This is a genomic window from Streptomyces termitum, from assembly GCF_014650175.1.
GTDB lineage: Bacteria > Actinomycetota > Actinomycetes > Streptomycetales > Streptomycetaceae > Streptomyces > Streptomyces termitum.
On the sequence record NZ_BMUL01000002.1, the window covers coordinates 284881 to 342002 of the forward strand.

Sequence of the window (57122 nt, forward strand, 5' to 3'; positions counted from 1 at the left end):
TCGGGGTCCTGGGTCCAGCCCTCGGCCTCGGTGCCGGGCGCCTCCTCGTCGGGGCCGACGCAGACGACCTCGCCGTCGGGGCCGTACCAGATCGGGATGCGGTGGCCCCACCACAGCTGGCGCGAGATGCACCAGTCGTGCATGTTGTCGACCCAGTCGAAGTAGCGCTTGGAGAGCTCCTTCGGGTGGATCTCAACGGAGCCGTCGCGGACCGCGTCGCCGGCGGCCTGCGCCAGCGGGCCGACCTTGACCCACCACTGCATCGACAGGCGCGGCTCGACGGTCGTCTTGCAGCGCGAGCAGTGGCCCACCGAGTGCATGTACGGGCGCTTCTCGGCGACGATCCGGCCCTGCTCCTTCAGCGCGCCGACGATCGCCGAGCGGGCCTCGAAGCGGTCCAGGCCGAGGAAGGGGCCGTGGACGGTGATGACGCCGTGCTCGTCCATGACCGTCAGGGACGGCAGGTCGTGGCGGCGGCCGATCTCGAAGTCGTTCGGGTCGTGCGCCGGGGTCACCTTGACGGCGCCGGTGCCGAACTCGGGGTCGACGTGGGTGTCGGCGACGACCGGGATGGTGCGGTCGGTCAGCGGCAGCTTGATCCGCTTGCCGACCAGGTGCCGGTACCGCTCGTCGTCGGGGTGGACGGCGACGGCGGTGTCGCCGAGCATCGTCTCGGCCCGGGTGGTGGCGACGACCAGGGAGTCCTCGCCCTCGCCGTAGCGGATGGAGACGAGCTCTCCGGCGTCGTCCTGGTACTCGACCTCGATGTCGGAGATGGCCGTCAGACAGCGCGGGCACCAGTTGATGATGCGCTCGGCGCGGTAGATCAGACCGTCCTCGTAGAGGTCCTTGAAGATCTTCTGGACGGCCTTGGAGAGGCCCTCGTCCATGGTGAAGCGCTCGCGCGACCAGTCGAGGCCGGCGCCGAGGCGGCGCAGCTGGCCGAGGATCCGGCCGCCGTACTCGTCCTTCCACTGCCAGACGCGGTCGACGAACTCGTCCCGGCCCAGGTCGTGGCGGGACTTGCCCTCCTCGGCGAGCTGCTGCTCGACCTTGTTCTGGGTCGCGATGCCGGCGTGGTCCATGCCCGGCAGCCACAGCGTCTCGAAGCCCTGCATCCGCTTGCGGCGGGTCAGCGCGTCCATCAGCGTGACCTGGAAGGCGTGGCCCAGGTGCAGGGCGCCGGTGACGTTCGGCGGCGGGATGACGATGGTGTACGGCGGCTTCTCGCTCTTCGCGTCCGCCTCGAAGTACCCGCGCTCTACCCAGCGCTGGTACAGCGGCCCCTCTACCTCGGCCGGCGCGTACTGGGTCGGCAGTTCGGTGGTGGGCGCTGTCTGCTGCTGAGTGTTCTCGGTCACGAGCCCAGTTTAGGGGGGTCGCGGGCGTGTCCCGAAACGCGATTGTTCGGTAACGGTGTGACCCCCACCGCCCCGCCCGCCGCCGCCTTCCGCCAGGATGTTCGCTACGCGTAAACATCCTGTGAGGGGAACCAGTCGATGAGCTACAACCAGCCGGGGCCGTACGGCGGCCAGCAGCCGCAGCAGCCCGGCCCCTACGGCCAGCAGCCGGGATACGGCCAGCAGCCGGGGCCCTACGGGCAGCCGCAGGCCCCGCAGCCCGGTTACGGCTACCCCCAGCAGGCCCCGCAGGGCGTGCCGCCGCAGGGTTACGGCCACCCGCAGCAGCAGCCGCAGCCGGGTCCGTACGGCCAGCAGCCGCAGTACGGCGCCCCCCAGGGCCCCGGCGGCTACGTGCCGCACCCCCCGGCCGCGCCGAAGAGCAAGACCCCCATGATCATCGGCGCGGTCGCCGTCGTCGCGGCGATCGCGGTGGCCGCGTACTTCCTGATCGGCGGGGGCGGCTCCTCCGTCGCGAACGACGGCCCGCACAAGCTGATCACGCCGGAGACGGTGCTGGGCGAGTACAAGAAGTCGCCGGACAAGAGCAGCACCGGGAAGAACGACGACGACTTCGTCAAGAACTCCGAGAAGTTCGGTGTCAAGAACCCCACCCAGGTCACGGGTTCGTGGCAGGTCCAGGACAAGAGCAACCCGCTGGCGGGCAAGATGCTCACGCTCAGCGGCGTGTACGGCGAGATCGACGACCCTGAGAAGGCCCTCGACAACGTCTTCGCCAACATGAAGACCGAGGCTGAGAAGGACAAGGGCGAGGGCGAGCTGATCGGCGAGCCCAAGACGGTCACGCCCGCCGGGCTCGACGGCGCCGTGATGAAGTGCCAGGAGCTCAAGACCAAGTCGGGTGCCGACTCCGGCGGTCTCGGGCCCAAGGAGATGACCATGCCGGTGTGCGCCTGGAGCGACCACAGCACCATCGGTTACGTGCTCCACATCAACCTCGCCGACATGATGACCGGCAAGGCCGGCAGCATCGACGAGCTCTCCGGCATCGCCGCCAAGCTCCGCAAGGAGGTCCGCGTCAAGTCCTGACGCGGCGGACCCACGTGAAAGGGGCGCCCCCACCGGTCCGGTGGGGGCGCCCCTTTCACATGAGCCGGGCGGTTACGCCGACTTCTCGTGGCGGCCGTCGTTCTTGACGATCCGGGGGACCAGCGTCGGGTTCACGTTGTCGCGGACGACGTCCGCCGTGATGACCACGCGGGCCACGTCCTTGCGGGACGGGACCTCGTACATCACCGACTGGAGGACCTCCTCCATGATGGCGCGCAGGCCGCGCGCGCCGGTGCCGCGGAGGATGGCCTGGTCGGCGATGGCCTCCAGGGCGGGGCGGTCGAAGTCCAGCTCGACGCCGTCGAGTTCGAAGAGGCGCTGGTACTGCTTGACCAGGGCGTTGCGCGGCTCGACGAGGATCTTCAGGAGCGCCTCGCGGTCCAGGTTGTGGACCGAGGTGATGACGGGGAGACGGCCGATGAACTCGGGGATCATCCCGAACTTCACCAGGTCCTCCGGCATGACCTCCTGGAACTGGTCGCTCGCCTCGATCTCGCGCTTGGAGCGGATGGTGGCGCCGAAGCCGATGCCCTTGGCTCCGGCCCGCGACTCGATGAGCTTCTCCAGGCCCGCGAAGGCGCCGCCCACGATGAACAGCACGTTCGTCGTGTCGATCTGGATGAACTCCTGGTGCGGGTGCTTCCGGCCGCCCTGCGGCGGGACGGAGGCGGTGGTGCCCTCCAGGATCTTCAGGAGGGCCTGCTGCACGCCCTCCCCGCTCACGTCGCGCGTGATCGACGGGTTCTCGCTCTTGCGGGCGACCTTGTCGATCTCGTCGATGTAGATGATCCCGGTCTCCGCCTTCTTGACGTCGTAGTCGGCGGCCTGGATCAGCTTGAGCAGGATGTTCTCGACGTCCTCGCCGACGTAGCCGGCCTCCGTCAGCGCCGTCGCGTCGGCGATGGCGAAGGGGACGTTGAGCATCCGGGCCAGGGTCTGGGCCAGGAGCGTCTTGCCCGAGCCCGTGGGGCCCAGCAGCAGAATGTTGGACTTGGCCAGTTCGATGGCGTCGTCACGACCCTGCGCGCCGCCGTTCTCGCCGGCCTGGACGCGCTTGTAGTGGTTGTACACAGCGACCGAGAGGGCCTTCTTCGCCGGCTCCTGGCCGACGACGTACCCCTCCAGGAACTCGTAGATCTCGCGGGGCTTGGGGAGTTCCTCCCACCGCACCTCGCTCGTCTCCGCGAGCTCCTCCTCGATGATCTCGTTGCAGAGGTCGATGCACTCGTCGCAGATGTACACACCGGGTCCCGCGATGAGCTTCTTCACCTGCTTCTGGCTCTTTCCGCAGAACGAGCACTTGAGCAGATCGCCGCCATCACCGATGCGTGCCACGAGGTGCTTCCCCTTCGCCTGGGAGCGCTTGGTTCAGCGACTCCTGGTGCCTCATATTCGACGGTACCTTGCCGGGCCCCCCGTTCGGGCCCCCCTTGGCGTGGTTGGCATGGTCGGGATTCGGCCATGCCGACCACGGCGAGGGAAGGTGGAGCGTCAGGCTGCCGAGGCGGCCGTGCTCTTGCGGGTCGAGACGATCTGGTCGATCAGGCCGTACGCGAGGGCGTCCTCGGCCGTCAGGATCTTGTCGCGCTCGATGTCGTCGCGGATCTTCTCGATCGGCGTCGAGGAGTGCTTGGCCAGCATGTCCTCCAGCTGGCTGCGCATGCGCAGGATCTCCTTGGCCGCGATCTCCAGGTCGGAGAGCTGCTCGCGGCCGGTGCCGCCGGAGGGCTGGTGGATCAGCACGCGCGCGTTCGGCAGGGCCATCCGCTTGCCGGGGGTGCCGGCGGCCAGCAGGATCGCCGCGGCGGAGGCCGCCTGGCCCATGCAGACCGTCTGGATGTCCGGCTTCACGAACTGCATCGTGTCGTAGATGGCCGTGAGCGCGGTGAAGGAGCCGCCGGGGCTGTTGATGTAGATGGAGATGTCCCGGTCCGGGTCCATCGACTCCAGGCACAGGAGCTGCGCCATCACGTCGTTGGCGGACGCGTCGTCGATCTGCACGCCGAGGAAGATCACGCGCTCCTCGAACAGCTTCGCGTACGGGTCGTACTCGCGCACGCCCTGCGAGGTGCGCTCGACGAAGCGCGGGACGACGTAGCGGTTGTCCATCGGCGCGCCGGTGTACAGGCCGCTCGGGGAGAGGTTGTTCAGCATGTGGGTGTTCACCGTCCTGGTGGCGTTCGGCGGGGGCTGGTGTCTTCGGCGGGCGGCCGGCGCTCAGGCGCCCGTGCCGCCGCCGCCCGGAACACCCGCGGCGTGCGTGATGATGTCGTCGATGAGGCCGTACTCCTTGGCCTCCTCCGCGGTGAACCAGCGGTCGCGGTCGCCGTCGCGGATGATCGCCTCGACGGTCTGGCCCGAGTGGTGCGCGGTGATCTCGGCCATGCGCTTCTTCGTGCGAAGGAGGTACTCGGCCTGGATCTTGATGTCGGAGGCCGTGCCGCCGATGCCGGCGGAGCCCTGGTGCATCAGGATGTCGGTGTTCGGCAGCGCGAAGCGCTTGCCGGGGGTGCCGCCGGTGAGCAGGAACTGCCCCATCGAGGCGGCCATGCCCATGCCGATGGTCACGACGTCGTTGGGGATGTACTGCATGGTGTCGTAGACGGCCATGCCGGCCGTCACGGAGCCACCGGGGCTGTTGATGTAGAGGTAGATGTCCTTCTCCGGGTCGGCGGCCAGGAGGAGCATCTGGGCGGTGATCTTGTTGGCGATGTCGTCGTCGACCTGCTGGCCGAGGAAGATGATGCGCTCGCCGAGCAGCCGGTTGTAGACATGGTCGCCGAGGCCGCCACCGATGGACGGCTCACCCGCGGCGTAAGGCTTCAGATTCGTCACGTATCCACCTGCTCGTCTCCGACGGCCCCGGGCCGTCTCAGCGTCTTTGTTCTGAGGGCAGTGCCCCCGTATCCATGGACCCTAACGCGCAGGTGGGACAACGCCATCCCGGTTCCCGAACTGTTCGCTGGGAGCGCAAGGTAGTTGGGGGCGCATGAAAAGGCGCACGCGCGCCCACCGGCGGGTCCCCGTACGCCACGGGCCCGGACGCACAGTCGTGCGTCCGGGCCCGTGCGCGATTCGGCGCGAGGCGCGGGCCTCCCGGCGGGGCCGGGCGGGGCCTACTTCTCCTCGGAGACCTCGGCCTCGCCGGTGACGGCCTCGACCGTCTCGGCGGCCTGGTCCTCGTCCTCGTCGGAGAGGTCCACGACCTCGCCGTTGGTGTCGACGACCTTGGCGGCCTCGACGACGACCGCGAGGGCCTTGCCGCGGGCGACCTCGCCGACCAGCATCGGCACCTGGCCGCCCTGGACGACGGCCTGGGCGAACTGGTCGGGGGACATGCCGGAGGAGGCGGCACGGCGGAAGAGGTGCTCGGTGAGCTCCTCCTGCTCGACGTTCAGCTTCTCCTGGGAGACCAGCTCGTCGAGGAGGAACTGGGTCTTGATGCCCTTGACCGCCTGCTCCTTGGTCTCGGCCTCGAACTCCTCGACCGTCTTGCCCTGGAGCTCCAGGTACTTCTCCAGGCTCAGGCCCATCTGGCCGAGCTGGTGGTGCTCCAGGTTGTGCTTGCGGGTGTTGACCTCTTCCTCGAGGAGCTTCTCGGGGACGGGGATCTCCGCCAGCTCCAGGAACTTCTCCAGGACGCGCTCCTGCGCCTGGGTGGCCTGGTCGAACTGCTTCATGTTCTCGAGGCGCTTGCGGCTGTCGGCCTTGAGCTCGTCGAGGGTGTCGAACTCCGACGCCATCTGCGCGAACTCGTCGTCCAGCTCGGGGAGCTCGCGGGCGGCGACGGTGGTGACCTTGACGGTGACCTCGGCCTCCTTGCCCGCGGCCGAGCCGCCCTTCAGCTCGGAGGCGAAGGTCGCCTCGCCGCCGGCCTCCAGGCCGGTGACGGCGGCGTCGATGCCGTCGAGCAGCTCGCCGGAGCCGATGGTGTACGAGACGCCGTCGGCGACGCCGTCGGGCAGCACCTCGCCGTCGACCTTGGCGGTCAGGTCCACGGTCACGACGTCGCCCTCGGCGGCGGCGCGCTCGACCGGGTTGGTGGAGGCGAAGCGCTCGCGGAGCTGCTCCACGGACTTCTCGACGTCCTCGTCGGTGACCTCGACCGCGTCGACCTCGACCTCGATGCCGGAGTAGTCCGGGATCTCGATGGCCGGGCGGACGTCGACCTCGGCGGTGAAGGCGAGGACCTCGCCGTCCTTCAGCTCCGTGATGTCGACCTCGGGCTGACCCAGCGGGTTGACCTCGGCCTCGTTCACGGCCTCGGTGTAGAACTTCGGGAGCGCGTCGTTGACGGCCTCCTCCAGCACGGCGCCACGGCCGAAGCGCTGGTCGATGACGCGCGCGGGGATCTTGCCCTTGCGGAAGCCCTTGACCGTGACCTGCTGGTTGATCTTCTTGTACGCCGCGTCGAGGCTGTCCTTGAGCTCCTCGAAGGGCACCTCGACAGTGAGCCGAACCCGAGTCGGGTTCAGGGTCTCCACGGCGCTCTTCACGGTTCGGTCTCCTTGGTGGCTGATTCCTGGATTCCGGCCGAGCCGCGCGGGGGCGGTTCCGGCCGATGGGCCCGGTCAGAAAAGACACACGGGCACGCAGCTTGCATAGTAACCGCACGAAGGATGACGCCCACAACGCGATCAAGAACCAGCGGGCGGGACCGCGGAGGATCATGATGGTCGGGGTGGCGGGATTTGAACCCACGGCCTTCCGCTCCCAAAGCGGACGCGCTACCAAGCTGCGCCACACCCCGTCGGTGCGACACGTAGGGTACATGCACGGGGACGCTGCGACGCCCCCCGTTTTCCGGGGTGTGCACGGAGGGCTCCGGACCGGCTACCATGCTCTCCGTGCCGAGGTCCTTTTGACCTGCGGCGCCCTGCATGCGGGCGTAGCTCAATGGTAGAGCCCTAGTCTTCCAAACTAGCTACGCGGGTTCGATTCCCGTCGCCCGCTCTGTACGGCCCCGGGCCCGGTCCTCTTCAGGAGGAACCGGGCCCGGGGTCTTTTCCATGCCTCCGCGCGCGTGCCGGGCCCCGCCGGGGCGACGGCGGGGCCCGGCACGCGCGGGTCAGAACTTGATGGCCCCGATGGTCTGGGTTATCGAGTCCAGGAAGCGCTGGATGTCGTCGGCCATGCCGGTGGAGGCGAGGAAGAAGCCGAAGAGGATGGCGACGGCCGCGGGTCCGCCCTTGAGGCTGCCCCCGCGGATCAGCACCACGAGGACGATCGCCAACAGCAGCACCACGGACAGCGAAATGGCCATAACTGATTCACACCCTCGGTCGGTCCCACCCAGCCACCGGGAGGCGCACCTGTCGAGCACCCCCCGCACCTCCATCGTGCCACCAACCCCCCTGCCCCCGCCGGGGGGTGACGAATCGTGGGACGCCGGTACCGGTGGAAGACGCCTCCGGGGGCCGGGGGGGTTCAGCCCTGGCGTGAGATGAGGAGGAGCGCCCGGTCGTCGTTGACGTCCTTGGCGACGGCCTCGATGAGGTGGCGGGCGACGCCGTGGAAGCCGTCGGGGAGGCAGCGCTCGGCCTCGCCGGTGAGGCGGTCGATGCCCTCGTCGAGGTCGCGGTCGGCGGCCTCGACGAGGCCGTCGGTGAACAGCATCAGGACGTCGCCGGGGCGCAGGCTGCCCTTGACCGGGTGGAAGTCGGCGCCGTCGTAGACGCCGAGGAGGGGTCCTTCGCCGTCCTTCTGCTCCCAGCGGCCGGTGCCGGCGTGGAGCTGGAGCGCGGGCAGGTGGCCGGCGGAGAAGAGTTCGTAGTCGCCGGAGTCCAGGTCGAGGACGAGGTGGACGGAGGTGGCGAAGCCCTCGTCCCAGTCCTGCCGGAGCAGGTAGCCGTTGGCGGCGGGCAGGAAGCCGTGCGGCGGGAGCGAGCCGAGGAGGCCGCCGAAGGCCCCGGAGAGCAGCAGGGAGCGGGAGGCGGCGTCCATGCCCTTGCCGGAGACGTCGGTGAGGACGACCTCCAGGGTGCGGCCGCCGTGGGTGCGGGCGGCGACGACGAAGTCGCCGGAGAAGGACTGGCCGCCGGCCGGGCGGAGCGCCATCTCGCGGTGCCAGCCGTTCGGCAGCCGGGGCAGGGCGCTCTGGACGCGGAGCCGTTCGCGCAGGTCGAAGAGCATGGTGCCGCCGCGCCGCCAGGGCACGCCGACGCGGGCCCGGAACTGGGCGATGAGCAGGCCGAAGAGTCCGCAGGCGGCGACGACCAGGACGGTGCCGGGGGTGACCCGGGCGGGGCCCTCGCCGTACGGGCCGAGGAGCACGGACTCGACGATGAGGCCGCCGGCCGCCGCCGCGTACAGGGCGAGGAGGCTGGCGGGGCGCAGCAGCAGGCCGCCGGCGACGATCGGCAGGACGAGGGCGGCGGGCGAGCACCAGACGGGGTCGAGGACGGTGCCGCAGACGATGGCGGGGACGGTGAGCAGGAGGCCCGCCAGGGCGAGCCGGTCGGAGGCGCCGCCGCGGAAGTACTCGACGCCGGTCCGGCGCAGCGCGAGGCGGGCCCGGTGGACGCTCCTGCGCAGCCGGGCCGCGTGCGTGTCGTGTTTCGCGCGGTCACCCATTGGCCTGGACCCTATCCATCCCGGCCGGTTCCGTGCAGGGGTACCCCGGTGACAAGGGGGCTCAAATCGGGTCGCCCCCGGCGCCGGGCCCTGATATCGATGGCATATGACAAGCGAGATGCGGGTGCTGGACCCGTCGGAGTGGGACCGCTGGTTCGGGGCGCTGGAACTGGCCTTCGGGGGCGTACCCGAGGAGCCCGAGGAGCGGGAGCTCTGGCGCGACCTGACCGAGTGCGACCGGTCGCTGGGCGTCTGGGAGGGGGAGCGGCCGGTGGCGACGGCCGGGGCGTTCTCGTTCCGGATGACGGTGCCCGGCGGGGCCGCGGTGCCGACGGCCGGGGTGACGATGGTGAGCGTGGCCTCGACGCACCGGCGGCGCGGGATCCTGACCTCGATGATGCGGCGGCAGCTCGACGACGTGCGGGAGCGGGGCGAGCCGCTGGCGGTGCTGACCGCCTCCGAGCCGGTGATCTACGGGCGGTTCGGGTACGGGGCGGCGAGCTGGGCGCACCGGGCGGTGATCGACACCACGCGGGTGCGGCTGGACCTGCCGGCGGGCGTGGACGGGGTGGTGCTGCGGCCGGTGCCGCTGGCGGAGTCCTCGGCGGCCTACGAGGAGCTGTACGCGCGGCTGGTGCCGCGCCGGCCGGGGATGACGGTGCGCCCGGCGGGCTGGGAGCGGCAGCCGGTGCTGGATCCGCCGGGCGCGCGCGGGGGTTCCTCGCCGCGGCAGTGCGTGCTGGCGGAGCGGGACGGGGAGCTGGTGGGCTACGCCTCGTACAGCGTCAAGCCGGACTGGGGCTGGGCGGGGCCGGACGGCTCGGTGACGGTGCGGGAGCTGATGGGGCTCGATCCGGTGGCGGAGGCGGCGCTGTGGCGCTTCCTGTGCTCGGTGGACCTGACGGCGAAGGTGCGGATCGACAGCCGTCCGGTGGACGACGGGTGGCGGCACCTGGTGTCGGACGTGCGGCGGTGCGAGCCGGTGCTGCGGGAGGTGCTGTTCGCCCGTCCGGTGGAGGTGGGCGCGGCGCTGGCGGCGCGGACGTACCGGGCGCCGGTGGACGTGGTCCTCGACGTGTCGGACGCGTTCTGTCCGTGGAACGAGGGGCGCTGGCGGCTGTCGGGGGACGCGAAGGGGGCGGTCTGCGAGCGGACCTCGGACGCGCCGGAGCTGGCGCTGTCGGTACGGGAGCTGGGGGCGGCCTATCTGGGCGGTACGGCGCTGTCGTCGCTGGCCGCGGCGGGCCGGGTGACCGAGCTGCGGGACGGGGCGCTCGCGGAGGCGTCGCTCGCCTTCGGCTCGGACGCGGCGCCCTGGCTGCCGCACGGCTTCTAGGAAGCGGTACGGCCCCCGGTGCGTCCGGGGGCCGTACGGGGCTGCGGGTCAGCGGGTCTGGCAGGCGGGGCACCAGAAGAGGTTGCGCGCGGCCAGGTCGGCGGTGCGGATCGCGGTGCCGCAGAGGTGGCAGGGCAGGTGCGCGCGGCGGTAGACGTACACCTCGCCGCCGTGGTCGTCGACGCGCGGCGGGCGGCCCATCGCCTCGGGGGTGTGCTCGGGGCGGACGGTGTCGATGCGGTTGAGCCGGACGCCTTCGCGCATCAGTCCGCGCAGGTCGTCCCAGATCGCGGTCCACTCCCCCGGCGTGAGGTCGCGGCCGGCCCGGTAGGGGTCGATGCCGTGCCGGAAGAGGACTTCGGCGCGGTAGACGTTGCCGACGCCCGCGATGACCTTCTGGTCCATGAGCAGGGCGGCGATGGTGCTGCGGGAGCGGGAGATCCGGTGCCAGGCGCGGTCGGGGTCGGCGTCGGCGCGCAGCGGGTCGGGGCCGAGCCGGTCGTGGACGGCCCGCTTCTCCTCGTCGGTGACGAGGGCGCAGGTGGTGGGGCCGCGCAGGTCCATGTACCCGTCGGGGCCGGTCAGCCGGAGCCGTACCGTGTCGGCGGGCGGCGGGGCGGGGACGTCGCCGAAGCCGACCTTGCCGAAGAGGCCGAGGTGGATGTGGATCCACTCGTCGCGGGGGAAGCCGAGGAAGAGGTGCTTGCCGTGCGCCTCGGCGGTCTCCAGGACGGAGCCGTCGAGGAGGGCGGCGGAGTCGGCGAACTTCCCCTGGGGGCTGGAGACGCGCACGGGCCGGCCGCCGAACCGCTCGCGGTGGTCGGCGGCCAGCCGGTGGATGGTGTGCCCTTCGGGCATCAGGCGGTGGGCTCCTGCGGGTGGTGGGCCGGGATCGGGGGCAGGTCGCCGGTGGTCTCGTAGGCGGTCAGCATCTCGATGCGGCGGGTGTGGCGCTCGTCGCCGGAGTACGGGGTGGCGAGGAAGATCTCGACGAACTTGGTCGCCTCCTCCTGGCTGTGCATGCGGGCGCCGACGGCGACGACGTTGGCGTTGTTGTGCTCGCGGCCGAGGGCGGCGGTCTGCTCGCTCCAGGCGAGGGCGGCACGGACGCCCTTGACCTTGTTGGCGGCGATCTGCTCGCCGTTGCCGGAGCCGCCGATGACGATGCCGAGGGCGTCCGCGTCGGCGGCGGTGCGCTCGGCGGCCCGCAGGCAGAACGGCGGGTAGTCGTCGAGGGCGTCGTAGAGGTGGGGGCCGCAGTCGACGGGCTCGTGGCCCTGGGCGGTGAGCCACTCGACGAGGTGGGTCTTGAGTTCGTAGCCGGCGTGGTCGGAACCGAGGTAGACGCGCATGCCGTCGAGTGTGGCACGGCCGGGGCGGGCGGGGCGCCAGCGGGGGGCACGCGGCGGGGCCCCGCCCCCGGTGGCCGGGTGCGGGGCCCCGGCGGGGTCCTGGGCGCGTGGAGCACGTGACGGACGCGGTGCGTGTGGCTCGCGTGGCGCGTGCGGACGCGGCGCGCGTGACGGGCGTGGTGCGCGTGACGGGCATGGTGCGTGGGGCCGGGCGCCGTGGCGGGCGCCGGCCCGAGCGTGGCGCCCGGTGCGGGGTCAGCCCTTGCGGCCGGCGAGCTTCCAGGCGGCGGGGAGGGCGCCCATGGCGAGGGCGGCCTTGAGGGCGTCGCCGATGAGGAAGGGGGTGAGGCCGGCGGCGACGGCCTGGCCGAGGGTCATGCCGGTGGCGAGGGCCAGGTAGGGCACGCCGACGGCGTAGATGACGGCGGAGCCGAGGACCATGGTGCCGGCGGTGCGCAGGACCGAGCGGTCGGCGCCGCGGCGGGCGAGGGCGCCGACGACGGTGGCGGCGAGGAGCATGCCGAGGACGTAGCCGAAGGACGGCATGGCGTAGCCGGAGCTGCCCTGGGCGAACCACGGGACGCCCGCCATGCCGGCGACGGCGTAGAGCGCGAGGGCGAGGAAGCCGCGGCGGGCGCCGAGGGCGGTGCCGACGAGGAGGGCGGCGAAGGTCTGGCCGGAGACGGGGACCGGGGAGCCGGGGACCGGGACGGAGAGCTGCGCGGCCAGGCCGGTGAGGGCGGCGCCGCCGGCGACGAGGGCGATGTCGCGGGCGCGGCTGGAGGGGAGGAGGTCGGCGAGGACGGTACCCGTACGGAGGGTGCGGGCGGGGGCGGCGGCGGTGCTCATCGGTACTCCGCGGGGGTGAGGGTGCAGGGACAGGTTGACGCTATGCCAGGGGTGAGCGCCCGATCACCGTCAGCCGCCGACAAAGCCTCGGCCCGGGGGTTCATGGAGTTCCGACAAAGGAGGGCTCGGGCGCCACGCGCCACGTGATGCTCATCACTGCCGACTCGTCAGGTGTCGCCCCTTTTGCGTCGGGAGGCGGTCGGCGGAGAGACTGTGGGGTCTCCATAAGTTCCCTTTCCAGAGCGCGAGCCCCCACCATGCGCGACGACGTTCCGCCGTCCTCCCCCCTGACCGAACCCGAGCCGCTGACGCACGGGTTGAAACAGCGGCACCTGACGATGCTGGGGCTGGGCGGGGTGATCGGCGCCGGGCTCTTCGTGGGCTCGGGGGCGGGCATCGCGGTCGCCGGGCCGGGGATCGTGGTCTCGTACCTGCTCGCGGGCGGGCTGGCGATGCTGGTGATGCGGATGCTGGGCGAGATGTCGGCGGCGATGCCGGCGTCCGGGGCGTTCTCGGTGCACGCGGAGCGGGCGCTGGGCCGGTGGGCCGGTTTCACGGTGGGCTGGCTGTACTGGTTCCTGCTGGTGGTGGTGCTGGCCGTGGAGGCGACGGCGGCGGCGCGGATCGCGCACGGCTGGGTGCCGGGGGTTCCGCAGTGGGGCTGGGTGCTGGTGTTCATGCTGGTCTTCACGGCGGCGAACCTGGCGGCGGTGAAGAACTTCGGCGAGTTCGAGTTCTGGTTCGCGGCCCTGAAGGTGGGGGCCATCGTCCTCTTCCTGGCGCTGGGCGCGCTGGCGGTCGCCGGCTGGCTGCCGGACACCGACCCGGTGGGCCTGGCGAACCTGACCGGCCGGGGCGGCTTCCTGCCGAACGGCTGGTCGGGAGTGGTCTCCGGGGTGCTGGTGGTGGTCTTCGCCTTCGGCGGCCTGGAGGTCGTGACGATCGCGGCGGCCGAGTCGGAGGACCCGGCGCGGAACGTGGCGCGGGCGGTGCGCAGCGCGGTCTGGCGGATCCTGCTGTTCTACGTCGGCTCGATGCTGGTGATCGTGACGCTGCTGCCGTGGACGGCGATCGTGCCGGGCGAGTCGCCGTACGTGGCGGTGCTGGACGCGATCGGGGTGCCGGGGGCGGGGCAGATCATGAACGTGGTGATCTTCGTGGCGCTGCTGTCGGCGCTCAACGCCAACCTGTACGGCTCCTCCCGCATGGTCTTCTCCCTCGCCGAGCGCGGCGAGGCCCCGCGCGGGCTGCTGCGGACGGCGGGCGGGGTGCCGCGCCGGGCGGTGCTCGCCTCGGTGGCCTTCGGCTTCGTGTCGGTCCTGCTGAACCTGAAGTGGCCGGACTCGGTCTTCCTCTACCTGCTGAACGCGGTGGGCTCGGTCCTCCTCTTCGTCTGGGCCCTGATCGCCGTCTCGGAACTGCGCCTGCGCCGCCGGATCGAACGGGAGGCGCCCGAGGCCCTCTCCCTGCGCATGTGGGCCTTCCCGTACCTGACCTGGACCGCCCTCGCCGCGATGGCCGCCGTCCTGATCCTGATGCTCCTGGACCCCGGAACCCGCCCCCAGATGCTGTGGTCGACGGCCGCGACGGCCCTGGTCCTGCTGGTGGCCCTGGCCCGGGAACGATGGGCGGCGCGAACGCGGTGACGGGTCCCCCGGCGGGGGTGTCAGTCGGCGGCGGGTACGGGCGCGGCGAAATAGGTGCCGGTCAGGAAGGTCCCGATGTACGCGCCGGGCCCGTGCCGGGCGTCGAGCCAGGCGGAGAGGTCTTCGGTGTCGCCGCTGATCACCGCGCGCAGGACGAGGGTGTGCAGCTCCTCTTCCTCGCCGGGGGGCGAACTCGGCGAGGAAGGCCGCCAGTTTCCGCAGCGCGGCCGGGACCGGACGACCCGGGCGGCGGGGCCGGCCCGCGCCCCTCACGCGGGGTCCAGCCGCATCACGGGCGCGACGGACCTGGTGCTGCTGGTGGCGCTCGCCCCGGAGCGGTGGGCGGCGCGGACGTGGTGACGGGGTCACTCCCGGGCTTGCTCCCGCTCCCCGTCCTCCCAGGCGTGGCCGCAGGCGTGGCCCGCCGGGAACGCGCACGCGGACCGGTGGACCGGCGGGAGGCCGGGGTCCCCCTCCTCGCAGGGCGTCAGCCGGACGAACCGGATCTCGTCCGCCTCCCCCTCCCACCGCGCCCACAGCTCCGGTCCTCCGTCGTGCGCGTACAGGTACGCGGAGTGGGGGTCGCCGTGCCCCTCGCCCAGTTCGCAGCGGCGGACCATCTCGTGCCGGGAGGGGTACTCCTCCTCCCCCGCCCCGGCCGTGTACAGGGCGACCAGCAGCCCCGCGTAGGGGAGCCGACGCGTGGACCGGCATGTCTTCACGCGGCTTCCTCCGTGGGTACGGGGGCGGAGGCGGGCCTCACGTCGGCTCCAGGCAGGTCACGAGCGCCACGTCCGAGTACTCCCGGGCGAAACGGCGGTGCGACGGGTTCAGTTCGGTGTGCGCGAGGCACTCGTCGCCCACCAGGTCGGCGTCCGCGCCGGGGGCGGCGACCCATCCGCACATGGCGTCCAGGCACCGCGCCCCCACGGCCGGGGCAGTACCGGGATCGCTCTGGATGCGGCGCAGGACGACCCCGTAGGCCCACGTCCCCGACGCCCTCACCTGTCCACCCAGCGCACGGGCCGGGTGAGGGTGCGGATCAAGGCGCGCTCCTCCTGCGTGGGCGGGCGCAGCGCGTCCGGCGCCGCCGTCCACTCCGCGCCCCCGCCGGGGGGACACAGGTGGCACAACTCACCGTCCCACGAGGTCACGCGGCCGAGCCGGGGCGTGCCCTCCGGCCGGGCCGGGCGCACTTCGGCCATGAACGTCCCGAGGTCGGGCGGGCGGTTTTCGTTCAACTGTGCAGACATGACCACTCCTCTCCGTAGCGGAACCACTACCGGGAGCATCAGCGTGCACCTACGCTGGAGGGGTCCTCAACGTACGAGGTGGGGAGGGAGAGTTGTGTCCAACATCAAGACGCTGCACCCCGAGAACGGACCCGCTGCGGCCTACGGGGCGAGAGTGCGCAGCACGCGGGAGGAGCGGGGGTGGACGCAGGAGGACCTGGCGGACCGAACGGGATATTCCAGCAAGCATATTTCGGCGGTTGAAACCAGCCGCAGATCTTCTACTCTCCGCTTCTCGCAAGTCCTCGACGTCGCCTTCGGCCTGACGGGGAGCGACGAAGCGTTCGAGCGCGAGTGGATGAAACTGCGGCACGGCGTCCTGCTGGAGGGGTTCCCCCAGTACGTCCACCACGAGCGGCAGGCCATCGAGATCCGGCTGTTCGACATCGGGATCGCCCCGGGGCTGCTACAGACGGCCGCGTACGCACGCGCGTTGGCCCACGGCGATGTGCGGCGGGGGTCCATCACCCCCCTCCAGGCGGACGAACGGTGTGCCGTCCTGGCCGAGCGCCAGGCGGCGGTGACGAAGAACCGGTCACCGATCATGCACGTCGTGATCGACGAGAGCTGCATCCGCCGCCCCGTCGGAGGGCAGGACGTGACGGGAGCGCAGCTCGACCGCCTGCTGGAGTTCGCCGAACTGCCGAACACCACCCTCCAGGTGGCTCCGTACGCCATAGGAGAACTGCGGCCGTTCAACCTTCCGGTCAACCTGCTCACCCTGGCCGACCGGTCCATGCTCGCCTACACCGAATCGCACCTACAGGGGCATCTGGCACGGGAAACCACAACGGTGGCAACGACACTGACGGAGTACTATCAGCTACAGGCCGAAAGCCTGAGCCAGGCTGACTCCATGGCCATGATCCGTGAGGCACGAAAGGCTTACCCGTGACGATCGACACCCCACAGTGGTTCAAGTCCTCCTACAGCTCCAATGGCGGAAACTGCGTGGAGGTCGCCACCAACACCGCCCCGCAGGGCATCGTTCCCGTCCGTGACTCCAAGGTTTCCGCCGGCCCGGTCGTGACCGTCGGCGCCTCCGCCTTCGCCGCGTTCATCGCACACGTCAAGGAGGGCTAGCCCGGCATCCGGGCGCCCCTGAGGCCCCGTCCGTCCTTCCGGTCACCCGGGAGGACGGGCGGGGCCTTTCGCGTGTCCGGGGGTGGCGCGACACGGCCGGAGACCTAGGTCGATCGACTGATCAACAACTTCCGCAGGTGCTGTTAGCCTGCACTTGCACATTAATTGCAATAAGAAGTCGGTCGAAGGGCGAGGGCTCGCACATGGCGATCTACACACTTCCTGAGCTGCCGTACGACTACGCGGCGCTGGAGCCGGTGATCAACCCGCAGATCATCGAGCTGCACCACGACAAGCACCACGCCGCTTACGTCAAGGGCGCGAACGACACCCTGGAGCAGCTGGAGGAGGCCCGCGACAAGGAGTCGTGGGGGGCCATCAACGGCCTGGAGAAGAACCTGGCCTTCCACCTCTCCGGCCACATCCTCCACTCCATCTACTGGAACAACATGGCCAGCCCGAAGGAGGGCGAGGGCGGCGGCGAGCCGCTCGCGGCCGACGGGGTCGGCGAGCTGGCCGACGCGATCACCGCGTCCTTCGGTTCCTTCGCCAAGTTCAAGTCGCAGCTCACCAAGGCCGCCGCGACCACGCAGGGCTCCGGCTGGGGCGTCCTCGCCTACGAGCCGATCAGCGGCCGCCTCATCGTCGAGCAGGTCTACGACCACCAGGGCAACGTCGGCCAGGGCTCCGTCCCGGTCCTCGTCTTCGACGCCTGGGAGCACGCCTTCTACCTCCAGTACAAGAACCAGAAGGTCGACTTCATCGACGCCATGTGGCAGGTCGTCAACTGGCAGGACGTGAACGCGCGCTACCTGGCCGCCAAGGCCAGCGTGCCGCTGATCTCCTTCTGACCCCCTCCCGGGGCCGGCCCCGGGAGGACCCCACGCGTCCTGCTCGTGATCGTCTTCTCAACCTTCACCGGGCGGGCGGATGAAAGAAGAACCCCCGCGATGACGTGAATCGCGGGGGTTCTTCCGTGGGGGCGGGTGCCTACTCGAAGCTCGGCGCCGCCGTCCGGGTGCGCTTGATCTCGTAGAAGCCGGGGGTCGAGGCCACCAGCAGCGTGCCGTCCCACAGCCGGGCGGCGGCCTCGCCGCGCGGGGTCGGGGTGACGACCGGGCCGAAGAAGGCGACCTCCTCGCCGTCCGGGCCGGGCACCGCGACGACCGGGGTGCCGACGTCCTGGCCGACCTTGTCGATGCCCTCCTGGTGGGAGGCCCGCAGCTCGGCGTCGTACGTGTCCTTGTCGGCGTACTCGGCCAGCGACTCCGGCAGACCGACGTCCTTCAGGGCGCCCACGATGGCCTCGGGGGTGACGCCCTCGCCGTCGTTGTGGAAGCGGGTGCCGAGGGCGGTGTAGAGCTTGCCGACGACCTCGTCGCCGTGCAGCTGCTGGGCCGCGACGACGACCCGGACCGGGCCCCACGCCTGCGTCTCCAGCATCTCCCGGTACTCGGCGGGGACCTCGTCCAGCCGGTCCTCGTTCAGCACCGCGAGGCTCATCACCTTCCAGCGGACGTCCACCGGGCGCACCTTCTCGACCTCCAGCATCCAGCGGGAGGTCATCCAGGCCCAGGGGCAGAGCGGGTCGAAGAAGAAATCGGCGGTGGTCCTGCTCTCGGACATGTGACTCCTCGGAAAGGTGCGAAGAACGGGTGCGAAGCAACGTGGTGCGCCGATCTGGCGCAACACCGGCAAGCCGTGTCGGCATTCCCGTGCACCGGGTGACAGGCGCACATGGGAGGATCGGTCCTGTTTCGAACACGCCACGAAGGAGTGACCGTGCCCGGTGAGAACCTGACCCGCGACGAGGCCCACGAGCGGGCGGCGCTGCTGTCCGTCGACGGCTACGAGGTCGCCCTCGACCTGCGCTCGGCGGTCGGAGAGTCCACGGAGGCGGTGCGCACCTTCCGCTCGGTGACGACGATCCGCTTCCGCCGTACCGGCGAGGCGACCTCGACCTTCGCCGACCTGATCGCCCCCTCCGTGACCTCCGTCACCCTCAACGGGCGGGAGCTGGACCCGGCGGTCGTCTTCGACGGCACCCGGATCGCCCTGGACGGCCTGGCCGAGGAGAACGTGCTGGTCGTCGACGCGCAGTGCGCGTACAGCCGCACCGGCGAGGGCCTGCACCGCTTCGTCGACCCCGAGGACGGCGAGGTCTACCTCTACACGCAGTACGAGCCGGCCGACGCCCGCCGGGTCTACGCCAACTTCGAGCAGCCCGACCTGAAGGCCCCGTACCGCTTCGAGGTGACCGCCCCCGACGCCTGGTCGGTCTGGTCGAACGGCGCGGGCGAGCGGGACGCCGACGGCGTGTGGCGCTTCGCCGAGACGAAGCCGATCTCCACGTACATCACCTGCGTGGTCGCCGGCCCGTACCACTACGTCACCGACAGCTACGAGCGCGACGGCCTGGTGATCCCGCTCGGCGCCATGTGCCGCAAGGGCCTCGCCAAGCACTTCGACGCGGACGACGTCTTCCTGATCACCAAGCAGGGCCTGGACTTCTTCCACGACAACTTCGACTACCCGTACCCCTTCGGCAAGTACGACCAGGCCTTCGTGCCCGAGTACAACCTCGGCGCCATGGAGAACCCGGGCATGGTCACCTTCACCGAGGAGTACGTCTACCGGGGCAAGGTCACCCGCGCGGCGTACGAGCGGCGGGCCAACGTGATCCTGCACGAGATGGCCCACATGTGGTTCGGCGACCTGGTCACCATGGTCTGGTGGGACGACCTGTGGCTGAAGGAGTCCTTCGCCGACTTCATGGGCTCCTTCTCGCTGGCCGAGGCGACCCGCTTCACCAACAGCTGGGTCACCTTCGCCAACAACCGCAAGGCGTGGGCCTACCGGGCCGACCAGCTGCCGTCCACCCACCCGATCACGGCCGACATCCGTGACCTGGAGGACGCCAAGCTGAACTTCGACGGCATCACCTACGCCAAGGGCGCCTCCGTCCTCAAGCAGCTCGTCGCCTACGCGGGCCGGGACGCCTTCCTGGAGGGCGCCCGCCGCTACTTCAAGCGGCACGCCTACGGCAACACCCGCCTCGCGGACCTGCTGGCCGTCCTGGAGGAGACCTCCGGCCGCGACATGAAGACGTGGTCGAAGTCCTGGCTCCAGACCTCCGGCGTCAACGTCCTCGCCCCCGAGGTCACCTACGACGCCGAGGGCCGGATCACCGAGCTCGCCGTCCTCCAGGAGGGCGACGAGCTGCGCCCGCACCGCGTGGCCGTCGGCCTCTACCGGCTCGCCGACGGGGAGCTGACCCGGTACGCGCGCACCGAGGCCGACGTGGCCGGCGTCCGGACCGTGGTCGCGGAGCTGGCCGGCGCCGAGCGCCCCGACCTGATCCTCGTCAACGACGACGACCTCACCTTCTGCAAGGTCCGCTTCGACGAGGGCTCGATGGAGACCCTGCGCGGCCACCTCGGCGACATCACCGACCCGCTGGCCCGCGCGCTGTGCTGGTCGGGGCTGTGGAGCCTGACCCGGGACGGGCTGATGCCGGCCCGCGACTTCGTCGCCGTCGTGCTCGCCTTCGCGGGCCGCGAGACCGACATCGGCGTCCTCCAGATGGTGCACGCCTGGGCGCAGACCGCCGTCACCCACTACGCGGACCAGGCGTGGCGCGCCGAGGGCGGGCGGCTGCTCGCCGAGGGCGGGCTGCGCGAGCTGCGGGCGGCCGAGCCGGGCAGCGAGCAGCAGCTGACCTGGGCCCGCTTCCTCGCCGCGACGGCCTCCTCCGACGCCGACCTCCAGCTCCTGGAGGGCCTGCTCGCGGGCACCGCCCGGATCGACGGCCTCGACGTCGACCAGGAGCTGCGCTGGGCGCTGCTCTCCCCGCTGGCCGCGCGCGGCCGGGCCGACGAGGCCCGGATCGACGAGGAGCTGGCCCGGGACGACACCGCCTCCGGCAAGCGCCACCAGGTGCGGCTGCTGGCCTCGCGGCCCTCGGAGGCGGTCAAGGCGCAGGCGTGGGCGCAGGTCGTCGAGTCGGACGCGCTGTCGAACGCGCTGGTGGGCGCGACGATCGCCGGCTTCACCCAGTCCTCGCAGCGCGAGCTGATCGCGCCGTACGCGGAGAAGTACTTCGCGGTGATCGAGCGGATCTGGGCCGAGCGGTCGATCCAGATCGGCATGGACGTCGTACGGGGCCTGTTCCCGGCGCTCCAGGACCGTCCGGAGACGCTGGCGGCGACCGACGCGTGGCTGGCGGAGCACGCGGACGCGGCCCCGGCGCTGCGCCGCCTGGTGCTGGAGTCCCGCGACGACCTGGCGCGCGCCCTGCGGGCCCAGGAGTGCGACGCGCAGGCGAAGTGAGCCGGTCCGGGAGGGGGTCCGCCGCCGGGCGGGCCCCCTCTCGGCACTCGAACGCACGTACTTTAGGACGGCCTTGTCCCGGATTGTCGACGGGCACGTAACAGACCGTTAGGAGCGGGCCGGGGAGCGGAAGACCCCCGGCATGAACCACGACACCCCCCTCCCCGCCCGCTCCCGCCGCCGCCCCGCCCCCTCGGCGCTGACCCAGCGGCTCGCCTCCGCCCCGCAGCTGCGGGCCATGGGCGTGCCCGCCGCCGAGGTCGCCGGACGGTCGGCGGAGGGCGGCGACTGGCAGCAGTTGCTGCCCGGCGTCTTCCTGCTCCGCCCCACCGCCCCGACCGGCGACGACCGGCTGCGGGCCGCGCTGCTCTACGCCCGCCGGGACGGCGGCACCGGGCCGCAGGGGCCGGGCCCGATGCTCACCGGCCTGGCCGGGCTGGCCCTGCACGGCTTCTCCTCCGCTCCCCCGCCCGAGGCCCTGGAGCGGATCGACGTCCTGGTGGGGCGCACCCGACGGCTGCGGTCCACCGGCTTCGCGCGGGTGGTGCGCGCGCCCGAGCCGCCGGAGCCGGTGGAGCTGGGCGGGCTTCCGGTGGCGCCGGTGGCCCGCGCGCTGGCGGACGCCGTGTCGGGGCTGTACGACGCGGGGGCGGTGCGCCGGATGCTGGCGGAGGCGGTGCGCGGCGGGCACTGCGAGCCGGCGGCGGTGGTGCGGGAGCTGGGGCGGCTGCGGCTGCTGTCCCGGCCGCACGTGCGGGACGCGGTGGAGGCGGTGCTGGTGGAGGGGCGCGCGCTGTCGGAGGAGCGGCTGTACGAGATGGTGCGGGAGTTCCGGCTGCCGGATCCGGTGTGGAACGTGGACCTGCGGCTGCCGGGCGGCCCGCACCTGGGCGGGGTGGACGCCTACTGGCCGGAGCACGCGGTGGCGGTGGAGCTGGACACCCGGGTGCCCCGGCCGGACGAGGAGGCGCTGTGGTCCGCGTACACCCGCAAGCGGGAGCACCTGGAGCGGCTGGGGATCGCGGTGGTGCACGTGACCCCGCGCGGGCTGCGGGAGTCGGCCGAGCGGCAGGCGGCCGTGGTCCGGACGGCCCTGATGGCCGCGCCGGACCGGCAGCCCGCCGCCTATGTGGTGGTGCTGCCCCGCTGAGCTACTTCTTCGGGAGGGTGCCGCAGAACTCGGCCTCGACGATCGCCTGGCTGGTGCCGGTCCAGTCGCCGTTGAGGTTGGCGGCGAGGGTGTGGCGGCCGTCGCGGGTGGCGAACGCCTCGGAGCTGGAGCCGTGGATGCCGCCGCCGTGGCCCCAGACCTCCTTGCCGCAGCTCAGTTCCTGCTTCATCAGGCCGAGGCCGTAGCCCACGCCGGGGAGGTCGGGGGAGACCGGGACGGTGGTCGTCATCTCCTTCAGCGCGGACTTCGGCAGCAGGCGGCCCTGGAGCAGGGCCCGGTAGAAGGTCCGCAGGTCGCGGGAGTCGGAGATCATCTCGCCGGCGGCGTGGGCGATGCTCGGGTTGAGTTCGGTGACGTCGTGGAGGGGGGCGCCGGGGTCCGCGACGAGGGGCGAGTAGGCGCGGCTGCTGGGACGGGGCATGGCGGGGTCGGTGCCGGGGACGAGGGTGGCGCGGAGCTTGAGGGGCTTGAGGACGCGGTTCTCGACGGCCTTGCCGTAGGGGCGGCCGGTGACCTTCTCGATGACCAGGCCGGCGAGGACGTAGTTGGTGTTGGAGTAGCTCCAGCCGGTGCCGGGGGCGAACTCGGGGGCGTGCTCCATGGCGATGCGGACCAGCTCGCGGGGCTGCCAGGTGTCGTAGCGGTGCTCCAGGAAGCCGGCGCCGAAGATCTTCTTCTGGAAGCCGGGGTCGCCGGTGTAGCTGTAGACGCCGCTGGTGTGGTTGAGGAGCTGGCGGACGGTGATCTTCCGGCCGTCGTGGCCGTGGCCCCGGACGAGGCCGGGGAGCCACCGGTCGACCGGGTCGTCGAGGTCGATGCGGCCCTCGGCCTGGAGCTGGAGGAGGACGGTGGCGGTGAAGGTCTTGGTGATGGAGCCGACGCGGTAGCGGTCGGCGCCGCCGCGCTCGCCGGCGGTGCCGGTCCAGTCGGCGCCGTCCTTCCCGGCCTGGGCGACGGCGCCGGGGATGCCCGCGTCGACGGCCGCGCGGAGCGCCTGCCGGGTGGCCTCGTGGCCGGGGCGGGCGGCGGCCGGGTCCGCCGCCGCGAGGGCGGGGGCGGCGAGGGCGCCGACGGTGAGGCCGGCCGCGAGCGCGGCGGCGACGGCGGTGCGGACCGTGCGGGCGGTGCGGCCGCGGGCGGCACGGGTGCGGACGGTGCGGGTGTCGGTCATGTGGGTCCCCTGGTTCTCGCGGTCCGGTGCTGCGGTCGGCGGGGAGGACCACGGGGGGTGCGGGGAGGTTGAGCGGGTGCGTACCGGTTGAGCCCTTTCCGGCCGTTCGGCGGTACGGGGGCGGGGGCCGGGTTCAGCGGGGGCCGGGGCGGCCGGCCGGGGGGCGGTCCCGCCACAGGCCGAGGCCGATGTCGACCAGGGGGACCCGGTCCAGGCCGGGCACCGCGTCGAGCGGGTGCCAGGCGGCGAGATCGGTGGAGCCGCCGGTCTCGGGGCGCAGGGCGCCGCCGGTGATCCGGGCCTCGTAGACGATGCGGAGGCTCTGGAAGGAGCCGGCGGTGCGGAGCCGCAGGGACCAGCTCTGGATGTCCGAATCGATGCCCAGGAGGGCGAGCGGCTCGGCGGCGTACCCGGTCTCTCCCCCAGGCCCTGCGGCCTGGGGGGACCCCCACCTCGACCTCGCGGACCACGGTCTCGACGGGGTCCTCGCCGTGCTCCATGCCGCCGCCGGGCAGGGTCCAGCGGCGGACCCCGTCGCGGCCGACCCAGCGGGCCAGCAGCAGTTCGCCGTCCCGGACGCACACGGCGTAGGCCGCCACCCTCAGCCCCTGCTTCATGGGACGAGGTTAGGGGAAGAGCGGGCGGCCGGACCCGTCGGCGGGGGAAGCGGTCAGTACCAGTAGAGCGGGTAGCGGCGGCGGTTGGCGCGGGCGACGACCAGGCCGATCGCCACCAGCAGGGCGCAGGAGAGCGCCAGCAGGCCGGTGAAGCTCCAGAACGCCGGGGCGTCCAGGGTGATGATCACCGCGGTGGCGGCGGCCGGGGAGTGCGGGGCGCGGGCCAGCATCATCACGCCGAGGGCGAGGCCGCCGGCGACGGCGGCGCTCCACAGGCCGGGCCCGGCGACGGCGAGGACGGCGAAGCCGGCCAGGGCGGAGAGGAGCTGGCCGCCGACGACCGAGCGGGGCTGCGACAGCGGCAGCTCCGGGGAGGCGGCGACCAGCGCCATGCTCGCGGCGAGCGGCGGTATGAGCAGCGGATGGTGCAGGACCGTGCCCAGGGCGACCAGCAGGAGCAGGGCGGCGACGCTGGCGCCGGTGCAGGCGAGCACGGCGAGCCAGTGCGGGCGCGGCGGCGGGCAGGGCCGGGTGGCGGGGGCGGTCACGATCCGCGGGGCGGCCTCGGCGGCGGCTGCGGCGGTGGCCTCCGTGGCCGTGGTGGCGGTGGTCGGGACGGCGGTGGTCGGGACGGGGGTGGCGGACGGGGCGGGCACGGTGGCCTCGGGAGCCTGGGTGGGCACGGGTTCCTCGGGGTCGTGGATCGGGTGTCCGCGTGCGGGCGGTGCGGCGATCGGGTCGGTCGGCGGGCCGGGAGCACCCGGGCGCGACCGGTCCGGGAGGGGCCGGCGGCCGGGGTCTCGACGGCGCTGTCGACCCGGAAGCGGACGAACCGCTCCTTACGACGGTATACCGTTTCCATCCGATCGGTGATCGAGAAGTCCGCTCCCCGGACACGATCCCGAGACGGCACCCCGCGGAAGGCCGCACGGCTCCGGGATACCGGCGTCCGGGGTGTGAGGAACATCGCGCCGCCGGACGCCGCCGCGCGGCCCGGCCGCCCGGCCGGACCCGCCCCGGCGCGAAGCGCGCGGCCCCCTCCCGGCGCGAAGCGCGCTCCCGGGCCCCCGCGCACCCCACCCGTACCCCCCGCCGCGTCCGCCCCGGGGTTCCACCCGCTCGGACGCCACGTCAGAAGCCGTGCGGATCGCCCTTCTTGCATACGATTCGTCACACGTGGCGGAGTGTGCGCGGTGGCGGATGTACGCCACCGGCACAAGCTGCCGTCCTCTAACTCTCCACAAAACCCTGTCATTTACGAAAGGCTGAGCGGTCATCCGGTACCGAAATCCGGACTCTCTCTTTCACAAACAGGGATGTACATGACCACCCCCGAAATGCAGAGCTCCATATCCGGACGCTCGACCTCCGGGACCAGACGGGCCGCCCGGATCGCCGCCGCAGCCGGTCTGGTGACCGCGCTCGTCGCGGCCGGTGCCGCTCCGGTGCTCGCCGCCGACGAGCCGGCGACCACGCCCCCGGTGAAGACCGCGGAGCCCGCCGACAAGCTCGGCGCCACCGACGCCCAGCGCCTCGCCGAGGCCGAGGCCGCCGGCGAGTCGCACGTGACCATTCTGGTCGCCACCGCCCCCGGCAGCACCGAGCAGGTCGCCGGCCAGCTCGACGCCGTCCCCGGCGCCTCCGTCGGCAACCGCAACGACGCGCTCGGCTACGTCCGCGCGACCCTGCCGACCGACCGCGCCAAGGCCGCGATCTCCGCCGCGGGCAAGCTGTCCTCCGTCCAGTCGATCGACCTGCGGGCCGAGATCGAGCTCGACGACCCGACGCCCGGCATCGCGGGCGGCGCCGCCGACCGCAAGGGCCCGGTCGGCAGGACCTACCCGGCCCCGTCGAAGAAGACCCCGGCGAAGAACCCGTACAACCCGTCCCACGAGACGGGCGCCGTCGACTTCGTCGAGGACCACCCCAGGGCCGACGGCCGCGGCGTGACCATCGGCATCCTCGACTCGGGCGTCGACCTGGCCCACCCGGCCCTCCAGAAGACCACCACCGGCGAGCGCAAGATCGTCGACTGGGTCACCGCCACCGACCCGCTGGTCGACGGCGACGCCACCTGGCGCGCCCAGATCACCCCGGTCTCGGGCCCCGCCTTCACCGCGAACGGCCAGTCCTGGAAGGCGCCCGCGGGCTCCTACCAGTGGAGCCGCTTCCTGGAGTCGGCCACCGCGGGCGGCGACCCGGCCGGTGACATCAACCGCGACGGCGACACCACCGACCAGTTCGGCATCCTGTACGACCCGGTCGCCGGCACCGTCCGCGTCGACACCGACCAGAACAACGACTTCACGGACAACGCGCCGATGAAGGCGTACAAGGACGGCGCGCAGGTCGGCTACTTCGGCACCGACAACCCGGCCACCGACGTCGCCGAGCGCGTCCCCTTCGTCGTGCAGATCCGCAAGGACGTCCCGATGGACCCGCTGGGCGGCTCCTGGGTCGGCCAGAAGCGGGACTTCGTCAACATCGGCGTCGTCGAGTCCGCGCACGGCACCCACGTCGCCGGCATCACCGCCGCCCACGGCCTCTTCGGCGGCAGGATGAACGGCGCCGCCCCCGGCGCGAAGATCGTCTCCTCGCGCGCCTGCACCTGGGACGGCGGCTGCACCAACGTCGCCCTCACCGAGGGCATGGTCGACCTCGTCGTCAACCGCGGCGTCGACATCGTCAACATGTCGATCGGCGGCCTGCCCGCGCTGAACGACGGCGACAACGTCCGCGCCCGCCTCTACACCCGTCTCATCGACGACTACGGCGTGCAGCTGGTGATCTCGGCCGGCAACTCCGGCCCCGGCACCAACACGATCGGCGACCCCGGCCTGGCCGACAAGGTCCTCTCCGTCGGCGCGGCCGTCTCCAAGGAGACCTGGGCCGCCAACTACGGCTCCGACGTGACCAAGAAGTACGCCATGTTCCCGTTCTCGTCGCGCGGTCCGCGCGAGGACGGCGGCGCCACCCCGCTCATCACCGGTCCGGGCTCGGCCGTCAACACCATCCCGACCTGGCAGGCCGGCGCCGGCGTGCCCGAGGCGGGCTACGACCTGCCCGCCGGCTACGGGATGCTCAACGGCACCTCGATGTCCTCCCCTCAGGTCGCGGGCGCGAGCGCGCTGCTGCTCTCCGCCGCGAAGCAGAAGGGCATCGCGCTCACCCCGCTGACCCTGCGCACCGCGCTCACCTCGACCGCCCAGCGCATCCCCGGCGTCGCGGCCCACGAGCAGGGCTCCGGCCGCATCGACATCAACGAGGCGTGGGAGTCGATCAAGGACAGGGCGACCGCCCACTCCTACAAGGTCGAGGCCCCGGTCGACACCGTGATCTTCCCGGCGCCGCACACCGGCACCGGCGTCTACGACCGCGAGGGCGGCCTCAAGGTCGGCCAGAAGAAGGTCTACGACGTCACGATCACCCGCACCAGCGGTCCGGACCGCGCCATCGAGCACGAGCTGGACCTCAAGCACAACGACGGCACCTTCCGCATCCTCGGCGACGACGAGGTCCGGCTCCCGCTGAACAAGCCGGTCACCGTCCGCCTGGAGGCCCGTCCGAAGACCGCCGGCGTGCACAGCGTGCTCCTGGAGGCCGACGACGACCGCACCGAGGGCGTCGACAAGCAGATCCTCGCCACCACCGTGGTCGCCAGTGACCTGGTCGCCCCCGGCTACGGCTTCAGCGCCGCCGGCTCGGTCCAGCGCAACAGCAGCACCTCGTACTTCGTGACCGTGCCGAAGGGCGCCACCTCCCTGGAGGTCGCGATCGGCGGCCTGAAGGAGAAGAGCCAGACCCGGTTCATCTCCATCCACCCGTACGGCGTCCCGGTCGACCCGACCACGACCACCGTGTGCTACCCGCACTACAACCCGGCGAACACCTGCCGCCCCGACCAGCGCTCCTACGCCAACCCGCAGGCCGGCGTCTGGGAGATCGAGGTCGAGGCCCGGCGCACCTCGCCGGACCTGAACAACCCGTACAAGCTGAACGTCTCCGTCCTGGGCGCCTCCTTCGACCCGGCCGTCCAGACCATCGACGAGGCGAAGGTCGGCGTCCCGGCGGGCGTCGAGTGGACCGTCGCCAACCGCTTCGCCGGCATCGACGGCAAGCTCAAGGGCGGCTCGCTCGGCTCGGCCAAGGTCGAGACCACGACCGTCCAGCACCACGAGACCCACACCCGGACCGTCACCGTCGGTGAGGGCGTGGAGCGGCTCGACGTCGCGATCGGCAACACCTCCGACAAGGCCGCCGACCTCGACCTGACCGTCCTGCTCGACGGCGCCAAGGTCGCGTCCTCGGCCGACGGCGACTCGGAGGAGTCCGTCTCCATCGCCAACCCGAAGCCGGGCACGTACACCGTCGTGGTCGACGCCTACGCGGTCCAGGCCGCGGGCGGCACGAGCTACGACTACAAGGACGTCTACTACTCGGCGGCGCTCGGCACCGTGAAGGTCGACGAGTCGAAGACGTACCCGCTGGCCAACGGCGCGAGCACCAAGGTCACGGCCGAGGTCGTCGCCGGCGGTCCGGCCCCCGAGGGACGCCAGTTCTTCGGCGAGGTCCGGCTGCTCAACGCGCGCGGCACCGTCGCGGGCTCCGGCAGCGTCCTGATCGGCAGCGTCACCCCGTAACACCGCAGTGCCCGGGAGGGGCGGGGGTCCGGCCGGACCCCCGCCCCTCCTGTCCGTCCCGCGCGCCGCCCTCCGGACACCGTCCCGCCCCTCGGACAATGGATTGGACAAGGCGGCCGGGGACATACGCATCATGGAGCGGCAGCACCCTGCACACACGTACGGAGGAAGTCCCGTGAAGGTCGGAATCGTCGGAGCCACCGGTCAGGTCGGCACAGTCATGCGCAGGATCCTGGCCGAGCGGAACTTCCCGCTGGACGAGCTGCGGCTCTTCGCCTCCGCCCGGTCCGCCGGCACGGTCGTCGACGGCATCACCGTCGAGGACGCCTCCACCGCCGACTACAGCGGCCTGGACATCGTCCTCTTCTCCGCCGGCGGCGCCACCTCCAAGGCCCTCGCCGAGAAGGTCGCCGCCCAGGGCGCCGTCGTCATCGACAACTCCTCCGCCTGGCGCCGCGACCCCGAGGTCCCCCTCGTCGTGTCCGAGGTGAACCCGCACGCGGTCAAGGACCGCCCCAAGGGCATCATCGCCAACCCGAACTGCACCACCATGGCCGCCATGCCGGTCCTCAAGCCGCTCCACCAGGAGGCCGGCCTGACCGCGCTGGTCGCCACCACCTACCAGGCCGTCTCCGGCTCCGGCGTGGCCGGCGTGGCCGAGCTCGACGGCCAGGTCAAGGCGGTCGCCGAGGGCGCCGCCGCGCTGACCCACGACGGCGGGGCCGTGGAGTACCCGGAGCCCGGCGTCTACAAGCGCCCGATCGCGTTCAACGTGCTGCCGCTGGCGGGCTCGATCGTCGACGACGGCTCCTTCGAGACCGACGAGGAGCAGAAGCTCCGCCACGAGTCCCGCAAGATCCTGGAGATCCCGGAGCTCAAGGTCTCCGGCACCTGCGTCCGCGTGCCGGTCTTCTCCGGCCACTCGCTCCAGGTCAACGCCCGCTTCGCCCGCCCGATCGGCGTCGAGCGCGCCATCGAGCTGCTGGAGGGCGCCGAGGGCGTCGAGCTGTCCGAGATCCCCACCCCGCTCCAGGCGGCCGGCAAGGACGCCTCCTACGTGGGCCGCATCCGCGTCGACGAGACCGTCGAGCACGGCCTCGCGCTGTTCCTCTCCAACGACAACCTCCGCAAGGGCGCCGCGCTCAACGCGGTGCAGATCGCGGAGCTGGTCGCGGCCGAGCTCAAGGGCTGACCCACCGCTTCCCCGGAGGGGCGGCTTCCCGTTGCGGGGAGCCGCCCCTCCGGCGCGTCCGGCGTGCCACAGTGCCTCCATGGACGCCTCCGCGCACCCGATACCGGTGCCCACCCGCCCCCTGTACGCGGCGGCCGGCTGGCGCACCGGGCCGGGGGTGCCCGACGTGGACGTGTCGGCGCTCCTCCTCGGCCCCGGCGACCGGGTCCGGGGCGACGCCGACCTCGTCTTCTACAACCATCCGGCGCACCCCTCGGGCGCGGTGCGGCACCTGGGCCGGTCGGCGCCCGGCGCGCCCGGGACGCCCGCCGCGGACTGGCTGTGGCTGGACCTCGCCCGGGTGGACCCCGGGGTGGAGCGGCTGGTGCTGGCCTGCTCGGCGGACGGCGGGCCGCTGGGCCGGGTGCCCGGCCTCGACGTGCGGATCGCCGACGCGACCGGGGCGCCGGTCGCCCACCTGCCGGTGGGCGGCGGGGTGCGGGAGTCGGCGTGCGTGCCCGGGGAGTTCCGGCGGGCGGGCGGCGGCTGGTGGTTCCACCCGGTGGGGCGGGGGTACGGGCCGGGCCTCGCCGGGCTCGCGGCGGGCTTCGGGGTGGTGGTGGAGGCGCCGCCGCCGGTGGTCCCCGGCCCGGGGTACGTGGCGGAGCCGGTGCCCGCGCCGCCCCCTCCCCCGGCGCCCCCGGCGGCCTCGGGGCCGTACGGCGGGGAGTTCCGGCCGGTCGCCTACCAGGGGCGCGGACGGCAGGTCCTGCGGTGCGGGCCCGAGCTGCCGGCCGGGCACTGGGTGCTCCTGGAGGCGGAGGCGCACCACGCGCTGTCGACGACGGTGGAGTCCTGCGACGCGCGCGGCCGGCCGGAGGAGTTCCTGCTGGCGGCGTACGAGGACGAGGTGCGGGCCCGGACGGTGGCGCTGGTGCCGCGCTCGCGCCCGCTGGTGCTGCGGATGGAGGCGGAGACGCCGTGGACGCTGCGGGTGCTGCCGCTGTCGCGCGCCCGCCGCTTCACCGGCCGCATCACGGGCACCGCGCACGATCTGGTGGTCTACGAGGGGCCGGCCGGGACGCTGGACTTCCGGCACGCCGGGCGGGCCCCGGCCACGGTCCATCTGCACGCCCCGCCGCACGATCCGCTCTACGACGACGAGGAGCGGGAGCTGCTGGTCAGCGGGGTGGGCGAGCTGCGGGTGAGCGTGCCGGTGCCGGGGCCGGGCCTGCTGCGGATCGGGGCCGACGGGCCGTGGGAATGTGCCGTGCGCCGCTGAGCCGGTGCGTGGAAGGATGGCCCAAACGTCACGAAACCGAGGAGTTGACCGGGTGCCTGGTACGAACCTGACCCGTGAAGAGGCCCAGCAGCGGGCGGCGCTGCTGACCGTGGACGCGTACGAGGTCGAACTGGACCTCACGGGTGCGCAGGGTGGGGGCACCGCCCATGCGAGCGAAGCCGAGTATGGGGGAGGTACCTACCGGTCCGTCACCACCGTCCGCTTCGATTCCGCCGAGGCGGGCGCCGAGACCTTCATCGATCTCGTCGCCCCCGCCGTCCACGAGGCCGTGCTGAACGGCCGCTCGCTGGACGTGGCCGCCGTCTTCCGCGACTCGCGGATCGCCCTGCCGCACCTGCTGGAGGGCCGCAACGAGCTGCGCGTGGTCGCCGACTGCGCGTACACCAACACGGGTGAGGGCCTGCACCGCTTCGTCGACCCGGTCGACGGGCAGGCGTACCTGTACACGCAGTTCGAGGTGCCGGACGCGCGCCGCGTCTTCGCCTCCTTCGAGCAGCCCGACCTGAAGGCGACCTTCGCCTTCACGGTGAAGGCGCCCGAGGGCTGGAGCGTGATCTCGAACTCGCCGACCCCGGAGCCGAAGGACGGGGTGTGGGCCTTCGAGCCGACCCCGCGGATCTCCACGTACATCACGGCCCTGATCGTCGGCCCGTACCACTCGGTGCACTCGTCCTACGAGGGCCCGGACGGGCAGGTCGTGCCGCTGGGCATCTACTGCCGCCCGTCGCTGGCGGAGTTCCTGGACGCGGAGCACATCTTCGACGTGACCCGGCAGGGCTTCGGCTGGTTCCAGGAGAAGTTCGCGTACGCCTACCCGTTCGCCAAGTACGACCAGCTGTTCGTGCCGGAGTTCAACGCGGGCGCGATGGAGAACGCGGGCGCGGTCACCATCCGCGACCAGTACGTCTTCCGCTCGAAGGTGACGGACGCGGCCTACGAGCGGCGCGCCGAGACCATCCTCCACGAGCTGGCCCACATGTGGTTCGGCGACCTGGTCACCATGGAGTGGTGGAACGACCTGTGGCTGAACGAGTCGTTCGCCACCTACACCTCGGTCGCCTGCCAGGCCGCCGTCGAGGGCACCCGCTGGCCGCACGCCTGGACCACCTTCGCCAACGCGGAGAAGACCTGGGCCTACCGCCAGGACCAGCTGCCGTCCACGCACCCGATCATGGCCGAGATCAACGACCTGGAGGACGTGCTCGTCAACTTCGACGGGATCACGTACGCCAAGGGCGCCTCGGTCCTCAAGCAGCTCGTCGCCTACGTCGGCCAGGACGAGTTCTTCAAGGGCGTGCAGGCGTACTTCCAGCGCCACGCCTACGGCAACACCCGCCTGGGCGACCTGCTCGGCGCGCTGGAGGAGACCTCCGGGCGCGACCTGAAGACCTGGTCGAAGGCGTGGCTGGAGACCGCCGGCATCAACATCCTGCGCCCGGAGATCGAGACCGACGAGAACGGCTCGATCACCGCCTTCGCGGTGCGCCAGGAGGCCCCCGCGCTGCCCGCCGGCGCCAAGGGCGAGGCCGTGCTCCGCCCGCACCGCATCGCGATCGGCTTCTACGACCTCGACGCGGACGGCAAGCTGGTCCGCACCGAGCGCCTGGAGCTGGACGTCGAGGCCGCCGGGCTGACCGGGGTGCCGGCGCTGGTGGGCAAGCCCCGCCCGGCGGTCGTCCTCCTCAACGACGACGACCTGTCCTACGCCAAGGTCCGCCTCGACGAGGTGTCCCTGAAGAACGTCACCACGCACCTCGGCGACTTCGCCGAGTCGCTGCCGCGCGCCCTGTGCTGGGCCTCCGCCTGGGACATGACCCGGGACGGCGAGCTGGCCACCCGCGACTACCTGGAGCTGGTGCTGACGGGCATCGGCAAGGAGTCCGACATCGGCGTGGTGCAGTCGCTCCAGGGGCAGGTCAAGGCCGCCCTGGAGCTGTACGCGGCGCCGGAGTGGCGGGACGCGGGCCTGACCCGCTGGACCGAGGCGGCGCTCACCCACCTGAAGGCCGCCGAGGCGGCGAGCGACCACCAGCTGGCGTGGGCGCGGGCCTTCGCCGCGACCGCCCGCACGCCGCAGCAGCTCGACCTGCTGGCCGGGCTGCTGGAGGGCCGCGAGGAGATCGAGGGCCTGGCCGTCGACACCGAGCTGCGCTGGGCGTTCGTGCAGCGGCTGGCCTCCGCCGGCGTCTACGACGAGGCGGAGATCGCGGCCGAGCTGGAGCGGGACCGGACGGCCGCGGGCGAGCGCCACGCGGCGACCGCGCGGGCGGGGCGTCCGACCGAGGCCGCGAAGGCCGAGGCGTGGGCGTCGGTCGTCGAGGACGACAAGCTGGCCAACGCGGTGCAGGAGGCCGTGATCGGCGGCTTCTCGCAGCCCGACCAGCGCGAGCTGCTCGCCCCGTACACGGCGAAGTACTTCGCCGCGATCAAGGGCGTGTCGGAGACCCGCAGCCACGAGATGATCCAGCAGATCGTGGTCGGCCTCTACCCGACGCTCCAGGTCTCGCAGGAGACGCTGGACGCGACGGACGCGTGGATCGCCGAGCACGACCCGGTGCCGGCGCTGCGGCGCCTGGTGACGGAGTGCCGGGCGGGCGTCGAGCGGGCGCTGAAGGCCCGCGCGGCGGACGCGGCCGCCGCGTAGCCGTCCCCTTCCGGACAGGAAGAAGGGGCGCCCTCCCCCAGGGGGGCGCCCCTTTTCCGGTCCTGCGGCCCTGCCGCCCGCCTACCGGCTCGCGCGCTCGAAGCGGGCGCGCAGGTCGGCGGCGCCCTCCTCGGTCAGGACGCCGTGCAGGCGCATGCGGGCCACGCCGCCGTCCGGGAAGGCGTCGAGGCGGACGTGGGTGACGACCGCCTGGGCCTGGAGGGCGAAGCGGTGGAGGGTGTCGGGCTGGAGGCGGGTGCGGGGCAGGATCTCGAACCACTCGCCGGTCTCGCCGTTGCGGCCCTGGAGGGCGATCCAGCCGGCCGAGTTGCCCTTGAGGTAGGCGGTGTCGATCTCGACGGCGCGGACGGCGCCCTGGGCGGGGAGGCGAAAGCGCACCCAGTCGTTGGTGCCCCGGACCCGGCGGCGGCGGTTCTCCCAGCCGTCGTCCATCTTGCGGGAGGTGCCGGGCAGGATGATCTGCGTCGGCGAGGAGTAGAACTTGTCCGAGGCGTCCTCGTACGAGCCGCCGTTGAGGACCGAGAGCAGGTCGACGGTGCCGAGCAGGCCGAGCCACTCGGGGTCGGGGAGCACCTCGCCGTGGACGCGGAAGCGGGCGATGCCGCCGTCGGGGTGCTGGCAGAGGCGGACGTGGGTCCAGCGGCGGTCGCTGTCGATCGCGAAGCCGTTGGCGGCGTGGCCGCGCACGGGGGTGGGCGGGACGAGCTCCTCCCACGTGGCGTCGAGGAGCTCCTCGGGGCCGGGGCTGCCCTCGACGGCGGTGGCCTGGACGCTGATCTTCTGCGGGTAGTTGCCGCGGAAGTGGGCGGTGTCGACGATCAGGCCCCTGATGACGCCGGGGGCGCCGAGGCGGACGATCGCCCAGTCGTGGTCCTCGGGGGCCGGGAAGGGGTTCTCGCCGTCGGTGCCGCGGCGACGGCGGGTCTCCCAGCCGTCCATGATCTTGCCCTTGTGGCCGAAGTGCTCGGGGTCGAAGACGGCCCGCTCGCGCAGGAGCAGGTTCTCGCGCTCGGCGAAGAACTCGTCGTTGGCGGCGACGACACCGCCGCCGAGGCGGCGGTCGGCGAGGTCGACCAGCTCGGTGAAGGGGAAGTCCCCGGTGCGGTAGTCGGCGTAGGGGTCGCCTCCGCCGTAGGGGGCGGCGTCGTTGGCGTGCGGGTCCTGGGCGTCCTCGTGAGCGGTCATGGCTCCGACTGTCCTCCCCCGGCCGCCCGGGGTCCATCGAATGTTTTCGACAGGTCTTTTCAGTTCTCCTGAAAGGTCTCCCGGTCGGCGGCGGCCCGGTGGAGCGCGCCGAGGACGGCGGCGACGGCCGGTCCGTCCTCGGCGCCCCGGCGGACGGCGGCGACGACGTGCCGGCGCGGCTGGTCGGCGGCGAGGACCCGCATGACGACCCCGGCGCGGCGCTCGGCGGCGGCCATCCGGGGCACGAGGGCGACGCCCATCCCGGCCTCGACCATGGCGAGGATCGCGGTCCATCCGGCGGCGCTGTGGGCCTGCTCGGGGACGAAGCCGGCGGCCTCGCAGGCGGCGGTGGTGATCTCGGACCAGGGGCCGGAGCCGCCGAAGATCCAGGGCTCGCCGGAGAGGTCGGCGAGCCGCAGGCCGGGGGCGGCGGCGAGCGGGTGCCCGGCGGGGAGGGCCAGGTCGAGGGGGTCGGCGAGGAGCGGGACGCGGGTGAAGCGGGCGTCGCGGGCGGTGGGGGCGTGCGCGGCGAGGGAGAGCGCGAGGTCGACGTCGGCGGCGGCGAGGAGTTCGTACGCCTCCGCCGCCTCGGCCTCGCGGACCCGGAGGTCGAGGCCGGGGCGCTCGGCGGCGAGCAGGGTGACGGCGGGGACGACGAGGGCGGGGACGGCGGTGGAGAAGGCGGCGATCCGGATGCGTCCGGCCGCACCGTGCCGCTGGGCGGCGAGTTCGGCGTCGGCCCGCTCCAGCTGGGCGAAGACGGCCTCGGCGTGGCGGAGCACCAGGTGGGCGGCGTCGGTGAGCCGGACCCGGCGGCCGTGCGCCTCCAGGAGCGGCACGCCGAGCTGCCGGGCGAGGTTGGTGAGCTGCTGGGAGACGGCCGAGGGGGTCATGAGCAGGGCCTCGGCGGTGGCGGTGACGGTGCCCCGGTCGCGGAGGGTGCGCAGGATGCGGAGCTTCTTGATGTCCCACTCGGTCATGGGCGCAACCTACGGCACCGGCCCGCGCCGTCCCCCCGGGGGCGGGGTCGGCGCGGGCCGGGGGTCCGGGGGCGTCGGGAGGCGCCTACCGGCGGGCCGGTACGGCTCCCGGGAGCCCGGCGGGCTGCTCGGCGGGCGGCTCCGCCGCGGGCCCGGCGGGCGGCTCGGCGGCGGGTCCGGCGGGCCGTGCGGCGGCGGGCTCCTCCGCGGCGGGTCCGGCGGGCCGCTCCGCCGGCTTCTTCGCCGGGGTGAGCTGGCCGGCCAGGGTGGCGCCGAAGGCGATGACCATGCCGAGGAGCTGGACGGGGCCGAGGGCCTGGCCGAGGGCGGCCCAGCCGATGACGGCGGCGGTGATCGGGGAGAGCGGGCCGAGCAGGGTGACGGCGGAGGCGCTGAGCCGCTCGATGCCCCGGAACCAGAGGAAGTAGGAGATCGCGGTGTTGCCGAAGGCGAGGTAGGCGTAGCCGGCCAGGTGGGTGCCGGTGAGGGCGGGCGGGGCGCCTTCGACGAGGAGGGCGAGGGGGAGGATGAAGAGGCCGCCCGCGCTGAGCTGCCAGCCGGTGAGGGCGAGGGCGCCGACGCCCTCGGGGCGGCCCCAGCGCTTGGTGAGGACGACACCGGCGGACATGGAGAGCGCGGAGAGCAGTCCGGCGACCACGCCGACGAGGTCGAGGGCGGCGCCCGCCTTGAGGACGACGAGGCTGACACCGAAGGCGGCGGCGACGGCGGTGAGCAGGGCCCTCGGGGTGGGCCGGTCGCCGAGGAGGAGCGCGGCGAGGCCGACGACGAAGAGCGGGCCGACGGAGCCGACGACGGCGGCGACGCCGCCGGGGAGGCGGTAGGCGGCGAGGAAGAGGAGGGGGAAGAAGGCGCCGATGTTGAGGGCGCCGAGGACTCCGGCCTTCCACCACCAGGCGCCGGTGGGGAGCTTGCGGGTGAGGGCGAGGAGCAGGAGGCCGGCGGGCAGGGCCCGCATGAGGCCGGTGAAGAGGGGCCGGTCGGGCGGCAGGAACTCGGTGGTCACGAAGTAGGTGGAGCCCCAGGAGATCGGGGCGAGGGCGGTGAGCGCGACGACGGCGGCCTTGCGGGACATGGCGGGTCTCCCCCTGGAGCGGCGCGGTCCCGGTCCGGGACCCGACTGGCTTGGCGGTAATTAACTTAGCACTAAGCTACTTACTTGCAAGTGGCTTTGTTGCCATCGACCGCCCGGGAAGGGAACACTGAGGTCATGAACACGCAGCCCCCCGCCCACGACCCCGTCGACGCGATCATCGACCAGTGGGCCGTGGTCCGCCCCGAGCTGGAGACCCTCCCCATGGAGGTCTTCGGGCGGATCTACCGGCTCTCCGCCGCCATGCGCGGCAAGGTCGACAAGGCGTACTCCCCCTACGGGCTGGCGCTCGGGGAGTTCGACGTCCTCGGGACCCTGCGCCGGTCCGGGGAGCCCTACACGCTGTCGCCGCGCGAGCTGACGGCCACGCTGATGATCACCACCGGCGGGATGACCGGCCGGCTGGACAAGCTGGAGAAGGCGGGACTGCTCACCCGCAACCCGGACCCGCACGACCGGCGCGGACTGCGCGTCACGCTCACCGAGCGCGGCCGGGAACTGGCCGACCTGGCCGTCGCGGCGGGCCTGGACCGGCAGCGCGAGGCCCTGGAGTCGGCCCTGACCGAGGAGGAGTCCCGGCAACTGGCCGGCCTGCTGCGCAAACTCCTCGCGACCACGGCCTGAGCCGGGGCGTCACCCGGACCGGGCACGCACACCGGCCGGGGCCGCGCCCGGACCGGGCGCGGACGTGCGAGGGCGCCGCCCGGCCGTGCGGCCGGGCGGCGCCCTCGGGAGAGACGGACGGAGGCGGTTACGCCTGCTTGCGGGACTTGTCGAGGACCATCACCAGGCCGGCGATGACCAGGAACAGCACCAGCGGGGCGGCCACGAACAGGCCGAGGGTCTCGATGACCTCCAGCTTGGGGGCGGGGTCGTCACCGTCGTCGCGGGTCAGCGCGAGCGCGGGGGACGACATGAGCAGCATCATCAGCGTCGTACCGGCCGCGACGGCGCCGGCGCGCAGGGCGTTCTTCTTGTCCACGGTGCAAAAGTAGCGAACGCCTAGACGGCCCGCGCGCCCGGGGGTGCCGTACGGGCTCCGACCCCCTCCGCGACCGTCCGCAGGAGGGCGTGCGCGCGGGGCGCGGCGGCGATCCGCTCCAGGGTGAGCGGCTGCCCGTCGGGACCCGCGACCGGCAGCCGCCAGTTGGGGTACTCGTCCCAGGTACCCGGCAGGTTCTGCGGCCGGCGGTCGCCCACCAGGTCCGGCAGCCACACCCCCACCAGGCGGGCCGGGGTGCGGGTCAGGAACCGGTGCACGGCCCGGACCTCGGCCTCCTCGTCGCCGGGACCCTCCGGGAGCAGTCCGAGCCGCTGGAGGAGGTCCAGCCACTCGGCCGTCTCGGCGGCGTCGGCGGCCCGCTCGCGCTCCGGGTCGCCGGTGAGCAGCCCGAGCCGGCGGCGCAGCAGCACGTGGTCGCCGGAGAGCCGGGCGGCGGTGGACGGCAGGTCGTGGGTGGTGGCGGTGGCCACGCAGCCGGCCCGCCACGCCTCCGGCGGCAGCGGGGCGCCGCCCCCGTCCCAGTCCCGCTCGAACCAGAGCACCGAGGTGCCCAGCACCCCGCGCCGGGCCAGCGCCTCGCGGACGCCGGGCTCGACGGTGCCGAGGTCCTCGCCGACGACGAGGGCGCCCGCCCGGTGCGCCTCCAGGACCAGGACGGCGAGCATCGCGTCGGCGTCGTACCGGACGTAGGTGCCCTCGGTGGGCTCGCTCCCCTCCGGCACCCACCACAGCCGGAACAGGCCCATGACGTGGTCGATCCGCAGCGCGCCCGCGTGCCGCAGGAGCTCGCGCAGGAGGCCGCGGTACGGGGCGTACCCGGCGGCGGCCAGGGCGTCCGGCCGCCACGGCGGCAGGCCCCAGTCCTGGCCCCGGGCGTTGAAGGCGTCGGGCGGGGCGCCGACCGACATCCCGGCGGCGAAGTCGCCCTGCCGGGCCCAGACGTCGGAGCCCTCCGGATGCACCCCGACGGCCAGGTCGTGGACGAGGCCGACGCCCATCCCGGCCTCCCGGGCGGCGTCGGCCGCCGCCCCGAGCTGCTGGTCCGTCAGCCAGGCGAGCCGGCAGTGGAGGTCGGCCCGGGCGGCCAGCTCCGGGTCGGCCCGGACGGCGGCCGCCGCCCCCTCGGGGGTGCGCAGCGCCTCGGGCCAGGAGCGCCAGTGCGGGCCGTGCCGCTCGGCGAGGGCCCGGTGGGCGGCGTGGTCCTCCAGGGGCCGGCCGCGCTCGGCGAGGAAGTCGTGGAAGCAGGCCCGCCGGCCGGGTCCGAGGTCGACGGCGGCGAGGAGCTCCAGGGCGCGGAGCTTGAGCGCCCACACGGCGTCCCGGTCCACCGGGGCGCCCTTGGCGAGGACGCCCTCGCGCAGTTCGGCGGCGGCGGCGAGGAGCCGGTCCAGTTCGCCCCGGTGCCGCGGGTCGACGTGGGCGTACTCGGGGACGTCCTCGATCCGCAGGTGGACGGGGTCGGGGAAGCGGCGCGAGGAGGGGCGGTACGGGGAGGGGTCGGAGGGGGCGCCGGGCATGCCCGCGTGCAGCGGGTTGACCTGCACGAAACCGGCGCCGTGCGCGCGGCCCGCCCAGGAGACCAGCTCGCGCAGGTCGCCGAGGTCGCCCATGCCCCAGGAGCGGGTGGAGAGCAGCGAGTAGAGCTGGACCAGGAGGCCGTACGCGCGCGGGCCGGGGTCCGGCAGGCGGTCGGGGGCGACGATCAGGGTGCTCCGGCCGGTCCGTCCGTCGGACGCCTCGGCGTCCACGGTGTGCACGCCGTGCGGGAGCCCGGCCCAGTCGCCCTCGTGGACGGCGCCGTCCTCGGTGGTGACGCGGAGCCGGGTCCCGGCGGGGAGCCCGTCCGGCGGGCGGACGGGCTCCCCTCCGGTGTGCCGGACCAGGGTGGCCGGGAGCAGCCGCTCCCGGTCGGCCCGGTCCGCCTCGGCGAGGGCGGCCCCGACCGCCTCCGGGGTGCCGGCGTCGACCCCGAGGGCGGCCAGGACCGCGACGACGGTGCGGTCGGGCACGGGGACGGTGCGGCCGTCGGGCGGGCTGAACTCGGTGGCGACGCCGTGACGGGCGGCGAGGCGGGCCAGGGTCACTTCTTACACTCCGGGGGACTCCGTGCCGCCCGCGGTGCCGGGGGCGGTGGGCTCGCTGGTGAGGGGGGCCGCGCCGGTCAGCGGTGGTTCGCTGGTGAGGGGCGCGGCGTCGGCGAGCGGCGGCTCGCTGGTCAGGGGCGCCGCGTCCGGGGCGGGTTCGCCGATGAGGGGCGCGTCGCCGGGGGCGGGCTGCTGCGGGATCCGTATCCGTCCGGAGTGGTGGCGGGCGGTCGTGGTCACGGGGATCTCCCGGTTCGTGTCGACGGAGGCCGGTGGTGCGGCGGGTGGCCGCCGGCCGTGGGGAGGGAACGGGTGAGCCCTACCCAGCCGGCCCCTCTTCGCCCCTTTTACCGGGGGAATGTGGCCGAAGGGCGACAGCTCGCCGATGAATCGCGGGGCAAACGCGACACTTCGGCCGGGTGCGTTGACACGTCCGTGCGACGGGTGGTGGGCTCGTGACCTGCTCGTGACCGACCGGCCGGGCGGGGAACGCCCCCTGACGCTCCGGCGGCTCCCCGGCCGAGGCGAAGGGAGACCCCGTGACGCCCGTGCGCCCGGGACGCGGACCTCGTACCGCGACGGCCGCGGCGGTCGCCGCCGCCGTCATCGGCGGACTCCTCTGCGGCGCCGCGCCCGGAGCGGCCCTGGCCGCCCCCCTGCCGGGGGCGGCCGCCGCGCCCTTCCCGCCCGCGCCGGCCGCTTCGGCACCGGCCGCCCCCTCGCCCGCCGCGGCCGGGCCCGCCGCGCCCCGGACCGGCGCGGCCGTGCCCGCCGTATGGCCCCGGCCGCAGTCGCTCGCCGCCGCCGGGCCCGCCGTGCGCCTCGGCGAGCGGGTCACCCTGGTCGCGGACCCGGACGCCGATCCGTACGCCCTGGCGGAGCTGCGGGAGCTGCTCGCGCGGGCCGGGGTGCGGACCGTGCACGAGGGGCTGCCGGGCGCGGGCCCGGTGGTCCGGGCCTCGGGGCCGTCCGGGGCGGCGGCGGGGGCGGTGCTCGACGCCTTCGGGGTGCCCGCGCGGGGCGACCTGCCGGGCGGCGGCTACCGGCTGGCCACCGGCCGGTCCGGCGGCCGGGAGACGGTCGTCCTGGACGGGGTGGGCGAGGACGGGCTGTTCCACGCGGTGCAGACGCTGCGCCGGCTCCTCGGGGAGGGGCCGGACGGGGTCGGCGGCACGGTGCCGGGGGTCGTCGTCCGGGACTGGCCGGGGACCGCCGAGCGGGGTGTCGCGGAGGGCTTCTACGGCACCCCGTGGACGACGGAGCAGCGGCTCGCCATGGTCGACTTCCTGGGCCGCACCAAGCAGAACCGCTATCTGTACGCCCCGGGTGACGACCCGTACCGCGCGGCGCGCTGGCGCGAGCCCTATCCGCGGGCGCAGCGGGAGGGGTTCCGGGCGCTGGCCGAGCGGGCCCGCGCCCGGCACGTGACGCTGGGCTGGGCGGTGGCCCCGGCGCAGTCGATGTGCCTGTCCTCGGCGGCGGACGTGGCGGCGCTGACGCGGAAGCTGGACGAGATGCGGGAGCTGGGCTTCCGCTCCTTCCAGTTGCAGTTCCCGGACGCCGGGTACGGCGAGTGGACCTGCGACGGGGACGCGGACGCCTTCGGGCGGGACGCGGCGGGCGCGGCGCGGGCGCACGCGCGCGTGGCGAACACGGTGGCCCGTCACCTGGCCGGACGGTACCCGGGCTCCGAGCCGCTGACGGTGCTGCCGACGGAGTACTACCAGGAGGGCGCCAGCGCCTACCGCTCGGCACTGGCCGGGGCGCTCGACCCCGGGGTGCGGGTGGCGTGGACGGGCGTCGGGGTGGTGCCGCCCGCCATCACCGGCGGCGAACTGGCCGGGGTGCGCGGGGCGCTGGGCCGCCACCCGCTGGTCACCATGGACAACTACCCGGTGAACGACTACGCGCAGGACCGCCTCTTCCTGGGGCCCTCCACGGGCCGGGAGCCGGCCGTGGCCGCCGGGTCCGCCGCCTATCTGGCGCACGCGATGGAGCAGCCCGCCGCCTCCAGGATCGCCCTCTTCACCAGTGGGGACTTCGCCTGGAACCCGCGCGGCTACCGGCCCGCCGAGGCGTGGCGGGCGGCGGTCGACGAGCTGGCGGGCCCCGACCCGGCGGCGCGCGAGGCGCTCGGCGCCCTGGCGGGGAACGCGGCCTCCTCGCTGCTCGCCCCCGAGGCGGAGTCGGCGGAGCTGAAGCCGCTGATGGCGGCCTTCTGGTCGGCCCGGTCCACCGGCCCCGCGGTGGCCCGGGAGAAGGCCGGGCGGGAGCTGCGGGCCGCGTTCACCGTGATGCGGGAGGCGCCGGAGCGGCTGGCGGGCACGGCGGGCGGCGCGCTGCGCGCCGAGGCCGGGCCGTGGCTGGCGGAGCTGTCCCGGTACGGGGCGGCGGGCGAGGCGGCCGTGGACATGCTCCTCGCGCAGGCGCGCGGGGACGGGGCGGCGGCCTGGCGGGCGCAGTTGCGCCTGGAGCCGCTGCGGGAGCGTCCGGCGGAGCGCCGGGCGACGGTCGGCGCCGGGGTCCTGGACCCGTTCCTGGAGCGCGCGGTGCGGGAGTCGGCGGCCTGGACGGGCGCCGACCGGGCGCCGGAGCACGGGGTGGACCGGGCCGCCGGGTCGTACACGCTGGAGCTGGACGGGGCGCGGCCGGTGGAGACGGTGACGGTGATGGCCGGGCCGCCGACCGGGGCGGAGCCGGGCCGGGACGGGGTGCGCAAGCCGGTGCACGCGCGCGTGGAGGCGCGGGTGGCGGGCGTCTGGCGGTCGCTGGGGCCGCTGTCCGCCTCCGGGTGGACGCAGACCGAGCCGAAGGGGCTGCGGGCCGAGGCGCTGCGGGTGGTGTGGGACGGCGAGGGTCCGGCGCCCGAGGTGCGGTCGCTGGTGCCGTGGTTCGCGGACGGGCCGCGCGCCGGGCTCGAACTGGCCCGGGAGTCCGCGGACGTGGAGATCGGCGGCCCGGCGGGGCGGGTGGAGCTGGACCTGACGGGGCGGCGGGCGGCCGGGGTGCGGGGCCCGCTGGCCGCGCGGGCGCCCGAGGGGGTCACCGTACGGCTGCCGAAGGAGGCGTCGGTGGAGCGCGGCGGGCGGACCCGGGTGCCGCTGGAGGTGTCGGTGGCGCCGGGCACCCCGTCCGGGGAGTACCGGGTGCCGGTGTCGTTCGGCGGCGGGGAGCGGGTGCTGACGGTGCGGGCCTTCCCGCGCGCGGGCGGCCCGGACCTGGCGCGGACGGCGACGGCCTCCTCCTCCGGCGACGAGACGCCGGACTTCCCGGCCGCGCTGGCGGCGGACGGCGATCCGGAGACCCGCTGGTCCTCGCCGGTCGACGACGGGGCCTGGCTCCAGCTGGAGCTGGCCGCGCCCGCCCGGGTGGGGCAGGTGGTGCTGAACTGGCAGGACGCCCATCCGAGCCGCTACCGGGTGCGGGTCTCGGCGGACGGGCGGACCTGGCGGACGGCGGCGACGGTCGCGGACGGGCGGGGCGGCCGGGAGTCGGTGCGGATGGACGAGGCGGACACCCGCTTCGTCCGGGTGCAGGGCGAGAAGCGGGCCACCGAGTACGGCTATTCGCTCTGGTCGGTGGAGGCGTACGCGGTGGAGGAGAAGGCGGAGGAGAAGCCCGAGACCCCCGGGACCGGGGAGAAGGCCCCCGGAGCCGGTACGGACGAGGACGCGGGCGCGGACGCGCCGGAGGAGGGCGCCGCCCCCTGAGCGGCGGCGCCCCGGCGCCGTGCCCGTATCCGCGTCCCACGAGCCCCCGGAAACGCGGAAGGCCCGGATCAGCCCGTCGTCAGCACCCCCGCGGGGATGTCGGCGACGGAGTCGATCCGGGCCATCACGTCCTCGGCTCCGTACGGCCTCAGATAGGGCAGCCAGCGGGGGTCCCGGTGGCCGGTCCCGATGATCCGCCAGGCGAGGCCGGTGGGCGGGGCGGGCTGGTGGCTCAGCCGCCAGCCCAGTTCCCTCAGGTAGCGGTCGGCCTTGAGGTGGTTGCAGCGGCGGCAGGCCGCCACCACGTTCTCCCAGGCGTGCCTCCCTCCCCTGCTGCGCGGGACGACGTGGTCGACGCTGGTGGCGACCGCCCCGCAGTACATGCAGCGCCCGCCGTCGCGGGCGAAGAGGGCCCGGCGGGTGAGGGGGACGGCCCCGCGGTGGGGGACCCGCACGAAGCGGCTCAGCCGGATCACGCTGGGCGCGGACACGATCCGGCGCTCGCTGTGCAGGAAGGCGCCGGACTCCTCCAGGCACTGGGCCTTGTTCTCCAGAACGAGGACGAGTGCGCGGCGGAGCGGTACGACGCCCAGGGGCTCGTACGACGCGTTGAGGACCAGGACATGCGGCACGGATGCCTCCTATGGCGCCGGCGGCGCGTGGCTCGCGCCGGGACGAACTGCTCTCAGTCTCTCCTCATGCCTGGTCGGAGCGCCAGCACGTTCCCGTGACGGACGGGAGCGGGAGCGGCGTGTTCTCGGCCACATCGGCATGTCTTCCGGGTATGTGCCCGGGTGAGGTCCGTCTCTCCCTCGAACACGGCAACGGGTGCACGCGAACAGCCCCGTTAGGGTGGACGACCTGCGTACGCGATGCCTGGAGGTTCTTCCGTGTCCTGGTCCGTCCTAGGGGCCGCCACCGAGCCCGACCCGATTCCCGTGACGCTGGACGAGGCTGCGGCGCGCGCCACCGACGCGGCGAGCTGGGTCGAGGAGAACTGGTCCACCTGGCTCAACACCGGTCTGCGGATCCTGGTGATCGTCTTCGTCGCCGTGATCCTGCGGATGGCCGTCCGGCGCGCCCTGACCAAGCTGATCGACCGCATGAACCGCTCCGCCCAGGCGGTGGAGGGGACCGCGCTGGGCGGGCTGCTGGTCAACGCGGAGCGGCGGCGGCAGCGGTCCGAGGCGATCGGTTCGGTGCTGCGCTCGGTGGCGTCGTTCCTGATCCTGGGCACGGCCGGGCTGATGGTGCTGGGCGCCTTCAAGATCGACCTGGCGCCGCTGCTCGCCTCGGCGGGTGTGGCCGGTGTGGCGATCGGTTTCGGCGCGCGGAACCTGGTGACGGACTTCCTCTCCGGCGTCTTCATGATCCTGGAGGACCAGTACGGCGTCGGTGACTCGGTCGACGCGGGCGTGGCCTCCGGCGAGGTCGTCGAGGTCGGGCTGCGGGTGACGAAGCTGCGCGGCGTGGACGGCGAGATCTGGTACGTGCGCAACGGCGAGATCAAGCGGATAGGGAACCTCAGCCAGGGCTGGGCGACGGCGGGCGTGGACGTGACGGTCCGGCCGACGGAGGACCTGGACGAGGTGCGGTCCGTGATCGCCGGGGTGGGCGAGGCGATGGCCAAGGACGAGCCGTGGAACGAGCGGCTGTGGGGTCCGGTGGAGGTGCTGGGCCTGACCGAGGTGCTGCTCGACTCGATGACGGTGCGGGTCTCGGCGAAGACCATGCCGGGCAAGCGGCTGGGCGTGGAGCGGGAGCTGCGCTGGCGGATCAAGCGGGCGCTGGACGAGGCGGGCATCCGGATCGTGGGCGGGCTGCCGCCGCAGGCGGAGGAGGCGGCGGCCGATCCGTCGGCGGGCATGGCGGCCCCCTCGGTGTTCGCGAACGCGGCGTCGCCGCAGTCGGCGGCGGCCACCCCGCTGCCGAAGCCGGACCTCAACAAGCCCTGAGACAGGGGCTTTCGGCACCCCCGACGGGTAACGCTCCGGTTGCCGTCGGGGGTGTCGTGCGTGTGCGGGTATTGACGCCCCGGTGGCGGCCGTCCTACCGTCCTCCCACCGAATAGGAAACCTTCCTAACAGTGGGCCGGGAAAAAGCCGCCGCCGGCGGCGCGCCACAATGGCCCGACGAGCGTCGAAGGGCAGGTGCGATCCCATGGCCGCAACCCAGGGCATCCCGGGCACCCCGCGGGTGCTGCGGGCCATGAACGACCGTGCCGCGCTCGACCTCCTCCTGGAGCACGGCACCCTCTCCCGCACCCGGATCGGCAAGCTCACCGGCCTGTCGAAGCCGACCGCCTCCCAGCTCCTGGCCCGCCTGGAGGCCGCCGGGCTCGTCCGCGCCACCGGCACCACCGCCGGCCGGCCGGGCCCCAGCGCCCAGCTCTACGCCCTCGACCCGGGCGCCGGGCACGCCGCCGGACTCGACGTCAACCAGGACCGGGTCCGCGCCGCCGTCGCCGACATCACCGGCACCGTCGTCGGCGAGTACGAGCTGCGCACCCAGGGCCGTACCGGCGACGGCGTGGTCCGGCAGGTCACCGACGCCCTCGACGGGGCCGTGAAGGCCGCCGGGCTCACCCGCGCCGACGTCCGCCGCCTGGTCATCGGCACCCCCGGCGCCTTCGACCCGGCCACCGGCCGCCTCCGCTACGCCTCCCACCTGCCCGGCTGGCACTCCCCCACCCTCCTGGAGGAGCTGGCCGCGGCCCTGCCCATGCCCTTCGAGTACGAGAACGACGTCAATCTGGTCGCCGTCGCCGAGCGGGCCCTCGGCGCCGCCCGCGGCCACGACGACTTCGTCCTGCTGTGGAACCAGGAGGGCATCGGCGCCGCCGTCGTCCTCGGCGGCCGGCTGCACCGCGGCTTCACCGGCGGCGCCGGCGAGGTCGGCTTCCTGCCGGTCCCCGGCACCCCCCTGGTCCGCCAGGTCACCAAGGCCAACTCCGGCGGCTTCCAGGAGCTCGCCGGGGTGCAGGCGGTGCCCCGGATCGCCCGCACCGCCGGCCTCGACACCCCCGAACGCCCCTACGTGCCGGTCGCCTGCGGGCTCCTCGCGCGGGCCGCCGAGACCCCCGACGAGGGGCCGTACGCCGACCTCCTCGACCGGTACGCCGAACGGCTCGCCACCGGCCTCGCCTCCGTCGTCGCCGTCCTCGACCCCGAACTGATCGTGCTCTCCGGGGACGTCCTCGTCGCCGGCGGCGAACCCCTGCGGGCCCGCGTCCAGGCCGAACTGGCCGACCTCGCGGCCTCCCGCCCCCGGCTCGTCCTCACCTCCGTGCCCCGCGAGCCCGTCCTGCGCGGCGCGCTGGAGAGCGCCCTCGCCGCCACCCGCGACGAGGTCTTCGACACGTCCCGCTGACCGTCCCGGAAGACCTCCCCCAGAACCGCCCCCGGGCCCGCACCGGAGCCCCGGGGCCCGCACCACCCGTCCCGCCCCGCCCCTCGCCCCACGGGAGACCCGTCATGCCCGCACGCCTCCGCGCGGCCGTCGCCGCGCTCGCCGCAGCCTCCTCGCTCGCCCTCCTCTCCGCCTGTACCGGCTCCCCGTCGACCGCGACGAGCGACGACCCGAACGCGCAGACCACCATCACCTTCTGGCACGGCTGGGCCGCCCCCTCCGAGGTCGCGGCGATCAAGGCCAACGTGGACCGCTTCACCAAGGCCCACCCCAACATCAAGGTGAAGACCGTCGGCGGCATCAACGACGACAAGCTCAACCAGGCGCTGCGCGCGGGCGGTTCCAACGGACCCGACGTCGTCTCCTCCTTCACGACGTCCAACGTCGGCAAGTTCTGCGCCTCGGGCGCCCTCGCCGACCTCAAGCCCTTCATCGAGAAGGACAAGCTGGACCTCGACAAGATCTTCCCGAAGGTCCTCCAGGACTACACCCAGTTCGAGGGCAGGCGCTGCTCGCTGCCGCTGCTCTCGGACGCGTACGGCCTCTTCTACAACAAGGACGCCTTCCGCGAGGCCGGGCTCGACCCCGAGGCCCCGCCGAAGACCTGGTCGCAGTTCACCGAGGTCGCCAAGAAGCTCACCAGGCCCAAGGGCGACTCCTACGAGCGGGTCGGCTTCATGCCGACCTACCTCGGCTACGAGACCGTCGTCTCGCACTACATGTCGCAGTGGAAGCACGACGGCTACTTCGGCAAGGACGGCAAGTCGGCCGTCGCCACCGACCCCGGCTTCGCCAAGATGATGACCTACCAGAAGTCCCTGGTGGACGCGCTCGGCGGCTTCGAGAAGCTCGACCGCTACCGCACCTCCTTCGGCGACGAGTGGGGCGCCAAGCACCCCTTCCACACCGGCCAGGTCGCCATGCAGCTGGACGGCGAGTGGCGGCTGAACTTCGCCAAGGACGCCAAGGTGCCCTTCGAGATCGGCGTCGCGCCGCTGCCGGTCGCCGACGACGAGGTCGCCGAGTACGGCAAGGGCTACCTCTCCGGCACCATCATGGGCATCGCCCCCCAGAGCAAGAAGCAGAACGCCGCCTGGGAGCTGGTCAAGTTCATGACCACGAACACCGAGGCCGTGGTCGGCTTCGCCCAGGACATCGGCAACGTGCCCTCCACCCTGGACGCCCTGAACTCCCCCGACCTGAAGGTCGACGACCGCTTCAAGGTCTTCCTGGACATCGCCCGGCACCCGGCCTCCACCACCTCCGACGGCGCCATCAACGGCTCCGCCTACCAGGACACCCTCCAGAAGTTCTCCCAGCAGTACGAGAAGGGCAAGGTCGCCGACCTGAAGAAGGGCCTGGAGGAGACCGCCGCCCAGATCGACCGCGACATCGCCGCGGCGAAGTGACGGCCGGCACCCGCCCATGAGCACGGACACCCTGACCACGAAGGCGGCGGCCGCCCCGGCCGCCGCCCCGCCCCGGGGGCGCAACACCCTGCGCGCCCGGCGGCGCCGCGACGCGCTGCGCACCCTCGCCTTCATGTCGCCCTGGCTGATCGGCTTCGGCGTCTTCTTCGTCTACCCCCTCGTCTCCACCGTCTACTTCTCCTTCATGCGGTACGACGGCCTCAACCCGCCGACCTGGCGGGGCACGGAGAACTGGGTCTACGTCTTCACCGACTTCCCCCAGCTCTGGCCGGCGCTGACCAACACCCTCTGGCTCTGCCTCGTGATGGTCGGCTGCCGGGTCGTCTTCGGCCTCGGCATCGGCCTGCTCATCACGAAGATCAAGACGGGCACGGGGGTCTTCCGCACCCTCTTCTACCTGCCCTACCTGGCCCCGCCGGTGGCGGCGACGCTCGCCTTCGTCTTCCTGCTCAACCCCGGCACCGGACCCGTCAACTCCCTCCTGGAGTCCGTGGGCGTCCCCGGCCCCGCCTGGTTCACCGACCCCGCCTGGTCCAAGCCGGCCCTCACCGTCCTGGCGGTGTGGGGCGTCGGCGACCTCATGGTCATCTTCATGGCCGCCCTGCTCGACGTCCCCAAGGAGCAGTACGAGGCCGCCGAGCTCGACGGCGCCTCCGCCTGGCAGCGGTTCCGCTACGTCACCCTGCCGAACATCTCGCCGATCGTCCTCTTCGCGGTCGTCACCGGGATCATCGGCGCGATGCAGTACTACACCCAGCCGATCGTGGCCTCCAAGGTCGCCTCGGGGGTGATGGGCGGCTCGGGCGTCACCTTCGTCCCCGGCTACCCGGAGGACTCCACCCTGACCCTCCCCCAGCTGATCTACAGCCTGGGATTCAGCCAGTTCAACTACGGCGCGGCCTGCGTGGTGGCGCTGGTGCTCCTCGCCCTCTCCATGGCCTTCACCGCGCTGCTGATGCGCCGGCGCGGCGGCCTGATCGGCTCGGGTGACTGACCATGACCTCCTCCGCCTCCCCCGCGCTGCGCCGGGCCCGCCGCACCGCGCTGCTCCAGTGGATCGCCGTGCACGCGCTCGGCATCGCCGCGGCCCTCTTCTTCGTCCTGCCGTTCGTCTTCGTGGTGCTCACCTCCCTGATGAGCGACCAGCAGGCGCTCACCCGGGACCTGACGCCGAACACCTGGCACTTCGAGAACTACCTGAAGGTGTTCCACACCGACGGCTTCCTCCTCTGGTGGCGCAACTCGCTGCTCTACGCCGGACTCGGCACCGTCCTCGTCGTGGTCTCCTCGATCCCGGTGGCGTACGCGCTGGCCAAGTTCCGCTTCCGCGGCCGGCACCTGTCGCTGCTGCTGGTCATCTCGATGATGATGCTGCCGCCGCAGGTCGTGATCATCCCCATGTACCTGTTCTGGGCCAAGCAGATGGACCTCTCCGGCACGCTGTGGCCGCTGATCATCCCGATGGCCTTCGGCGACGCCTTCGCCATCTTCCTGCTGCGGCAGTTCCTCCTGACCATCCCGAACGAGTACGTCGAGGCGGCCCGGATCGACGGCTGCGGCGAACTGCGCACCCTGGTCCGGATCGTGCTGCCGATGGCCAAGCCCGGCATCGCGGCCGTCGCCCTCTTCCAGTTCTTCTACTGCTGGAACGACTACTTCGGACCGCAGATCTACGCCTCCGAGAACTCCACCGCCTGGACCCTCAGCTACGGCCTGGAGTCCTTCAAGAGCGCGCACCAGACCGACTGGAACCTGACCATGGCCGCGACCGTGATGGTCATGGCCCCCGTGATCCTCGTGTTCTTCTTCGCCCAGAAGGCGTTCGTCGAGGGAGTCACACTGACCGGAGTGAAGGGCTGATACGAAAATGAAGCTCGCTGTCGTGGGGGGCGGCTCCACCTACACCCCCGAACTGATCGACGGATTCGCGCGCTTGCGCGACACCCTGCCCATCACCGAACTCGTCCTCGTGGACCCGGCGGCCGACCGGCTCGACCTGGTCGGCGGCCTCGCCCGGCGGATCTTCGCCAAGCAGGGCCACCCGGGACGGATCGTCACCACGCACGACCTCGACGCCGCCGTCGAGGGCGCCGACGCCGTCCTCCTCCAGCTCCGCGTCGGCGGCCAGGCCGCCCGGAACCAGGACGAGACCTGGCCGCTGGAGTGCGGCTGCGTCGGCCAGGAGACCACCGGCGCCGGCGGCCTCGCCAAGGCGCTGCGCACCGTCCCCGTCGTCCTCGACATCGCGGAGCGGGTCCGGCGCGCCAACCCGGACGCCTGGATCATCGACTTCACCAACCCCGTCGGCATCGTCACCCGCGCCCTGCTCGGGGCCGGGCACAAGGCCGTCGGCCTGTGCAACGTCGCCATCGGCTTCCAGCGGAAGTTCGCCGGGCACCTCGGCGTCGACCCGGCCCGCGTCCACCTCGGCCACGTCGGCCTCAACCACCTCACCTGGGAGACCTCCGTCCGGCTCGACGGCCCCGGCGGCGAGGAGGTGCTGCCCCGGCTGCTCGCCGGACACGGCGACGCCATCGCCGCCGACCTGCGGCTGCCGCGCCCGGTCCTCGACCGGCTCGGCGTGGTCCCCTCGTACTACCTGCGGTACTTCTACGCCCACGACGAGGTCGTCGAGGAGCTGCGCACCAAGCCGTCGCGGGCCGCCGAGGTCGCCGCGATGGAGAAGGAACTCCTGGAGATGTACGGCGACCCGGCGCTCGACGAGAAGCCCGAGCTGCTCGCCAAGCGCGGCGGCGCCTTCTACTCGGAGGCGGCCGTGGACCTGGCGGCCTCGCTGCTGGGCGCGGGCGGCTCCCCGTACCAGGTGGTGAACACCCTCAACAACGGCACGCTGCCCTTCCTGCCCGACGACGCCGTCATCGAGACGCAGGCCGCGGTGGGCCGCGACGGGGCCGTGCCGCTGCCCGCCGGCCCGGTCGACCCGCTGTTCGCGGGGCTGATCGCGAACGTGACGGCCTATGAGGACCTGGCGCTCGACGCGGCCCTGCGCGGCGGCCGGGAGCGGGTCTTCAAGGCGCTGCTCGCCCACCCGCTGATCGGCCAGTACGCCTACGCCGACCAGCTCACCGACCGGCTGATCGCCCACAACGGGGAGCACCTGGCGTGGGCGTGAACGGAGCGCTGCTCGCGGTCGACGCGGGCAACAGCAAGACCGACGTGGCGGTCCTCACCCCGGCCGGGGAGGTGCTGGGCGCCGCGCGCGGCGGCGGCTTCCAGCCCCCGCTGGTGGGGGTGGCCGAGTCGGTCGGCGCGCTGGCGGAGATCGTGGACCGGGCCTGGGCGGCGGCCGGCGGCACCGGCGCCCCGGCCTTCGCCCACGTCACCGCCTGCCTCTCCAACGCCGACCTGCCGGTCGAGGAGCAGGAGCTCGAAAGGGCCCTGTACGCCCGGGACCTGAGCCGTTCGATACGGGTCCACAACGACACCTTCGCGATCCTGCGGGCCGGGCTCGACGAGCCGCGCGGGGTGGCCGTGGTGTGCGGCGCGGGCGTGAACTGCGTGGGCCTGACCCCGGACGGCCGGACCGCCCGCTTCCCGGCGATCGGGAAGATCTCCGGGGACTGGGGCGGCGGCGGCGGGCTCGCCGACGAGGCCCTGTGGTGCGCGGCGCGCGGCGAGGACGGGCGGGGCGAGCCGACCGAGCTGGCGCGGGCGCTGCCCGGCCACTTCGGCCTGGAGACCATGTACGCCCTGATCGAGGCGCTGCACCTGGGCCGGATCCCGATGGCCCGGCGGCACGAGCTGGCCCCGGTGCTCTTCCGGGTGGCGGCGGCGGGCGACCCGGTGGCGGCGGGGCTGGTGCGCCGGCAGGCCGAGGAGGTCGTCGCGATGTCGTCGGTGGCGCTGGGGCGGCTCGGACTCCTCGACGAGGAGACGCCGGTGGTGCTCGGCGGCAGCGTGCTCGCCGCCCGGCACCCGCAGTTGGAGGAGCACGTCCGCGAACTCCTCGCGGAGCGGGCCCCGAAGGCGGTCGTCCGGTACGTGACGGCGCCGCCGGTGCTGGGCTCGGGGCTGCTCGCGCTGGACGAGACCGGGGCGGCGCAGGAGGCGAAGGAGCGGCTGCGGGCGCACTACGCGGCCTGACGCGCGGACGCGGGGCGTCTCCCTCCGAGGAGGCGCCCCGCCGTCATGTTCACCTGTTCGAGCGACGGCCGGGGCGGAACCGGGCGAGGGTGCTCGTACGTATGTCAGGGAGAGGAACGTTCGACGGCGCGCGGAGCCGCGCGACGGGAGGGGCGAGGGAGGGGAGACGGAAGAAGGAGGGGCCCGGAGGGGCCTCGCCGGACGAAGTCCCGCGGGAGTGGGGCACGATAGACACAAGATCGTGTCATTCCCGGTGTGCGGGCGGGGCCCCTGCGGCCATACTGCTCGCCGGGGTCGATCCACGTCGAGACCGAGGGGGAGGTCACGTGACACACCCGCCGAGCGCGCCCGCCTCGACGGCCGCGCAGGGCCCGGCGCACGCGCCCGCGCACCCGGGGGTCCCGGGTCAGGTCTCGCGCGCCTCCGCCGCCGCACCGCCGCCGCCCGCCCGGGGGGCCTGGGCCACCGGCCGCGAGGTGCTGCGGGCCGCCGCCCGGACCGAGCCGGGCCGGCTGCGGGTCCTCGGCGCCGTCCTCGCCCTGCTCGTCGTCGCCCTGGGCGCCGTCGCCGGACTGGAGGCGGCCGACCGGGCCGCCACCGCCGAGGACGTCGTCGGCCGCAGCCAGCCGCTGAGCGCCGACGCCGCCGCCCTCTACCGCTCGCTGGCCGACGCCGACTCCACGGCCGCCGCCGGCTTCCTCGCCGGCATACTCGAACCGGCCGACTCCCGCGCCCGCTACGACCGGGACATCGCCACCGCCTCCCGGCTCCTCGTCAAGGCCGCCGCCAACACCGACGGTTCGGGCGCGTCGGCCCGCGAGATCACCACCCTCAACGAGCTCCTGCCCCGCTACACCGGCCTGGTCGAGCGGGCCCGCGCCGCCAACCGGCAGGGCCTGCCCCTCGGCGGCGCCTACCTGCGCTACGCCAACCAGGAGATGACGACCCGCCTGCTGCCCGCCGCCGAGCGGCTGTACGCGGCGGAGACCGCCCGGCTGCACCGGGACGACGACGGGGCCCGCGCCTGGCCGCTGCTCGGCCTCGGCGCCGGGGTGCTCGCCCTCGCCGCCCTGGCCTGGGCGCAGCGGCGCGAGTACCGGCGCACCCACCGGGTCTTCGAGCGGGGCCTGCTCGCCGCCACCGCCGCCACCGTGGTCGCGCTGCTCTGGCTGACCGGCGCGCACACCGTGGCCCGCACCGGCCTGGGCACCGCGCAGACCGAGGGGCAGCGCTCCCTCCAGGTCCTCAACGAGGCCCGGATCAGCTCCCTGAAGGCCCGCGCCAACGAGAACCTGACCCAGGTCGCCCGGGGCGCCGTGCTCACCGAGGACGGCAAGCGGGACAAGTACGAGGCCGAGTACGAGACCGGCATGGCCGCCCTCACCGACGCGCTGGCCCGCGCCTCCCGCTTCGCCGACGACGAGGCGGGCCGGGCCCCGCTGGCCGAGGCCACCGCGCGGGCCGGCGAGTGGCGCGCGCGGCACGCCGCCGCCCGCGACCTGGGCGAGGCCGGCGACTACCCCGGCGCCCTGGACCGGATCATCGGCCCCGGCCCGTCGGCCGGCCGCTCCTTCGACCAGGTCGACGCCGCCCTGGAGCGGGCCCTGGCGCACGAACAGGACGAGTTCACCCGGTCCGCGCGGGGTGCCGTGCGGGCCCTCACCGGGCTGCCGGTGGGGGCGGCCGTGCTCGGCGCGCTGGGCGCGCTCTGCGCGGTGCTCGGCATCAACCGAAGACTGTCGGAGTACCGGTGAGAGGGGGCGGCATGGCATCCGACGGCGCGTCACCGGCCCGGCGGGCGGCCCGGCGGCTGCGGGGCTGGGGCGGCGTGGCCGCGATGGGCGCGGCCTGCGCGCTCACCGCCGCCTCCCTCACCCTGCTGCCCGGCTCCGGGCCCGCGGCCGTCCCGTCCGCCGGGACCGGCACGGGCACCGGCATCCGGATCGAGGCCGAGAGCTGCGAGCACCCGGAGGCGTCGCTGCGGCCCTCGGCGGCGGAGGGTCCGGCGGTCGCCGCGATCCGCGCCCGGGGCAAGCTGGTCGTCGGCGTCGACCAGTCCAGCTACCGCTGGGGCTTCCGCGACCCGGAGACCGGCGCCCTGGAGGGGTTCGACATCACACTGGCCCGGGCCATCGCCAAGGACCTGCTGGGCCGCGAGGACGCGGTCGTCTTCCGCACGGTCCCCACCAACCAGCGGATCGCCGCCCTCGACAGCGGCCAGGTCGACCTGGTGGTCCGCACCATGACGATCAACTGCAAGCGGATCGAGCAGGTGGCCTTCTCCACCGCCTACTTCCGGGCCGGGCAGCAGGTGCTGGCGCCGAAGAAGTCGCCGATCACCGGCTACGACGCCTCGCTGAAGGGCCGCCGGGTCTGCACCGCGGAGGGCTCCACCGCCCACGAGGCGCTGGAGGCGGACTCCTTCGGAGCGGTCTTCCGCGACGACGGCGACGGCACCCCCGCCGACCGGGACCTGCTGACCGTGCCCAACCAGCTCGACTGCCTGGCCCGGCTCCAGCTCGGCGAGGTGGACGCGGTCGTCACCGACAACGCCCTGGCCGCCGGGCAGGCCGCGCAGGACCCGGCGGTGGAGCTGAAGGGCCGGCCGTTCACCGAGGAGTACTACGGGGTGGCGGCCAGGCTCGGCAACGACGACCTGGTGCGCCGGGTCAACAAGGTCCTGGAGGAGTACCGCAAGGGGCCCTGGCAGGAGGCGTACCGGACGTGGCTGGAGGCGGGCCTCGGCAAGGCCGAGCCCCCCGCGCCGCTGTACCGGTAGCACCGCCGGACCTCCGGCACGGAAGAGAACGAGACGGCACGAGACGAGCGGCGGCCCCGGGCGGGGCGGGAATGAGGAGAGCGATGGGCGTCGCGGGACCTCCCGGGCCGGTGATGGACCGGGACGAGGTGGACCGTGCGCTGGCGCGCCTCGGCGCGGAGCACAAGGCGGTCGAGGACTCGCTCCTCGCGCTCCAGGACCACGCCGGGCGGCGGCTCCTCGAAGGGGCCGAGCTGACCGGCACCACCCGGGAGCGGTGGGCGGCGGCCGAGCGGACCATCACCCTGCTCTGGAACTGCTTCGACGCCTACACGGCGGCCCTGCGGGAGGTCCGGGAGATACGCTCGCGGCGCAAGTGGCCCGGCCGGGAGGAGCTGGCGGAGCTGACCGACCGGCTGCGCGGCGACGTCGTGCACGTGCCGGGCGGGGCCGGCGAGGAGGCGCTGCTCGCCGAGCGGTTCACCCTGGACGGGCTGGTCCGCCGGATGAACGGCCTGTACGCGGCCTCGCTCGACGTGGTGGTCACCGCCGACGCCGTGTGGTCGGCGCTGCCCGCCCGGATCGACCTGCTCGCCGCCGAACTGGGCCGGACCCGCTCGCTCGCCCACTCGGTCGGGGTGCGGCCCGGGGAGCACCCGGCCGGCGACGAGCTGGAGTCGATCACCGCCGAGCTGACCGTGCTGCGGGCCTCGGTGATAACGGACCCGCTGGCCTTCTGGCGGCCCGCCGAGGGCAGTTCGGCCCCGGGCGGCGGCCGGCCCGACACCCTCCGCTACGACCGGGCGGCCCTCGCCCTGGAGGACGTGCGGCGCGAGATCGAGGCCGTGCTCGCGGTGCGGCAGGACGCCGAGGAGCGGCTGCTGCGGCTGCGGGACGTGCTGTCCCGGGCCGACCGGACGCTCGCCGAGGCCCGGGTGGCGCGCGGCGAGGTCCTCGCGAAGATCGCCGCCTCCGAGGTACCGGCCGTGAGCGGGCCGCCGACCGCGCTCCAGGAACGGCTCCAGGCCGCCGCCGACCACCGCAGGCACGCCCGCTGGCACCGGCTCTCGCCGCTGCTCGACGCGCTGGAGCGGGAGGCGGAGGAGGAGCTGCTGCGGGCCCGGGACTCGCTGACGGCGGTGACGGCGCCGCTCGCGGTGCGGGCCGAGCTGCGGGGCCGGCTGGACGCCTACCGGGCGAAGGCGACCCGGCTCGGCGGGGCCGGCGACCCCGTCCTGACCGAGCGGTACGACACGGCGCGCCGGATGCTGTGGAGCGCGCCCTGCGACCTGCGGGCGGCCGAGCAGGCCGTGCTGCGGTACCAGCGGGCGGTGGCGGACGTGGTGTCCGGTCCGTCGGACACGGGAGGACGGCAGTGGTGAGCGGTCGGACGGGAGGCTGCCAGCGGCCCGCGTGCGAGGGGGCGTACGAGGACGTCGGCGGCGGCGAGCTGTACTGCGACACCTGCGGCCTGGCGCCGGTGGTGGCGCCCAGCGGGCGGCTCCAGGCCAATCCGACCGGGGTCGCGGTGCCGGGGAGGACCGGCGGGTCCGGTCCGGTGCCGGGCGCCGGGGCGCCGTCCGGGGCGCCGTCCGGGGCGACCGGCTGGGGGTCCGACCCGGCGTCGGCGCCCAGCGGTTCGCGGGCGTCCTCCCGGTCCTCCTCGCGCTCCTCGTCCTC

At 73.6% G+C, this 57122-nt stretch carries 50 protein-coding genes, 2 tRNA genes and 1 pseudogene (2 of these 53 only partly in view); 27 read left to right on the forward strand and 26 right to left on the reverse strand.

The annotated features are described in order from the left end of the window. Positions 1-1361, reverse strand: the 5' portion of a protein-coding gene (locus IE219_RS04620; protein WP_189975214.1) for a valine--tRNA ligase. Its footprint begins 1267 nt before the window's first position; only the first 1361 of its 2628 coding nucleotides appear in the window; it begins with the start codon at positions 1359-1361; its stop codon lies off the left edge, out of view. A gap of 138 nt (positions 1362-1499) precedes the next feature. Between IE219_RS04620 and IE219_RS04625 the strand changes: the two genes are divergently transcribed. Beyond that, on the forward strand, positions 1500-2450 hold the full coding sequence (locus tag IE219_RS04625; protein WP_189975215.1) for a hypothetical protein: 951 nt from the start codon (positions 1500-1502) through the stop codon (positions 2448-2450). 72 nt (positions 2451-2522) lie between these two features. On the opposite strand, the gene clpX is transcribed toward IE219_RS04625, so the two are convergent. The 5 genes from clpX to IE219_RS04650 form a co-directional block, all read right to left on the reverse strand. Then, positions 2523-3806 carry an ATP-dependent Clp protease ATP-binding subunit ClpX gene (gene clpX / locus IE219_RS04630; RefSeq protein WP_189975216.1) on the reverse strand — a complete coding sequence of 428 codons (1284 nt, stop codon included), beginning with the start codon at positions 3804-3806 and terminating at the stop codon, positions 2523-2525. A 156-nt stretch (positions 3807-3962) separates the two neighbouring features. Beyond that, complete coding sequence (locus tag IE219_RS04635; RefSeq protein WP_308434011.1) at positions 3963-4622, reverse strand: ATP-dependent Clp protease proteolytic subunit; 660 nt, start codon at positions 4620-4622, stop codon at positions 3963-3965. A gap of 66 nt (positions 4623-4688) precedes the next feature. Continuing rightward, positions 4689-5306, reverse strand: coding sequence for an ATP-dependent Clp protease proteolytic subunit (locus IE219_RS04640; RefSeq protein WP_189975218.1), 618 nt, complete (start codon positions 5304-5306; stop codon positions 4689-4691). A 281-nt stretch (positions 5307-5587) separates the two neighbouring features. Beyond that, positions 5588-6967, reverse strand: a complete 1380-nt coding sequence (tig, locus tag IE219_RS04645; protein ID WP_189975219.1) for a trigger factor — start codon at positions 6965-6967, stop codon at positions 5588-5590. Between the two features lie 177 nt (positions 6968-7144). After that, a tRNA-Pro gene (locus tag IE219_RS04650) sits at positions 7145-7221 on the reverse strand. 132 nt (positions 7222-7353) lie between these two features. On the opposite strand from IE219_RS04650, the gene IE219_RS04655 reads away from it, so the two are divergent. Then, positions 7354-7424, forward strand: a tRNA-Gly gene (locus tag IE219_RS04655). Between the two features lie 115 nt (positions 7425-7539). Here IE219_RS04655 and IE219_RS04660 read toward each other — a convergent pair. Further along, positions 7540-7734: a hypothetical protein gene (locus IE219_RS04660; RefSeq protein ID WP_189975220.1), complete on the reverse strand. Its 195-nt coding sequence runs from the start codon at positions 7732-7734 to the stop codon at positions 7540-7542. 164 nt (positions 7735-7898) lie between these two features. Further along, a complete protein-coding gene (locus IE219_RS04665; RefSeq protein WP_189975221.1) occupies positions 7899-9044 on the reverse strand; it encodes a PP2C family protein-serine/threonine phosphatase in 1146 nt (381 codons plus the stop codon). A 106-nt stretch (positions 9045-9150) separates the two neighbouring features. Here IE219_RS04665 and IE219_RS04670 point away from each other — a divergent pair, with 106 nt between their 5' ends. Continuing rightward, entirely contained in the window at positions 9151-10380 is a 1230-nt protein-coding gene (locus tag IE219_RS04670; protein WP_189975222.1) for a GNAT family N-acetyltransferase, read from the forward strand. Between the two features lie 48 nt (positions 10381-10428). On the opposite strand, the gene IE219_RS04675 is transcribed toward IE219_RS04670, so the two are convergent. The 3 genes from IE219_RS04675 to IE219_RS04685 all read right to left on the reverse strand — a co-directional run bounded on the left by IE219_RS04675 (position 10429) and on the right by IE219_RS04685 (position 12581). Further along, positions 10429-11238: an Fpg/Nei family DNA glycosylase gene (locus tag IE219_RS04675; protein WP_189975223.1), complete on the reverse strand. Its 810-nt coding sequence runs from the start codon at positions 11236-11238 to the stop codon at positions 10429-10431. After that, positions 11238-11732 (reverse strand): ribose-5-phosphate isomerase, encoded by a 495-nt coding sequence (locus IE219_RS04680; RefSeq protein WP_189975224.1) that lies wholly within the window; start codon positions 11730-11732, stop codon positions 11238-11240. Before IE219_RS04680 ends, IE219_RS04675 begins: the two co-directional genes overlap by 1 nt. 255 nt (positions 11733-11987) lie before the next feature. After that, the gene (locus IE219_RS04685; RefSeq protein ID WP_189975225.1) at positions 11988-12581 is read right to left on the reverse strand and encodes a biotin transporter BioY; all 594 of its coding nucleotides are present in this window, start codon (positions 12579-12581) and stop codon (positions 11988-11990) included. Between the two features lie 257 nt (positions 12582-12838). Here IE219_RS04685 and IE219_RS04690 point away from each other — a divergent pair, with 257 nt between their 5' ends. Then, positions 12839-14227: an amino acid permease gene (locus IE219_RS04690; RefSeq protein WP_189975226.1), complete on the forward strand. Its 1389-nt coding sequence runs from the start codon at positions 12839-12841 to the stop codon at positions 14225-14227. Positions 14228-14247: 20 nt separating this feature from the next. Here the strand turns inward: IE219_RS04690 and IE219_RS32210 are convergent, their stop codons facing one another. Further along, entirely contained in the window at positions 14248-14370 is a 123-nt protein-coding gene (locus IE219_RS32210) for a hypothetical protein (RefSeq protein WP_268256826.1), read from the reverse strand. A 16-nt stretch (positions 14371-14386) separates the two neighbouring features. On the opposite strand from IE219_RS32210, the gene IE219_RS04695 reads away from it, so the two are divergent. Beyond that, positions 14387-14587, forward strand: coding sequence for a hypothetical protein (locus IE219_RS04695; protein WP_189975227.1), 201 nt, complete (start codon positions 14387-14389; stop codon positions 14585-14587). A gap of 5 nt (positions 14588-14592) precedes the next feature. Here the strand turns inward: IE219_RS04695 and IE219_RS04700 are convergent, their stop codons facing one another. The 3 genes from IE219_RS04700 to IE219_RS04710 are packed head-to-tail and all read right to left on the reverse strand — an operon-like array spanning position 14593 to position 15480. Further along, positions 14593-14949, reverse strand: coding sequence for a type III secretion system chaperone family protein (locus IE219_RS04700; RefSeq protein WP_189975228.1), 357 nt, complete (start codon positions 14947-14949; stop codon positions 14593-14595). 37 nt (positions 14950-14986) lie between these two features. Further along, on the reverse strand, positions 14987-15232 hold the full coding sequence (locus IE219_RS04705) for a DUF7848 domain-containing protein (protein ID WP_189975229.1): 246 nt from the start codon (positions 15230-15232) through the stop codon (positions 14987-14989). Further along, positions 15229-15480, reverse strand: coding sequence for a hypothetical protein (locus tag IE219_RS04710; RefSeq protein ID WP_189975230.1), 252 nt, complete (start codon positions 15478-15480; stop codon positions 15229-15231). The genes IE219_RS04705 and IE219_RS04710 overlap by 4 nt, the downstream gene beginning before the upstream one ends. 94 nt (positions 15481-15574) lie before the next feature. Here IE219_RS04710 and IE219_RS04715 point away from each other — a divergent pair, with 94 nt between their 5' ends. The 3 genes from IE219_RS04715 (at position 15575) to IE219_RS04725 (ending at position 17453) form a co-directional block, all read left to right on the forward strand. Beyond that, positions 15575-16414: a helix-turn-helix domain-containing protein gene (locus IE219_RS04715; RefSeq protein ID WP_229849583.1), complete on the forward strand. Its 840-nt coding sequence runs from the start codon at positions 15575-15577 to the stop codon at positions 16412-16414. After that, positions 16411-16602 (forward strand): DUF397 domain-containing protein, encoded by a 192-nt coding sequence (locus IE219_RS04720; protein WP_189975232.1) that lies wholly within the window; start codon positions 16411-16413, stop codon positions 16600-16602. The genes IE219_RS04715 and IE219_RS04720 overlap by 4 nt, the downstream gene beginning before the upstream one ends. A gap of 203 nt (positions 16603-16805) precedes the next feature. Next, positions 16806-17453 (forward strand): superoxide dismutase, encoded by a 648-nt coding sequence (locus IE219_RS04725; protein ID WP_189975233.1) that lies wholly within the window; start codon positions 16806-16808, stop codon positions 17451-17453. Positions 17454-17592: 139 nt separating this feature from the next. Here the strand turns inward: IE219_RS04725 and IE219_RS04730 are convergent, their stop codons facing one another. After that, entirely contained in the window at positions 17593-18228 is a 636-nt protein-coding gene (locus IE219_RS04730; protein WP_189975234.1) for a mycothiol-dependent nitroreductase Rv2466c family protein, read from the reverse strand. 156 nt (positions 18229-18384) lie between these two features. Here IE219_RS04730 and pepN (IE219_RS04735) point away from each other — a divergent pair, with 156 nt between their 5' ends. Beyond that, positions 18385-20931, forward strand: a complete 2547-nt coding sequence (pepN, locus tag IE219_RS04735; protein ID WP_189975235.1) for an aminopeptidase N — start codon at positions 18385-18387, stop codon at positions 20929-20931. 142 nt (positions 20932-21073) lie between these two features. Beyond that, on the forward strand, positions 21074-22081 hold the full coding sequence (locus tag IE219_RS04740) for a hypothetical protein (RefSeq protein ID WP_189975236.1): 1008 nt from the start codon (positions 21074-21076) through the stop codon (positions 22079-22081). A 1-nt stretch (position 22082) separates the two neighbouring features. Here IE219_RS04740 and IE219_RS04745 read toward each other — a convergent pair whose 3' ends face one another. The 3 genes and pseudogenes from IE219_RS04745 to IE219_RS04755 all read right to left on the reverse strand — a co-directional run bounded on the left by IE219_RS04745 (position 22083) and on the right by IE219_RS04755 (position 24573). Continuing rightward, complete coding sequence (locus IE219_RS04745) at positions 22083-23273, reverse strand: serine hydrolase domain-containing protein (RefSeq protein WP_189975237.1); 1191 nt, start codon at positions 23271-23273, stop codon at positions 22083-22085. Between the two features lie 133 nt (positions 23274-23406). Then, positions 23407-23890: pseudogene (locus IE219_RS04750) on the reverse strand (NUDIX hydrolase). A gap of 53 nt (positions 23891-23943) precedes the next feature. Next, positions 23944-24573 carry an HPP family protein gene (locus IE219_RS04755; protein WP_229849584.1) on the reverse strand — a complete coding sequence of 210 codons (630 nt, stop codon included), beginning with the start codon at positions 24571-24573 and terminating at the stop codon, positions 23944-23946. Between the two features lie 639 nt (positions 24574-25212). Here IE219_RS04755 and IE219_RS04760 point away from each other — a divergent pair. From IE219_RS04760 to pepN (IE219_RS04775), 4 genes are all read left to right on the forward strand, one after another. Then, complete coding sequence (locus tag IE219_RS04760; RefSeq protein WP_189975238.1) at positions 25213-28530, forward strand: S8 family serine peptidase; 3318 nt, start codon at positions 25213-25215, stop codon at positions 28528-28530. A 175-nt stretch (positions 28531-28705) separates the two neighbouring features. Next, entirely contained in the window at positions 28706-29722 is a 1017-nt protein-coding gene (locus IE219_RS04765; RefSeq protein ID WP_189975239.1) for an aspartate-semialdehyde dehydrogenase, read from the forward strand. Positions 29723-29801: 79 nt separating this feature from the next. Further along, positions 29802-30983, forward strand: coding sequence for a TerD family protein (locus IE219_RS04770; RefSeq protein WP_229849585.1), 1182 nt, complete (start codon positions 29802-29804; stop codon positions 30981-30983). A 52-nt stretch (positions 30984-31035) separates the two neighbouring features. Then, positions 31036-33648 carry an aminopeptidase N gene (pepN, locus tag IE219_RS04775; RefSeq protein ID WP_189975240.1) on the forward strand — a complete coding sequence of 871 codons (2613 nt, stop codon included), beginning with the start codon at positions 31036-31038 and terminating at the stop codon, positions 33646-33648. Positions 33649-33729: 81 nt separating this feature from the next. On the opposite strand, the gene alc is transcribed toward pepN (IE219_RS04775), so the two are convergent. The 3 genes from alc to IE219_RS04790 all read right to left on the reverse strand — a co-directional run bounded on the left by alc (position 33730) and on the right by IE219_RS04790 (position 36927). Next, positions 33730-34854: an allantoicase gene (gene alc, locus IE219_RS04780; protein ID WP_189975241.1), complete on the reverse strand. Its 1125-nt coding sequence runs from the start codon at positions 34852-34854 to the stop codon at positions 33730-33732. Positions 34855-34913: 59 nt separating this feature from the next. Further along, positions 34914-35834, reverse strand: coding sequence for a LysR substrate-binding domain-containing protein (locus IE219_RS04785; protein WP_189975242.1), 921 nt, complete (start codon positions 35832-35834; stop codon positions 34914-34916). Positions 35835-35919: 85 nt separating this feature from the next. Beyond that, positions 35920-36927 carry an EamA family transporter gene (locus IE219_RS04790; RefSeq protein ID WP_189975243.1) on the reverse strand — a complete coding sequence of 336 codons (1008 nt, stop codon included), beginning with the start codon at positions 36925-36927 and terminating at the stop codon, positions 35920-35922. A 135-nt stretch (positions 36928-37062) separates the two neighbouring features. Here IE219_RS04790 and IE219_RS04795 point away from each other — a divergent pair, with 135 nt between their 5' ends. Then, positions 37063-37569, forward strand: coding sequence for a MarR family winged helix-turn-helix transcriptional regulator (locus IE219_RS04795; protein WP_189975244.1), 507 nt, complete (start codon positions 37063-37065; stop codon positions 37567-37569). 127 nt (positions 37570-37696) lie between these two features. Here the strand turns inward: IE219_RS04795 and IE219_RS04800 are convergent, their stop codons facing one another. From IE219_RS04800 to IE219_RS04810, 3 genes are read right to left on the reverse strand one after another with little or no spacing between them, the layout of a single operon-like run. Next, positions 37697-37927, reverse strand: coding sequence for a hypothetical protein (locus IE219_RS04800; RefSeq protein ID WP_189975245.1), 231 nt, complete (start codon positions 37925-37927; stop codon positions 37697-37699). A gap of 20 nt (positions 37928-37947) precedes the next feature. Next, positions 37948-40032 (reverse strand): 4-alpha-glucanotransferase, encoded by a 2085-nt coding sequence (malQ, locus tag IE219_RS04805; protein WP_189975246.1) that lies wholly within the window; start codon positions 40030-40032, stop codon positions 37948-37950. Positions 40033-40035: 3 nt separating this feature from the next. Beyond that, positions 40036-40239, reverse strand: coding sequence for a hypothetical protein (locus IE219_RS04810; protein ID WP_373298775.1), 204 nt, complete (start codon positions 40237-40239; stop codon positions 40036-40038). Between the two features lie 341 nt (positions 40240-40580). Between IE219_RS04810 and IE219_RS04815 the strand changes: the two genes are divergently transcribed. Beyond that, positions 40581-43742, forward strand: a complete 3162-nt coding sequence (locus IE219_RS04815; RefSeq protein WP_189975504.1) for a beta-N-acetylglucosaminidase domain-containing protein — start codon at positions 40581-40583, stop codon at positions 43740-43742. Positions 43743-43810: 68 nt separating this feature from the next. Here the strand turns inward: IE219_RS04815 and IE219_RS04820 are convergent, their stop codons facing one another. Beyond that, positions 43811-44374 carry an HNH endonuclease gene (locus tag IE219_RS04820; RefSeq protein WP_189975248.1) on the reverse strand — a complete coding sequence of 188 codons (564 nt, stop codon included), beginning with the start codon at positions 44372-44374 and terminating at the stop codon, positions 43811-43813. A 240-nt stretch (positions 44375-44614) separates the two neighbouring features. Between IE219_RS04820 and IE219_RS04825 the strand changes: the two genes are divergently transcribed. The 11 genes from IE219_RS04825 to IE219_RS04875 form a co-directional block, all read left to right on the forward strand. After that, entirely contained in the window at positions 44615-45697 is a 1083-nt protein-coding gene (locus IE219_RS04825; protein WP_189975249.1) for a mechanosensitive ion channel family protein, read from the forward strand. Between the two features lie 205 nt (positions 45698-45902). After that, complete coding sequence (locus IE219_RS04830; RefSeq protein WP_189975250.1) at positions 45903-47111, forward strand: ROK family transcriptional regulator; 1209 nt, start codon at positions 45903-45905, stop codon at positions 47109-47111. A 104-nt stretch (positions 47112-47215) separates the two neighbouring features. Then, entirely contained in the window at positions 47216-48559 is a 1344-nt protein-coding gene (locus tag IE219_RS04835) for an ABC transporter substrate-binding protein (protein ID WP_189975251.1), read from the forward strand. Between the two features lie 133 nt (positions 48560-48692). After that, a complete protein-coding gene (locus IE219_RS04840; RefSeq protein WP_229849617.1) occupies positions 48693-49574 on the forward strand; it encodes a carbohydrate ABC transporter permease in 882 nt (293 codons plus the stop codon). Positions 49575-49576: 2 nt separating this feature from the next. Next, positions 49577-50440 carry a carbohydrate ABC transporter permease gene (locus tag IE219_RS04845; protein WP_189975253.1) on the forward strand — a complete coding sequence of 288 codons (864 nt, stop codon included), beginning with the start codon at positions 49577-49579 and terminating at the stop codon, positions 50438-50440. A 7-nt stretch (positions 50441-50447) separates the two neighbouring features. Next, positions 50448-51713 carry a 6-phospho-beta-glucosidase gene (locus tag IE219_RS04850; RefSeq protein WP_189975254.1) on the forward strand — a complete coding sequence of 422 codons (1266 nt, stop codon included), beginning with the start codon at positions 50448-50450 and terminating at the stop codon, positions 51711-51713. Continuing rightward, positions 51704-52684, forward strand: a complete 981-nt coding sequence (locus IE219_RS04855) for an N-acetylglucosamine kinase (RefSeq protein ID WP_189975255.1) — start codon at positions 51704-51706, stop codon at positions 52682-52684. Before IE219_RS04850 ends, IE219_RS04855 begins: the two co-directional genes overlap by 10 nt. Positions 52685-53010: 326 nt before the next feature. Next, a complete protein-coding gene (locus IE219_RS04860; protein ID WP_189975256.1) occupies positions 53011-54438 on the forward strand; it encodes a GlnX family signal transduction membrane protein in 1428 nt (475 codons plus the stop codon). A gap of 11 nt (positions 54439-54449) precedes the next feature. Then, positions 54450-55463 (forward strand): glutamate ABC transporter substrate-binding protein, encoded by a 1014-nt coding sequence (locus IE219_RS04865; RefSeq protein ID WP_189975257.1) that lies wholly within the window; start codon positions 54450-54452, stop codon positions 55461-55463. An 83-nt stretch (positions 55464-55546) separates the two neighbouring features. Further along, positions 55547-56824 (forward strand): coiled-coil domain-containing protein, encoded by a 1278-nt coding sequence (locus tag IE219_RS04870; protein WP_189975258.1) that lies wholly within the window; start codon positions 55547-55549, stop codon positions 56822-56824. After that, on the forward strand, positions 56821-57122 hold the 5' portion of the coding sequence (locus IE219_RS04875; protein WP_189975259.1) for a serine/threonine-protein kinase. The gene runs 2266 nt beyond the window's last position; 302 of the gene's 2568 nt are visible here — the first part of the coding sequence; the start codon lies at positions 56821-56823; its stop codon lies off the right edge, out of view. Before IE219_RS04870 ends, IE219_RS04875 begins: the two co-directional genes overlap by 4 nt.

Bases quoted from the DNA above. Each gene is read 5' to 3' on its own strand.
- IE219_RS04625 (WP_189975215.1), top strand. From the start codon at position 1,500: ATGAGCTACAACCAGCCGGGGCCGTACGGCGGCCAGCAGCCGCAGCAG.
- IE219_RS04660 (WP_189975220.1), bottom strand. From the start codon at position 7,734: ATGGCCATTTCGCTGTCCGTGGTGCTGCTGTTGGCGATCGTCCTCGTG.
- IE219_RS04665 (WP_189975221.1), bottom strand. From the start codon at position 9,044: ATGGGTGACCGCGCGAAACACGACACGCACGCGGCCCGGCTGCGCAGG.
- IE219_RS04670 (WP_189975222.1), top strand. From the start codon at position 9,151: ATGACAAGCGAGATGCGGGTGCTGGACCCGTCGGAGTGGGACCGCTGG.
- IE219_RS04675 (WP_189975223.1), bottom strand. From the start codon at position 11,238: ATGCCCGAAGGGCACACCATCCACCGGCTGGCCGCCGACCACCGCGAG.
- IE219_RS04680 (WP_189975224.1), bottom strand. From the start codon at position 11,732: ATGCGCGTCTACCTCGGTTCCGACCACGCCGGCTACGAACTCAAGACC.
- IE219_RS04685 (WP_189975225.1), bottom strand. From the start codon at position 12,581: ATGAGCACCGCCGCCGCCCCCGCCCGCACCCTCCGTACGGGTACCGTC.
- IE219_RS04690 (WP_189975226.1), top strand. From the start codon at position 12,839: ATGCGCGACGACGTTCCGCCGTCCTCCCCCCTGACCGAACCCGAGCCG.
- IE219_RS04710 (WP_189975230.1), bottom strand. From the start codon at position 15,480: ATGTCTGCACAGTTGAACGAAAACCGCCCGCCCGACCTCGGGACGTTC.
- IE219_RS04725 (WP_189975233.1), top strand. From the start codon at position 16,806: ATGGCGATCTACACACTTCCTGAGCTGCCGTACGACTACGCGGCGCTG.
- IE219_RS04730 (WP_189975234.1), bottom strand. From the start codon at position 18,228: ATGTCCGAGAGCAGGACCACCGCCGATTTCTTCTTCGACCCGCTCTGC.
- IE219_RS04740 (WP_189975236.1), top strand. From the start codon at position 21,074: ATGAACCACGACACCCCCCTCCCCGCCCGCTCCCGCCGCCGCCCCGCC.
- IE219_RS04745 (WP_189975237.1), bottom strand. From the start codon at position 23,273: ATGACCGACACCCGCACCGTCCGCACCCGTGCCGCCCGCGGCCGCACC.
- IE219_RS04760 (WP_189975238.1), top strand. From the start codon at position 25,213: ATGACCACCCCCGAAATGCAGAGCTCCATATCCGGACGCTCGACCTCC.
- IE219_RS04770 (WP_229849585.1), top strand. From the start codon at position 29,802: ATGGACGCCTCCGCGCACCCGATACCGGTGCCCACCCGCCCCCTGTAC.
- alc (WP_189975241.1), bottom strand. From the start codon at position 34,854: ATGACCGCTCACGAGGACGCCCAGGACCCGCACGCCAACGACGCCGCC.
- IE219_RS04785 (WP_189975242.1), bottom strand. From the start codon at position 35,834: ATGACCGAGTGGGACATCAAGAAGCTCCGCATCCTGCGCACCCTCCGC.
- IE219_RS04790 (WP_189975243.1), bottom strand. From the start codon at position 36,927: ATGTCCCGCAAGGCCGCCGTCGTCGCGCTCACCGCCCTCGCCCCGATC.
- IE219_RS04795 (WP_189975244.1), top strand. From the start codon at position 37,063: ATGAACACGCAGCCCCCCGCCCACGACCCCGTCGACGCGATCATCGAC.
- IE219_RS04825 (WP_189975249.1), top strand. From the start codon at position 44,615: ATGCCTGGAGGTTCTTCCGTGTCCTGGTCCGTCCTAGGGGCCGCCACC.
- IE219_RS04830 (WP_189975250.1), top strand. From the start codon at position 45,903: ATGGCCGCAACCCAGGGCATCCCGGGCACCCCGCGGGTGCTGCGGGCC.
- IE219_RS04835 (WP_189975251.1), top strand. From the start codon at position 47,216: ATGCCCGCACGCCTCCGCGCGGCCGTCGCCGCGCTCGCCGCAGCCTCC.
- IE219_RS04840 (WP_229849617.1), top strand. From the start codon at position 48,693: ATGTCGCCCTGGCTGATCGGCTTCGGCGTCTTCTTCGTCTACCCCCTC.
- IE219_RS04845 (WP_189975253.1), top strand. From the start codon at position 49,577: ATGACCTCCTCCGCCTCCCCCGCGCTGCGCCGGGCCCGCCGCACCGCG.
- IE219_RS04850 (WP_189975254.1), top strand. From the start codon at position 50,448: ATGAAGCTCGCTGTCGTGGGGGGCGGCTCCACCTACACCCCCGAACTG.
- IE219_RS04865 (WP_189975257.1), top strand. From the start codon at position 54,450: ATGGCATCCGACGGCGCGTCACCGGCCCGGCGGGCGGCCCGGCGGCTG.
- IE219_RS04870 (WP_189975258.1), top strand. From the start codon at position 55,547: ATGGGCGTCGCGGGACCTCCCGGGCCGGTGATGGACCGGGACGAGGTG.